The sequence below is a fragment of the Amphritea sp. genome (genome assembly GCF_048266285.1).
In the GTDB taxonomy this organism is placed as follows: Bacteria; Pseudomonadota; Gammaproteobacteria; order Pseudomonadales; family Balneatricaceae; genus Amphritea.
Map to the genome: position 1 here is coordinate 1 of NZ_JBLWZV010000017.1, position 57,671 is coordinate 57,671.

Below are 57,671 nucleotides of genomic sequence, written 5' to 3' on the forward strand. Positions count from 1 at the left end.
GCATTCTACACCGCACAGCCAATGAGTCAACAGGATCAGCACGAAAAAGTTAAGATTTTGTGAAAAAGATTATTTTTTAAACAAAAAGCAACTCAAGCGCGGCTAATCCGCTGACTTTGGTCTCTGGACCAAGGGCCTAAAGCCCATCGCAACCGGAAGAAGACCCTATCAAAACACAAAAACCGCCTCTCGGCGGTTTTCATATTTTGCTTTTCTAACCAAGAACTAAGCTTCTATCGCTAATTAACCAAGCCCCTCGCTAGCATTAAAGCTCCAAGTCATTTTTATCGAAACGTAAACTTCCCGTTTTCAACATCAACACCAATTTCTGAACCGGGTAGATAGTTACCCGCTAGCAACTCCTGCGCTAATGGGTTTTCTATCCATTGCTGGATAGCTCGTTTTAATGGACGAGCACCATAGATCGGCTCAAAACCTACATCCACCAGCTTATCCATTGCCGTTGATGTTAGTGTTAATGTTAGCTCTCGCTCAGTCAGTCGTTGGCGCAGACGATTCAGCTGAATCTCTGCAATGCCTCTCACCTGATCTTTACGTAAACTATGGAAAACAACTACTTCATCGATACGGTTGATAACCTCTGGACGGAAGTGATTACCAACAACTTCCATCACCGCACTCTTCATTAAGTCGTAATCGTCATCATCACTAAAGTTCTGAATCAGATCGGAGCCTAAGTTAGATGTCATCACCACAATGGTATTACGGAAATCCACGGTGCGCCCTTGACCATCAGTCAGCCGACCATCTTCCAATACCTGTAATAGTATATTGAAAACATCTGGATGCGCTTTTTCGACTTCGTCCAGCAGCAACACGGAATAAGGTTTGCGTCGTACAGCCTCTGTTAGATAACCACCCTCTTCATAACCCACATACCCTGGAGGGGCCCCAATAAGTCGAGCGACAGAGTGCTTCTCCATAAACTCGGACATATCGATCCGCACCATCGCGTCTTCAGTATCAAACAGAAAACCAGCCAAGGCTTTACATAGTTCAGTTTTACCAACACCGGTTGGCCCAAGAAATAAGAATGAGCCGTTGGGGCGATTAGGATCCGATAAGCCTGCCCGAGAACGGCGTACCGCATTAGATACCGCACGCACCGCTTCTTGCTGACCGATGACCTGCTTATGCAGCGCATCTTCCATGCGCAACAGCTTTTCACGCTCACCTTCCAGCATTTTCGACACAGGAATACCTGTCCAGCGGGACACAACTTCTGCGACTTCCTCCTCACCAACTCGGTTCCTCAAGAGCCGATTTTGCTGAGGCTGATCTTCAACATCGGCAGCGGCTTGTAACTGTTTTTCCAGCTCGGGTATCACACCATACTGCAATTCGGACATACGACTCAGATCACCTGAACGCGTGGCTTGTTCTAACTCGGTTCGCGCTTGGTCCAGTTTTTCCTTGATCTGTTGAGAGCCTTGTAAGACGACTTTCTCGGCCTTCCAAATCTCTTCTAAGTCTGAATACTCTTTTTCGACCACATCAATATTGGACTGCAGCTCTTCTAAACGCTTAATTGCAGCCTGATCTTTCTCTTTTTTAAGCGCTTCACGCTCCATTTTCAGCTGAATTAAACGTCGCTCAAGACGATCCATGCTCTCAGGCTTGGAATCGATCTCCATACGAATGCGGCTACCCGCTTCATCGATCAGGTCGATCGCTTTATCCGGCAACTGACGATCAGTGATATAACGCTGTGACAGTTTTGCGGCAGCAATAATCGCTGAGTCGGAAATATCCACCCCATGGTGAATCTCGTAACGTTCTTTTAGGCCCCGAAGAATAGCAATGGTATCTTCTTCACTTGGCTCATCCACCAGCACCTTTTGGAAACGACGCTCAAGCGCAGCATCTTTTTCGACATACTGGCGGTATTCGTCAAGCGTTGTCGCACCGACGCAATGCAATTCACCCCGCGCCAGTGCAGGCTTGAGCATATTACCCGCATCCATTGAGCCTTCACCTTTACCGGCACCGACCATCGTATGCAGCTCATCAATAAAGAGAATCACCTGACCTTCCTGCTTAGACAGCTCATTAAGAACCGACTTAAGCCGCTCTTCAAACTCACCTCGGAACTTAGCACCGGCAATCAGCGAGCCCATATCCAAAGAAAGCACGCGCTTATTCTTGAGCCCTTCAGGTACTTCGCCGTTAATAATCCGCTGCGCTAAACCTTCAACAATGGCGGTTTTACCAACGCCCGGCTCACCAATCAATACCGGATTATTTTTGGTTCGACGTTGTAGCACCTGAATCGTCCGGCGAATTTCATCATCCCGGCCGATGACAGGGTCGAGCTTGCCTGATTCAGCTTTTTCAGTAAGGTCTACGGTAAATTTATCCAGCGCCTGCCGGTTTTCTTCTGCATTTTGGTCATTCACGCTATCACCGCCTCGCATTTGTCCAATCGCTTGCTCTAGCTGCTGCTTTGTTACACCGGCAGCTTTAAGCAGTTTACCGACACCGCTCTTATCTTCCAGCATCGCCAACACAAAAAGCTCACTGGCAATGTATTGATCTCCGCGCTGCTGGGCGAGCTTATCGGTCAGATTAAATAACTTACCCATGGCAGGAGAAAAGCGCACTTCCCCATCACTATTAGCCACTTGCGGTAAATCACTGAACAGCTGCTGTGCCGCTGAATGAATTTGATTAACATTGGCGCCAGACTTAGCCAACAAAGGCTTTACAGAACCACCCTGCTGGTCGAGCAGCGCCAACAAAAGATGAACCGGTTCTATATAGTTATGATCTTTGCCCACCGCGAGGGATTGAGCATCCCCTAGGGCTGATTGTAATTTACTTGTAAAACGTTCGGGTTGCATTGTCCCCTCCTGATCTGTTTCACCCTACCTGTTATGCGCTTTGAATAAAGCTGACGGAGGGCTGCGTTCTCTTACTCATCTAAGTATGGGTAGATCGGGAGGAATTCAAGGCTATATGAGTAATTGCTTATATATTTATAACGTTATTTGGACGAGGTTTTCTTGCGACTGCCGCAACCCGAACAATTACTGCAACCGTTACTGCTACATTTACGGCTGAAGGTACGATAGAGATAACGGGAAAACCATGCCCCGAGTAACACCACCACAATCACCAATACTATCCAGTCGAACAGTGTCATAGCGCCACCCTCCTAACTATATCCACAATGAAGCCACGGTATATACTAACCAAGACCCCGTCCAAGCCAGCACCAAGCCCATCAATATTGATACACCCGCCCAACGCCAACTCCCCGTTTCTCGCCGAATAGCTGCGATGGTAGCAAGACAAGGCATATACAATAAGGTAAATACCATTAACGCTAAGCCCGATGCCGGTGCTAGCGCACTCCCCAAGGCGGCCTGTAGTCCGGTCATATCATTCATATCGGTTTGATAAACAACCACTAGCGATGCAGCAATCACCTCTTTTGCAATAAAACCAGACAGTAGAGCGACCGTCTCCTGCCAACCGAACCCCATCGGCGCAAACAACGGTGCGACAAAATGGCCTAGCTGCTCCAACCACGGAGTGCCTTGCATCGGGAAGCTCTGTAATAACCAGATGAGGACAGAGCCGACCAGAATCACACCACCGATCTTACGCAAGAAATCAGATGCCTTATCCCAAACATGCAGCAGCATTGAGCGTCCGGAAGGAAAACGCCAAGGCGGTAACTCCATAATAAAAGTTTCATCATGCTGTGAACTAATCGTACGAGCCAGCAATGCCGCGACCGTAAACGCCACTAAAATGCCCAACATATATAAACCAAATAGGACACTGCCCGCATGATCAGCAAAGAAGATTCCCGCCAATAACACATACACCGGCAACCGGGCAGAGCAACTCATAAACGGATTGATCAAGATAGTGATCAGCCGAGCACGCGGCTCTTCAATAGTTCTCGCAGACATAATCGCCGGGACATTACAGCCAAACCCCATGACCAATGGCACAAAAGCTTTACCATGCAAGCCGACTTTACTCATCAAATTATCCGTGAGAAATACCGCTCGAGCCATATAACCACTCTGTTCCAGCAAAGCGATGAAAAAGAACAGCAACACCACATTTGGCAAAAACACCAACACTCCGCCAACTCCTGCAATCAACCCTTCAACAATGAGGTTTTTCAACAGTGAGGGGGGCATCAACGCGCCTACTTGTTGCCCCACCCAACTAACCCCTGAATCTATCCAATCGGCCGGGTAACTACCCAAGGTAAAGGTTGCTTCAAACATAAGCCAAAGCAGGAAGAGAAAAATCGGCACACCTAACCAACGGTTCAGTGTCAGACGGTCAAGCCAATGATCGGCGGCAGACTGATCTTGATGCTCACTACTACTTTTATGTAATAAACCATGAATATAGCCATAACGCCCTTCGGCTATCATTTCCGCTAAGGATTCATCATGACGACTGGCGAGCATTTCTCGGATTTGTTGTCCGACTGCCACCTGCTTATCATTAGTAAGCGCAACGCTCCCACCGGATTCCAACCAACGAACCGCTTGCCAACGGGTCAAATCAACCGCCTCCAAAGCACAAATAGCACTCTCAATATGGGGCTCATAAGTGATGACGAGAGGCTCCTCCGGTTGCTCGACGTTTTCCAACAGCAAATCCATCAACACCGATATATGGCTATTACTGCGCCCATCGCTGCCCATCACGGGCTTAGCCAAGCCGAGACTCAGCTCCGCAATATCGATACTACCACCCTGTTTTTCCAGCTCATCGAGCATATTCAGCGCAATAACAACGGGCAGGCCTTGCTCTAACAGCTGCGACGTTAGCGCGAGATTACGGGCTAAGTTATTCGCATCGACAACATTCAAAATCAGATCGGGCGGGCTATCAATTAGGTAATCGCGGGCAACCATCTCCTCGACCCGACTATTCGCCAGCGAATAAATACCCGGCAGGTCGATAAAATGAAACTCAACCCCTCCCCACTCTTTATGACCTTCGCGACTAGTGACGGTAACACCCGCCATATTCCCGGTACGCTGCCGAGCACCTGTTAGCTGATTAAAGAGTGAGGTTTTCCCGCAGTTGGGGTTACCAATAAGCGCAACAGTATAGGATGGTTGATAATCAGACATTAGGGCTGCAACTCCACCTCAATATGGCTTGCTTCTTTGCTTCGCAGGCAGATCTGTTGTTTACCGATAGAGTAGACTCTGGGATTACCCAGTAAAGAGGTGGCTGCAACGGTGACTTTCAACCCTTTAAGCACGCCTAAGGCAACGAGTCGCTGGCGTAACGCATCAGGCCCCGCGATCGTTTTTATTCGCGCCTGCTGACGGGTTTTTAATTCGATTAGCGTCATCGAAATATCTCAAAAGTTAATGAGAATTATTATCATACTCGAGTCAAAATTAATCAACCGCCGACGATATAATTCCATTGACTCAGATCAGGTAATCCAGATGATACTCGCCATCCGCCCCGTCACACCCTCACGGCGATATGAAAAGAACTGCTCAGTCTGAGAGAAGGTGCAATATTGCCCACCCGTAATCTGCTGAACACCGGCGGCATTTAGGCGCAATCGAGCAAGCTGATAAAGATCTGCTAACCATTTATGAGGAGTAGCCGTTGCAACAAAGGCGCGGTTGGATGCCGCGATAACATCACAAAACTGAGATCGCACTTCATCGCCAACCTCAAACGCCTTTGGGCCGATCGCCGGGCCAAGCCAAACCAGTACATCGGCAGGGTCGGGGAAAACCGTTAAAGTTTGCTCCAGAACACCGTCGACAAGCCCTCGCCAACCCGCATGAGCCACGGCAACTCGCCCCCCCTTCGTGTCGGTGAAAAAAACGGGCAGACAATCTGCGGTCATCACTACGCAGGGCAGACCGACCTCATCCGTCCAACAGGCATCCGCTTCAACAACCCCGGCACCACTGGCTTTCACCACGCCAGTGCCATGTACTTGTGACAACCACTGTGGTTTCTTTTGCCATTGTAATTGCTGTCTCAACAATTCACGGTTTGCCGCTACTCGCTCAGGGGCATCACCAACATGATCACCGAGATTTAACGAGCGATACACGCCCTCACTACAGCCACCCAACCGCGTGGTTGTTAGGGCTCGAATATGCGGTGGCGCTGACCAATCGGCAGAAATCAATGTCACAGATCAGTCTCGTGATTCGCCGCATCTTTCTTAAGACGATTCAGTAGCCGTTGCATATCCTCCGGCAGATCGACCTCCCAAGACATCAGCTCACCGGTAGCGGGATGAAATAACTCCAAACGTTTCGCATGTAGCGCCTGACGTTGAAACTCTTTTAACTTGTTCAGCAGTTGTGGCGTCACTCCCTTAGGCAAACGGAAACGACCTCCGTAGAGCTGATCACCAACCAGTGGATAGTTGATATAAGACATATGCACGCGAATCTGATGCGTCCGCCCGGTTTCCAGCTTTAAGCGAATATGCGTATGGGCACGAAACTTAGTCAATACACGGTAATGTGTGACCGCTTCTTTCCCTAAACCAACCACCGCCATTTTCTGACGGTTACGGGAATGGCGACCTAATGGCTCATTAACCGTTCCACCGCCGGTCATAACACCCGCCACAACGGCTTCATATTCACGCCCCATCGAGCGATCCTGTAACTGAGAGACGAGTTCAGTTTGTGCCTGTATCGTTTTGGCAACCACCATCAACCCGGTAGTATCCATGTCTAAACGATGCACAATACCCGCCCGAGGCACCTGCGCGATATCCGGGCAATAATGCAATAAACCATTGAGCAGTGTATCTTCCCAATGCCCTGCCGCAGGATGAACCACTAGGTTAGCCGGTTTATTGATGATCATGATATCGTCATCTTCATAGACGATATCCAACGGCATCTCAACCGCCTTATACTGATCGATGACATCAAGCTCGGCATCAACCTCTAGCTGTTCACCGCCAAATAATTTGTCCCGGGGCCGTTTTACCTGACCATCAACGGTCAAAAAACCATCCTTAATCCAGCCTTGCAGCCGCGAACGGGAGTAATCGGGGAAAAGTTCGGCGACAGCCTGATCTAATCGTTTGCCAATCAGATCATCAGATACTGTAGCGCTAAGTTGAACCTTCTCAGTCATGGTTTATCTAACTCTCGGAAAAATTAAGAAAATATGGGCTTTAATCGCAAGGAAAACGCAGAGACGCTTTGGCTTGCCATTCGGTTATGGTTAAATAGGCCGAATTAATTTTGCACAGTATACCCGAAACGAACAGTAGCCGCTGTTAACTCACGGGAAACTCTCACTTATAGCAGGATAAATGTTTATGCGCCTGGCAAAGTTGCTCGCAATTATTTCGATCACCCTGATAGCATCGGGTTGTTCATGGTTTGGTGGTGACGAGAAAGAGGCCCCGGATGTTCCTGAACAACAGCTCTATCAGGAAGCTCTTACTCTGCTTGAGGGAGAAAACTTCGTTGCTGCCATTGAAAAGCTGCAACTCCTCGAAGCCCGTTATCCTTTTGGCCAATTCTCAGAGCAAGCCCAGCTTGAACTGATCTACGCCTATCATAAAAACTATGAGCCCGAAGCGGCTAGGGCAACCGCGGATCGTTTTATCCGTCTCAACCCTAACCACGAAAACTTGGATTATGCTCTCTACCTCAAAGGCCTAACCGCTTTTGAAAAAGACCGTACCTTCTTCGAAAAGTACCTACCCATCGATGAAACACAACGGGATCCCGGTAGCGCGCTCGACTCATTCCAAAGCTTTCAACAGTTGGTTTCTCGCTTTCCGAATAGCCAGTATGCGCCCGACGCACAAAAGCGGATGACGTATCTGAAAAACCGCTTAGCAACTCACGAAATGCATGTCGCCCGCTACTATGTTAAGCGTGAAGCTTGGGTGGCTGCGGCGAACCGTGGGCGCTATGTCATCGAGAATTATCAGCAAACGCCTGCCGTACCGGATGCATTATCCGTGATGGTACTGGCTTATAACGAACTAGGCATGACGGATCTTGCGGCAGATTCACAAGCCGTATTGGATGCCAACTTCCCCGACTATCAATCCAACATCCAACTGGCGAAAAAAGAATCACTGCTGAATACCGCGACCTTCGGCCTGCTTGGAAACAGCGAAGCATCTCGCCCGGTGCAACAGCCTCAGAACAAACCAGCGACAACACAAGAGCGCTCTTGGTTTAGTCGTCTGACATTCGGTCTGTTCGATAGCGAAGAAAAAACCGCTGAATAATTGCACTAATCGTTACACAAGGCGCCAATCGGCGCCTTTTTTATACTCAACGCTGCCCAATCATGGTGCAAACCCAAACCCGCAAAAAAAGCACTTCACAGCCTCCCAGATTTTCACTTAGAATGAATGGCAGACCCACACCCAGACCATGAGAGTTGATAATGGACAGAGCTTCAATTGTTGCAGCGATGCAGGTTAAACCTCAGATCGATACCGCAGCAGAGATCGAACGCCGAATTGATTTTATTAAAGACAAACTGCTTGCCAGTGGCTGCAAACATCTCGTTCTAGGAATTAGCGGCGGGGTAGATTCAACGGCCTGTGGCCGTCTCGCGCAACTGTCAATTAAGCAACTGAATCAAGAAAGTAACAGCAACGATTATCGTTTCATCGCGGTGCGCTTACCCTATAACACACAGCAGGATGAGGAGGATGCTCAGGCCTCTGTTTCCTTTATAGCGCCCTCAACCTGCCTCACGGCTAATGTTCAGCCCGGCGCCGACGGCATCCATTCAGCCACCCTCAGCGCCCTTGAAGCGGCCGGTATTGATGCCGGCAATCCTGCCCATATCGACTTCTCGAAGGGTAATGTAAAAGCCCGTGTCCGTATGGCCATACAATATGAAATTGCCGGTCTACTGGGTGGTCTTGTGTTGGGAACCGATCATTCAGCGGAAAATATCACCGGTTTTTACACCAAACATGGTGATGGTGCCTGCGATCTCGCCCCTCTATTTGGCTTGAGCAAACGCCAAGTTCGAGCGTTAGCAGAAGCCCTAGGGGCACCGGCACAGCTTATTCACAAAACGCCAACTGCAGACCTAGAATGCGATGCGCCACAAAAAGCCGATGAAGCGGCGTTGGGGTTAAGCTACGACCAGATAGATGACTTTCTCGAGGGTAAACCGGTCAGCCAGGAAGTTGAAGATAAGTTAATCAGTATCTACCTTAAAACCCAGCATAAACGCCAACCTACGCCCACCCTCTACGATTAACCAACAGACAAAGCAAAGGCCTCATTTGAGGCCTTTTTCATTTTACGCTTTAGGTTACACACGCCCCATCAATTGATAAGGCGCGGGATCAATCACCGGCTGCCGCTGCAACAGGATATCTCCCAACAAACGAGTAGAGGCCGGTGCCAGCACCAAACCATTACGGTAATGGCCCGCGTTAATATATAAATTATCATACCCGGGCACCGCGCCAATATAAGGCACCCCTTCAGGGGAGCCTGGCCGTAAACCCGCCCAATGATGCTCTAACTCAACATCCTTCAAGGCTGGACAGATATTCAGCGCAGTCTGATAAAGCGACTGCTTTACGTCTTCAGTGGGCTGCTTATCGAAACCCACGCGTTCCAATGTGCTGCCCACCAGAATACGTCCGTCATTACGGGGTATCAGATAGCGGTTCTGCATCAGCACTACACGATTAATCAGCCCAACCGGGGCTTTAAAAATCATCATCTGACCTTTAACCGGTTCAACCGGCAACTCAATGTTTAACGGTGCCAGCAACTCACCACTCCAAGCCCCTGCAGCGACAATAACTTTATCACCATAAAGTGCTCGATCCGCCAGCTGCACACCGATAACCGCTTCATTCTCGACGATAAGATTCATCACGCGGCTTTGTTCGACCAAATCAATATTCGTAGTGATCTCCATACTCCGACGTAAAGAACGACCTAAGCGCGGGTTGCGTATACTTCCCACCTCTGGCATCCACAATGCTGAATCACAGTTTGGCGCCAAATTAGGTTCTTTTTGATAAAGAAAATCACTGCTAACCCGCTCCATCGGTTTTTGATATCGACGCCCCCAAGCCAGGGCTTCATCGGCATCATCCACTCCGACCATAAACATCCCCTTGAGACGCAACTCAGGATCTAGCCCGGTTTCCTCAAGTAACTGCTGCGATAGATGGATATAGCTACTCTGAGACCAGGTCGCTAACGCCGTGACTGGATCAGAATAACGCCAAGGGTAAAGCGGTGAAACAATCCCCCCACCCGCCCAAGACGCCTCCTGAGCGCAATTATTCATCTCCACCAGCGTGACGTTCGCACCCGACTGAGCCAGCTCTCTAGCCGTCAGCATTCCTATCACACCTGCACCAATTATCAGGTAGTCAGACATTTCTAAGCCTTATGGTTTGTACAAAAGAGAGACAAGTATATAAAAAACGCGCCCTAGGCGCGTATTTTTATTCTGAAAGAGAACAGACCAGTAGAAATCACCAACAATCCGTCTCAGCAGCACCTTTTTGCCCAGTATGGGTAAGCGTCATGTTGCCACACCGATCACCCGCCATGCCATTTTTAGGCGCCGCCCGAAGCGTATATGTTGTGGCTGTAGAGGCTGGCACAGACAAATCATAATACTTATCCGTGCCATCTCTAGGCGATTCGTTAAACGGCAGAGCTGCACCGGTATAAGCACCACTCACTGTATAATGCCGCTCGAGGAATTGAGCTAAAGAGGTTAAGCTTCCCTGAGCGTCAACTCGCCGACTTTGAGCCACCTGTTCACGGTAGCTAGGATAAGCAATGGCAGAAATAATTCCAACAATAGCGACAACGATCATTAGCTCTATTAATGTAAAGCCTTGCTCCTGCTTTATTTGAATCATCGAATCTCTCTCCAACCTTTCCGTCCTTCGCTAAACGTTCCATTAAATTCGGGGCAGCTAATACTGTCGCTACTGCTACTACTCAAACAAGCCCTAACAGTCCCTCCAGTAGTTGGATCTGCTTCTTTCACAAAAGAACCATCTCCTAGGTTTGTAAACCCACCAGCGCCCTGATTAAGCATAACACCTGAACCGACTGTCGACTCAGTAGTAGTATTACCATTGATGTCCGTTACTGGTACATCGACTAAATCATCAACGGTAAATGCACCATCACCATTATAATCAAATGTCGTGTTATCCAGCGCAGCGCCTGACTCATAATCCAGTGACATAATCCAGCTACTGCCTCCAGCCGCACAGGGGTCTGAAGAAGGAATTTTAGTCGCAAACAATACCTGCCCAATACGCAAAACCGGCCGAGTATTAACAAGTTCACCTATGCCTCCAGGCCCACCATTCGAAGTTGACCACTCAAGATCCAAGTACCAGCCTTTTTTATTCGAAGTGTAATCAAAAGGGGTATCGCTCGTCACACGAACCCCATTACTTCCGATCGTACCTTCATAAAGGATTTCTTGTTTCAAGAGACCACCGCGACCACTAATAACTTCACCGGTGTCCCACACCCCATAAAGTGTTTGAACCTGAGGCGATGTTCCAACATCGTTGTCATTACTCTGATAGTAACTACCGGTACCAAACAACACCATGTGACGACCACCACTATCAAAAGCGGTATTAATTGGCCCAGTAATCGGCTGGACATTACCACTAACATCTTTTGCCACAAAAAATGGCACCGGAGTGGTCCCACTCAATAAGCCTGATGGCGGAGTCCACGATGAAGGTAATGATCCACTCATATCAAAACGCCAAACATTACCCAGTGTATCGCCAGCAATCACTCTATCGATAATGCCATCACGGTTTAAGTCAATCACAGAAGGTTGTCCCAATCCTCCGGTCGTCGGCACCACTAGATCTTTGATAATTGACCCATTAGCCACATTCAATATCCAGATATGTCCTTCGGTTGCTCCGTGAGAAAAACCGCTCGAGACGATCACACCAAACTTGCCATTGGGCAGAGGCGCAATAAATGGTTGCTGAATCAAAGCCCCCATATCTTCATGCTTAAACTCCCAAAGCACGTCATCCTTGGTCATATTTTCAGGGTCACTAATGTCTAACAAAGATACACCAGCACCACCTGCGCCTAAGGTTACCGCAGTAACGGTTTTCCACCCAGCGGTCACACCCGATGTAACGTCGGATGCGGCAAACCAAGCATCATAACTACGGGGAACACCATCAACGTAATAGCGGTGCCCATAGTCAGGATCGACCAACTCATAGAGATTACTGAATACACCAGAAGGTACATAAGCAAACAACTCTTTACCGCCGTTGCTGCCTAAAGTCCCATCAAATCCATGTAACATACCGTCATTCGCACCTACTAATATAATCGGTGGTTTACTCGTGTAGGTAGACGAATTTCGATAGGTAATATAAGCCTCACGTGTCGCAGTGGTAAACGGTGCGCCTAAACTACTAAAGCCATAATTTTTCTGCGAAACGTATTGAGGTGAAGAGTTAACGATGTCCCCTAAACGACTACCTCGCCGCCTAAACGGCTTAGATGTATTAGTCAGTGTTTGCTCTTCTGCGCGACTACCGCGCAAAAAATCTAAACGTTGCTGAGCAAGCGCTTCTGTAGTCAACGGACCACTCGCGGGAGTGATTCTTAGCATCTCCCGCTGTTCCGATGACAGATCAGACCACTGAAAATTCACACCACCAGTATTCAGTGTTATTCCAGTACTCGAATCTTCCACGGCGTAGGTGCTGGTGAATATTTTACGGCTAGCCAAATCAGATTCAGCCACGGCATCGAGTGTATCTGCGGCGCTCCAAGTATTAGCCGTAGCCAACACCCCCGAAGGGCTAATTTCAAGGGCCGTCAGGTCACCTGACCACAGCGTCGAATCCATCAACGCATTAAACAGTGCCGAGTCAGTATCGAGACGGGCGCTATTAGCGGTCAAAGCGGAGGCTGCACCTTTAACCGAAGCCGCAATTGAAGCAAATGCATCCGTTAAACCATCCACCATTTTGCGAGCATCACCTGCAGTATAAAAGTTATCCGCTCTCTTATAATTACTACCTGATTCATCAGGATCTAACACATCTGTATTGGTATACCACCACCATTCAGGCAGCGGGGCTGTTCGTGAATAAGGATCACCTAAACTTTGTTCATTACACTCAGTTCCCGTCGGAGTATAACTTGCATAAGAACAACTAGGATGTTTACGTACGACGAAACCACCATACTTAGCTGTTAACCAAAACTGATTATATTTAGAATTTCGTAAATATTCATTTTCTAGAACATCCACCCAATATGTTTGAATGGTTTGTGTACCGGTAAAATCAACCGGGCGTTGATCGACGGTATTGGCATCATAAGCAAGGCCAGCCATAAACGCAGAGTTATTTCGGCCAGAATAATTCGAACCGGTACTAATACTTATACCTTCAAGTGCTGCAATTTTATTAGTCGCTGTGATTACATTGACCGTCGAGTCACTAGAGACTTCTGTCGGTTTTGTCGGTTCATCAACGCCACTGGTGCTACCCGGCAAGTTTTTATCCCTGTGGGTATTCACATCGCCAATACCCAAAACGACATTTTTTTGACAAGCATATTGAATGGGGTCATCCCAGCTACGAATAACCGGGAAACCATCCACCCATTTCGTTCTCTCGGTACTACCCGGCGATGAATTATGTGCTGGTGTTTTTGTATAATACTCGTCAATGCTTCCTTGATGCTTATAATAACGCAGAGCCGAATAATACAGTTCGCTCACAGGATCATAGCTTTTAAAAGAGTTATTATTTAACTGACCAAACTTGTTCAGATAGTTAAGTACACCGCTATCAGAGATAGAAGTACCATAATAAGTGTTTGTATCTGTCGCATCAGATGAGTCTGGATTTCGAACCATTATCCCAGTATCCGGATCCCACTCCTTATTAGCGTTTGCAATGATTCCCAAGGTAGGGTCTAACTCTGCGGGCCCAACAAATTTCTGCCGGGCTCGAAGAACACCACCATCTCTAAGATAATTTGAATCGTTCAGATAACCAAAAATACTATAACGAATATTGTCTGAATAGCGCTGAATCAGCCCTTCTGGCTTCCAGTTACTACCATATTGCTTACAATTATCTTCAACACCAACACTGGAGTCACAAACCTTTACCCGCACCGTTGTACCAAAAGTATTAGTTGATCTTGGATCATAAGCAATAGAGCTTGAACCAGATCCTGAATATGAAACAACCCGCAACGCATCAACATAATATTCATGCCCGCCGTGAACATACAATCGATTAAAGGTGCTATAACTAGTATCTGTATTGCTAGTAACCGTCGCCAATTCTAATCCGCTACTGTTATAAACAGTTAACTTAAGCTTGTCACCAACTTCACTTTCAAAAACAAACCGATACCATTCATCAGTGGGGCGTGTCCAAGAGACATTACTACTGATCGTACTACCTGAACCACTATTCCGCTTTTCAATACGAATGCTATTCCCTGTAATGCTCAGACCATAACCATTAGCGTTACTATCAGACAGAGCTAAACGATCATTTTGACCACTTTGCGTTCCCACTGTCGGTCGGTAGATCCAACCTTCAAAAACAAAGCCGTCGAAATCTACAGTTGATGACAGTCCTTTATAACCGCCATTAGGATCATTATTATCTATTTTTTTAAGCGAATACCCTCCTGACTCATAAGACTGTGTTGAACTGCGTATTACGTTGCCACTTGAGTAATTCGACCAACCAGAGCTAAAATCGGTATCCTCTAACACAACAGCATAAGACGATCCCGTTGTCGTATTAGAAAACCCATGACCCGAAGGCAGAGTAAAATGCATCTGATTACCTAAACCACCAACGTCTGTTCTAAAGGTACTGGTGGAAAATGGCGTGGCATTATTAACGACGGATGCACCACTCAAATATCGATCATCAAAATAGTTATTTTGACCGCTATGCCGAGCTTTTTCTACCCAAGTTTCAGTGACGGTGTCTTTAACACGATAACCCCCTGTCAACGCCCAACGGAAAGGATCTATCGTCTGGGTCGTTGCCCAGTTTAAAAAATTACCACTCCAGACATCGCCCGGGCATTTGTAATTAGTCGTAGTACTAACTGGATAAAAATGCCTATCTGCCTCTACGGTATCGTATTGATAGCGATAACACTTTTTTGAATCAAAATAGCCAATGCTTTCACTATTTTCATCATAGTTACCGAGGTTAGCCGCACTCAAAACCGTAGGCCACTCGACTGAAGGCACTAAGGCTAAATTCCCGGGTACATTACCCTGACCTAAAAATAGAGGTACCTGAGCTACGGTAGAAGCAACACTAGGAAGTGACAACATGCTGGCAACAGCAACAACAGCGCTAATTAAAAAATACCGATTTGTATCTTCACGTTGTTTGATTAAACGCTTCATTGAAAAGTCCTCCATAGTGTCGTAGGCAAACCTACTCTTCCACTACGTATATTGATTCGAGTTGCACTTCGGATTGCCCAGATAACCCGTTCGACGATGCTGTCACCTTAATCACAGCCCCTGAAGGCTCTGCATCCATAGATGTGCTCACATAGATATCGGCCAGTAACTCTGCATCCCACGATGGTGTTTCATTGGCCGAAAACGAGGAAGCATAGGTACCACTACTGGAATTGTCCGCATCTAATGTCCCAGCAAAATAGTCGCTCCGAGCTTGGCTTTCACCTTCCCTTAGCGCTGCCTCTGCAGCACTAAACGCTGAATTTCTGTCGCGGAGATTACCCGCCATTTTTTCCTGCACGCTAGTACCTTGCATTGAGCTTATGCCAATGAAGGATAAAATTAATAAAAAGATGAGGGAGATAATAAGTACAGCCCCTCGTTCCTTTTCTTTATATACAGAGACGCGGTCATATATCATGGCAATCGATTCCTCAGCGCAACGGTGGTCGAGAAATTATGAATAATATCCTCATTTTGCACAGTAACATTGACCCTCACAGCAACAACATCATCCCAGTCAGAAACGACGTCGGCATCTGACGTATAATCCACAGCAGAGCTAGCCCCAGAGACTACACCATAAAGAAATGCTAAATCCGTAACTCCTTCGACCAACTCTTCATCATTCGCCACACCATTATCATAATGAACGCTCCTCAACGCAGTAGCCGAAAACGCCCCGCTCCCAACATAATACAAAGCACTAGAGAGCTGAGAGATATCCGTACTGCCAGTACTAATATAAGCATGGCTTAATGGCTGACCGGACACCGCCTTGTTACCAATCTTAGCATCACCCGTAGCACTACCACGCTTAACAGAAGCGCTATTGGTGGCGGCCGTATTTTGAAATAGATCACACCCGGCCGCATCGGATAGAAGAAGAATCGCCCCCTGCACAACCCCACCAGTAACCGGGAATGTTGTATCAGTTGAATCAATATTGGCTGAAAGAACAACACCAGAAGCATCAGCAGCATGTTTGACAATAACAAGATCAGTATTCGCCTGATAACCCGTTAAATCACCGACAAAAAACTCGCCGGCAGCATCAGTCCAGCCTTTGATAGGATTATTCAAATCATAAGCATCCGCTTCATAATCACTATCGGCAGTGTTAATTACATCAACAACATCTCCCCAACAATTACTCCTATTACCAGTATTACGTAAATCTTCTGCCAATATTTCCAAGGCAAAACGACCATTTTCCTGCACCCGAGACAACGCGGCAGTACTGTTAAAACTTGCCGAGCTACTCATGAAAACAGCTAAAACACCACCTATTATAAATAAACCTAAAACCAGAGCGATCATCAGCTCTATCAGACTGAAGCCACTTTCTCGTTTGTTAGGTATCGATGCCAACATCAATTAAAACTCCATCTGATAGCTAAAGTTGGTCAACACACTATCACTGTTATCATTTTCGCCCCGGATACGAGCTCGATTATCATTCCAACCAATAGTAATGGTTGCTTTTCTATTGGGTTTATCTAATAGCAAGCTTCCTACAGCGTTCACACCTAGCGCAGCAACAACTCTTCCATCCCACTCGGCCCGGTCACCTCCTTGACCATTATCATAATCACCATTAAGGGCTGAATTAGGCGCCGCTCTTATACGATCGGCGAGATCATAGGCTAAGAAGGTTGCTTGGGAGCGATTATAGGAGCCATTATTACTTTTCAGTGCCATCGTCTGTAATGCTGCAACCGAGAGCAACCCGACCGAAATAATAACAACCGCGATCAATACTTCGATAAGTGACGATCCCCTTTCAGCCGCTCCTCGCTTAACCTTATAGCCTGATATCATGGGCATACACCTTCTTGCAACGCTGTGCTTCCGCTACCATTTACCGAAAGGCAACGACTGTCACTACTATTTTGAATCTGAATACTCCCAGTCGTTGTTGCCCTGCCTGAACGCTCAAACACAAGACCGTTAGCAGCGCCTGACACGGTAATAGCAACCGCCTCCCACATTCTAACAACGGTCACATCCGCTGCTGTTTCCAAATCGGCTCCTTGCTGTGTCACTACCACCCAGCCACTACTCCAGTCGGCACCAAACTGGCAGGCGGTAAATGCAGCATTTGCACGGCAGACCGCAGCATTTGTACGCTTATCAAGGGCCTCAGACCGTGCCAGCTGAGTCGCGGTATTTACACTATGAGCCACTGCCCGAAGCGTATTAGATTCGATAACGGAATTAAAACTTGGAATACCAACCCCAAGTAAAATCCCCAAGACTACCAGCGTCACCATCAACTCAATCAGAGTAAACCCGGTTTGTTTCATTTTTAACAAAAGACCACCTTATACCATTCATCTATGAACAGTATAGATTGAAGCAAGCTCCTTTTGCTTATTGTATTGATTATATTTTAGTCAAACGAGCAACTATTAGTCCTTTAGGGCTACCCAAAACAGTGTATAGATGTCAAACAATGATGATTAACAGAATAAGACTAAACCAATTCAGTAATATCTGTAACTGGTTTAGCGCTTATATTTGAATAGGAAGGGGTTTCAGCCTAACCGAATACGTCCCGAAGAGTGAATAACCAGCGTTTTTTGTGATGTACTACCTGTAACGGAAATTGTGAAGGTACCAGTATCCGCCGTTGTACCAGCGGCGCTGAGACGAACTTGAGTTCGACCCGCAATGGAAACACTTACGCCAGCAGGGAAATCCACCTGTCTGAGACGTAAATCGTCCGTCGCAGCATAAGCCCCGTCACCATTCTGATCAATGTAAACCATAATGCCATCATCCCAGCTATTACCGCAGGTTCCAGCGTTTGGATCAAGCGGACACAGCGTCACCGACTTCTTGCCTGTCACCGCTTGGTAACGTGCTTGACTGTAACTGTCTTTTAATAATTGAGTAACGGTATTTAAACGCTGAGAATGAAGATAACCCGAGAGCGATGGCACACCCACCGTAATAAGAATCAACAGTACACTCAACGTAACCATCAACTCAATCAGCGTAAATCCCATCTGCTTTTTAATGTTCATATACGCTCCACTCACCAACAACCCGCTACACCAGCCGATCCGCTCGCGGTCTGCTTTCCTGATTGATCCAACCCCAGCGAGCCGCACTCATCGGAAGCTTGCCCACCAATAGGTCTGGCTAGCACACTAAAGCCATTTTTGTTCGGGCCACCGCTAAATTGATATCGGGTAGCCATATCTCCCTCGGTGACACAAGACGAAGCCATCAATAGATCATCATTTTTATCGCCATTGGCATCAACTAAGTTATAACCGAGATCAGCCGCGTACCGGCGCTCCATTTGTTGCGCCATATCCAGTAAACATAACCGGGCGGATTCTCGCCAGCTATTCTGAATATGCTGCATATAGGAAGGATAAGCTATCGCCACTAACAGCCCAACAATCGCCACCGCAATCATCAGCTCTATCAAGGTGAAGCCTCGTGTAGAGCGCGAACATGACAGGCCCATCAGTTACGCTCCAGGTAACGCCAACTAGCACGACCCGTATTTTCTGGCGCTAATTGAACACGATCGACATCGAGCTCATCATCATTATGGATACGCTGTAGACCATCGCCATCAACCAACTCCGTCACTCCGGTACCATTTCCTGCTCGCATACCTGAGGCACTTACTTTGGTAGTGCCATCAGCATCAGTGACCTTATCATCGTCATCGAAATCCCCATCACGGTTATAATCCACCGAAACATAACTGAGACGGCTGCCGGTATAGCGATTTAACTCCATTTCCCAACCGTATCCACCCGCCTCACATGGATCATTGGTATAGGTAAGGGTTGAAAAGATCACTCGAGACCCGCGCAGTACCGGTGTACTCAACACTCGCTCACCTAACTGATCAGGAGTACCTGTACTATTGGGCGTTTGTAAATCCATATACCAGCCCTGATCAGAACTATCGAGACTATTATTGGTTGTCAATCTCAGCTCGCGACTCTCGCCGTCAAAAGAGTAGAACCCTTGGGCATAGATAGATTGCTGTTGTAACGCACCGCGCCCCAAAGTAATCTCAGCACCGCTATCTACAATGCCGTAAAATGTTTGCAGACTTGTCGCTGACTTATCAGAAAATTCAAAATCCTTACCGGTACCAAAATAGATCATGTTATCGCCGGATGCATTCTCTGATACCGCCAAGCGTGAAGTGATTGGCTGAATCTCATCAGCATTACAGGACGTGCTTGTACACGCCTGAAAGACCTTATAATCCAATGACCAGTTAACAGGATCAACATCGTTCAGATCAAACTTCCAAACATTACCGTATAAGTCACCACCATAAATAACATTGACCGTTTGCCCATCATCACTGACCGGTGCAAGGGTCGACATACCATTCGGGCGATCCAGCCCTGTAGGGGCTTCATCTAAACCGACATTGGTGGACAATTTAATCAAGGAGGAGCCGCTATCCAATCCTTGCAGATAGATAACAGCATCACCTGACTGACTGGTGTGATCATCATTAACGGTATTGTTATAACCATTACCGAAAACAAGATACCACTTGTTATCGCGCAACTTAACAATAGCGGGACGAGCATAGCTGTAACCCATATCGTCATCATTCGCATCGGTAAACTCTAACTGAAAAATATCATTAGCATTGGCTTCTGAAAAACGGCTAGGATTGGTTACATCGAGAACATACACACCCTGTCCTCCAGCATTCAGCCCACCCGCTAACAGCGTGTGCCATGCTCCATCAATATAAGCATCTTGAACCGTTGGCGTGCCATCGACATAGTATCGATGCGTGTATTCGGTATCTGTCAACTCACTTAGCCCAGGCAACAACACCGATGGAATATAGGCTAATAACTCCTTACCGTCAGAAGCGCGAAAGCCATGCAGCATGCCATCATTTGCACCGACATAGATCATCGGCTCGCGGGAAGCATAAGTCTTTTTAAAGGCACGATAACTAGCCGAACTGTTATAAGCTGAAGGGCTAGCGACATAGATAGGGTTTGAGTGGACGATATCCCCGAGTAACGAATTGCGACTGCGATAACCGGAAACATGATCACCACGAATATAGTTCAGCTGGTTCTCATGTTGATTAAACCATGCTTGTTTCTCGTCACTCGTAAAACGATTCCAACGGAAAGCGAGTCCGCTGTTGCCTCTATTAGTTAAGATAACGCGGCTAGCGGGGGTAGGTAGTTCCTCAGCCGCCTCCCACGAAGGCGTATCACTCACCTCTAACAAACCCGTTGAGCTATTCACCGTCGTGCTATAAGCATTTAATTCACCGCTCCAATCCGTAGTATTAAAACTCGCCTGATAAATATCAAGCCCGCTGGAGACATAACCACTGTTAGCACTCAAGCGAGTACTACTGAAGGACTTACGACTAATATCGGCAAAAATACTTCTCAGTGAAGTAAGTAATTCATCCTCATTACCGGCAATAAGATACTCTCCATGTCCGTTTTCAGCGGCATCCTCCAGCATGGGAAAGTCAATATCGAAGCCCACTGTATAGGTATACATGTTTTGCAGGCCCGACAAACTGCTCATATCCGTATCCCAGCCGAATTTTGCTAAGTCATCTAAGTAATACCACTCACCACTAGAAGCGTAATAGTTTCCCTTTTTAGTTTTGACAACTTTTCTATCGTCATCACTTTCATCCCAATTCGGCAGTTTATCATCAGGATCATCAGGATCATTTAAGTTATTAAAATCATCATCATAGTAGGGTTCACCATCGGTAATCACAACCGTGAAATTTTTCTGGCATTGGCTGGTAATAGGTGATTCGTAGGTGCCATAAACTTTATCGTATTCATAATGGCCTCTCCTCTTCGAGCCAACCCAATGCTGATTAGTTAAAAGGTAATTTGAAAAATGCCCTTCCATACCTCTAAAATATCGCGTCACTTCATAATAAGCTTCAGCGATTGGCGTCCAATCTTCTGCCCTATATGTACCCAGCTTTGATATCAACTGATCTTTTGTGCTACCACAGCTGAGATCAATTTGCCCTCCCTCATCATCATTCAATCTAGCTAGCCCAATACGCATACCATCGCCGGATTGGACAACCGCTGTAGCTGCCGATATAGCCTGCGCCATTTTAGTTTTACCTGAAGAATAACCACTAGGGCGATCAGCCATACTCCCCGAAGTATCCATCAGCAACATAACATTAGGCTCTGCTGTTTCTGCTACATCAATCGGTACATTACTAATAGTGTAATCAGCAGCAATAGCCGAGGTAGCTACTATTGCAGAGGCAGCAACAATTAGCCTTAACATCCTTGTTCTCTTCATAGTCTCACCTGAAACGTTTACGATATTCACTTTGGAGGATGACTTCGCTTTCACCACTCTTGCCCGTATTACGACTTAGATGACGGAATAAACTCACCCCCGAGGTCTCGCCGTAGTTATACCCTTGAGTTTTGTCATCCGGTGTAAAGCCTGTCAGCTCAAGCGACACCTTCGGCTGCTCATGCACTGAGGTTAACGGCTCAGCATTAAATGCTGTTACCGCCTGCGCGCCAACTTCCCATTGACTGACCGACGTTAAATCTAATAGTTTATTTTTGAGTTCACTGCTACCGCGACTATCGATCACGAAGTTAGACAATCCCGCTTTGAGGTCACTGAATTGCACTAACTCTGGGGTTGAGCTTTGGCTGGCAAGCCATCGCTCAGAATAAGACAGCCCCGTTTCAGAAGCTTCAAAAGCGACGGTTTCGTCCTGCATATTGGCCGTCATGCGCGACTGCAGCACATTGCTTTTCAAAGATGTCGAAGCCATTAAGGCCATTACTAATAATAGAATCAACGCAACAATTAATGTCGCACCCCGCTGCCTCACCATCAACCGGTTTACTTTAACCATCATCAGAGCACCGCATTCCTAAGCATCGCTGTTGCTGTATAAACCTGATAAAGCCGCCGATCAGAGGTATCCACTCCATCAAAAGGAGCAATCAATACTTGAGCCTGATCTGTCACCCCGCTGCCAAAACTACTCACCAGCAAACTAAAACGCACGGTAATAACATCTTCCCAGTCCGCCGCTGACATATCCGCGAAGACTTTATAGCTATCCACTAAGTCGTCATTATTGCTATCGACCCCATACTCAAACGCCAACCCTGCAACGCCTTCAACTAACGGTTGATTCTTGCGATAAAGAGAAATGCGGCCAACGCCTGTATCACCCACATAGTAGGTCACGCCAGTTCCCTCTAACCCAGGCAGATAAATAATGTTACTTTTAATGCTGCTCTGGGTGATGACTAAATCCCCATATTCACCTTCAAAGTCTTTGACCGTCTTTGCGGTATTTTCAATCCCCACCACGGTCTCATCGGATGAAGAATCAACACCACTTTGACGTAGATCTCTCATGAGTATGTTCATGGCAAATCGCCCGTCCTCCTGCACTTCCGACATTGCATCCTGTAGCTGATAAGTACGTGAAGAAGCAACAAACGCTGCGAGCATAGCGGTGGTCAGTAACAAGCCGATAACCGATGAAATCATCAACTCGACTAACGTAAAACCTTGTTGCGATTGGCGAGAGGCTTGCTGGCGGATATTCATAATTCAACCTCATGCTGATAGCTCGATGTTTTAGCATCGTCACGACGACCATTCCAGTTCACTGTAATAGTAATAGTTTGGGCTGTTAGAGAGATCGTCGCATCTCCATCGGGAAGGTAAGCAGAGACTCGCCCTAACCAATCGAAGATATCGTTGTAAGCCAATTTTCGGCCGGCAGCTAAGCCGGCTGTGCTTTTGAAGTTATTGACAGTTTGGGAAAGTTTGAGGGCATAATCATCAGCCAAGGCCGCTTGACGGTTGAGACGAATTCGGTCGGCCATATCACTGGCCATCATAACCGCTTGTGTACGCAAATAAGCGCTTTGATTCTGCTGCACACCACGGGCTTGCATCACCATCATGCCAGACAAACCAATAGCAACTAGCACCAGTGTAACCAGCACTTCAATCAGAGTAACGCCACGTTCGGCAGAGGAGAAAAACGACTTACGAGGTTCGTACCGAAAAAAAATTCGGCCGAAAAAAGAATGATTTAACCCACGTCCTTGTCTGTTCACCACAACATCCATGCTGTAACTAATAAGTGACACTGTATCTAACTATGGCAATAAACACCAGTCAGACAATCGCCTTATGATGCGAATGCCTGACCTGAAGCATAGTTTAAGCTATTCAACTGTCAAAATCTTAACTTCAAATTTTAGATTTTTACCCGCAAGAGGGTGATTAAAATCGATAGTGACCATACGTTCATCAAACTCAGCAACCACACCGGGAAGCTCACTGTCAGAACCATCAGCAAACGAAACAACCAGCCCTGGCTCCAACACCATGTCGCCAAACTGCTTGCGCGGCAGACGCTGCATATTACTAGGGTTGGACATACCAAAGCCCTGTTCAGGCAGGATATCAATCACCGCCTCATCGCCGGCCTTCATGCCTAATAGTGCTTTTTCAAAGCCATCTAACAGCTGACCATCGCCCACCACAAAAGTGGCTGGTTTACTCTCAAAGTTGGAATCAACCACCTGCCCATCGGCCAGCTTAATAGCAAAATGCAGCGTAACCGTTGCATCAGGTGCGATTGTCTGTGGTGACATATGTTGTGACATAGCTCAGACCTTTATTTAGATTTATTGCCAATATCGGAAGACCATAACATATCGATAATCAGCATGCCCGCACCGATCGTTATCGCCGTATCTGCCAGATTAAAGGCGGGAAAGTAATAACCGTTATAGTGCAACGAGATAAAATCGACCACATATCCGTGCACCACCCGATCATACAGATTACCCAAAGCTCCGCCCAACACCAGCGAAAGACCTGCACCTAACCACCGTTGCTGCCGAGGTGTACGGCCTAGCCAGACCACCAAAACGGCACTCACCGCCAAGGCGATCAGCGCAAACAGCCAACGCTGCCAGCCCCCGGCTGACGCCAGAAAGCTGAACGCAGCCCCTGTATTATGCAACAAAGTTAGATCAAATACCGGCAACTGAGGATGCGCCACACCATAGGGTAACAGACGGCTGGCCTGATACTTGGTCAACAGATCCAGCACAATCACAGCGGCTGCCAACCACAACCAAGGCAACGCAGTACGAGGTGAACTCACGGCACTGACCTCAGGCGAAGCTACGCTGTTCACCGCTACCAACAACGTTTTCGACGCAACGATCACACAGTTCTTCATGCTCGGCGTGACGGCCAACATCTTCACGATGATGCCAGCAGCGACCACATTTCGCTTGTTCACTCTTAACCACAGCGACACTCAACCCTTCCAGCTCAGTAGCTACCGCATCAGCCGCTTCAGCCGCTGGACGTACCGCCGCTTTTGAGGTGATCAGGACGAAACGCAACTCATCCTCAAGTTTTTCCAACTGAGCCGCTAAAGTCGGTTCACAATAGAGTGTAACTTCCGCTTCGAGGCTGCTGCCGATATGGCCAGCATTACGCTGATTTTCCAGCTCTTTGTTGACTGCCGTTTTAACCGCCAACACTTGCTGCCAGTAATCACGTCCCAGTTCAGCGTTGTCATCCAGCTTAGTCAAACCGGTATATGAGGTGGTCAGCTGTACTGATTCAACCCGATCACCCGGCAGCTCTTTCCAGATTTCATCCGCTGTGAAGCTCAGAATCGGTGCAATCCAGCGCACCATGGCTTCAACAATATGATACAACGCAGTCTGACAAGAGCGTCGTGCAACGGAATCAGATTTCGCGGTGTACTGACGATCTTTAATAATATCCAGATAGAACCCGCCCAGATCCAAAGAGCAGAAATGGGAAATCTTCTGATAAACCTGCAACATCTGATATTGATCATAGTGGCCTGCCAGTTCATCCTGCAAACGAGCCGCACGATCGATCGCCCAGCGATCCAGCGCCACCATATCAGCAGGCGCGACCATATCCGTTGCCGGATTAAAGCCCTCAAGGTTCGCCAACAAGAAGCGTGCAGTGTTACGAATCCGACGATAGGCATCGGCGGTACGTTTCAGAATCTCATCAGAAACGGTCATCTCAGAACTAAAGTCCGTTGATGCTACCCAGAGGCGCAAGATATCCGCGCCATATTTGTTCATGACTTCCTGCGGAGAAACAACGTTACCCACCGATTTAGACATCTTCCGACCATCACCATCAACCGTAAAGCCATGAGTCAGAACCTGTTTATAAGGTGCACAACCTTTGATGGCGATACTGGTTTTCAGTGAAGACTGGAACCAGCCCCGGTGCTGATCCGAACCTTCCAGATACATATCAGCCGGGAACTGCAGGCCTTCAGTGCCGTCCAGTACCGAGTAGTGAGTCACACCGGAATCAAACCAAACATCCAAGGTATCCAGCACTTTTTCGTATTGGTCGGCGTCATCGCCCAACAATTCGCTCGCATCCAGATCAAACCAAGCATCAATACCGGTCTGTTCTACTTTGAGCGCGACTTCCTCGATCAAGCGAGGCGTTTCAGGGTGTAGCTCAGCCGTGGTTTTATGCACGAAGAGCGCAATTGGCACACCCCAAGTCCGTTGACGGGAAACACACCAGTCAGGGCTCTGCTCAACCATCGATTCAATACGGTTCTGGCCCCAACCTGGGAACCACTCAACTTCTTTAATGGCGGCTAAAGCGTCTTTCTTAAGCCCTTTCGCTTCCATACTGATAAACCATTGCGGTGTCGCACGGTAGATCAACGGCGTTTTAGTACGCCAGCAGTGGGGATAACTATGGCTAAATTTATTCTTAAGAATGAGGCGGTTATTGGCTTCCAGCGCCGCAACAATGGCATCTTCGACCTTGTAGACATGCTGTCCAGCAAACTCAGCGGCATTTTCAGTGAAAACGCCATCGGGGCCTACCAAATTTAGCGTACCGATACCGTAAGCGCGACCAACATTGAAATCTTCTACGCCGTGATCAGGCGCAGTATGTACAGCCCCCGTACCCGCATCAATAGTGACATGATCACCCAAAATAACCGGCACTTGCTTATCGTAAAACGGATGTTGCAGTGCCTGATGCTCCAACGCTTCACCTTTACAGTGACCAACAATGCGGTACTCTTCAACGCCATAACGCTGCATGGCATCTTCAACCAAAGCCTCGGCAATAAGCAAACGCTCACTACCGACCTGCACCAAGACATAGTCCAGCTCAGCATTCAGCGATACCGCTTGGTTAGCCGGCAGCGTCCAAGGAGTAGTTGTCCAGATAACAACGGTGGCTTCACCTTCTCCAGAAAGATCACTAAAGCAACTAAGGAAAGCCGCTTGATCAACCGGGGCAAAACGCACATCAATAGCCAGTGAAGTTTTATCCTGATATTCCACTTCGGCTTCCGCCAAAGCAGAACTACCCACAACACTCCAATAAACTGGCTTATAACCCTTCACTAGATGGCCGTTCTCAGCGATACGTCCCAGCGCCCGAATAATATTCGCTTCGGTGCCGAAGTTCATGGTCAAGTAGGGGTTTTCCCAGTCGCCCAACACACCCAAGCGGATAAAGTCTTTCTTCTGGCCTTCGACCTGACGGGTTGCGTATTCGCGGCATTTCTTACGGAAATCACTGTAAGAAACTTTAACGCCCGCTTTGCCGATCTTCTTCTCAACATTGTGCTCAATCGGCAGACCATGGCAGTCCCAACCCGGCACATAGGGTGCATCAAAGCCCGCCATGGTGCGGGACTTAACAATAATGTCTTTCAGAATTTTATTGACCGCATGACCGATATGAATATCGCCGTTCGCGTAGGGAGGGCCATCATGCAAAATAAATTTAGGCCGACCGGCACTGACTTCACGAATCTTTTGGTAAAGATCCATTTTCTGCCACTGTTTCAGCATCTGCGGCTCTTTCTGAGCCAGATTGCCGCGCATCGGGAACTTAGTATTCGGTAAGTTCAGGGTCGGTTTATAATCGGTCATTGTCGTATCGCTTCTGAATCGTCTAGTTTGGCCTTACTTACAAGGCACCTGTCAGAAAGTAGTTCCTGACCTGTTGAATATCGTTATTTATCTGTTGTTTCAGCGCATCCAGCCCATCAAATTTCTGTTCTGGACGAATAAACGTTTTAAATTCTACTGTCAGTAGTTGACCATAAAGATCACCCGCCCAATCAAACAGGTGGGCTTCCAGCACCGGTTGTTTACCATTGACCGTCGGACGCATGCCAATATTAGCAACCCCCTGGGCTGACAGGTTTTTCCCGGTCACTGTGACTGCATAAACACCTTTGAGCGGTGAGTGGAACCGATGCATACGTACATTAGCCGTTGGAACACCGATGGTACGCCCCAATTCTTGGCCGTGCATAACACGCCCTGTTACACGGTAAGGACGGCCTAGCAGCCCACAAGCCAAGGCCAGATCATTATTCTGCAAAGCGTTGCGGATACGGGTACTGCTGACCCGCTCGCCATCCACATCAAATGTCTCGGTATTCACGACACTGAAACCATAGCGTTCACCGCTCTGGCGTAGCATGTTGTAATCGCCACTACGATCACAACCAAAACGAAAATCATCACCTACCACAAAGTGCCGTACCGCCAAGCCTTTGAGTAGCAGTTCATCAACAAACTGATCCGCACTCATGGTGCGCAAGCGCTCGTTAAAGGTTAAACACAGCACCCGGTCGACGCCCTGAGCTTGTAACAGCCGGACTTTCTCATCGAAGCGAGTTAACCGTGGTGGCGCTTGATTACCGGCAAAAAACTCCCGTGGCTGTGGTTCAAAAATGATCACCACCGCCGGCAGGCCCAACTCTTTGCCTTTACGCAGCACCTGTGCCAACACCTGTTGATGACCCAGATGCACGCCATCAAAGTTGCCGATCGTTGCGACACAGCCTTTATGCTTGTCACGCAGATTATGCAAACCCCGAATTAGCTCCATGTCACCCCAATCTCATTGGCAAATAAAATAAGCGCGAAATTATACCCCAGTTAGAGCAATATTCGCTATCGGTCAACCGCGATATAGGGCGATTAATGGCGTAAATGCCGCAATCGCATCCCCGTAGCCACTAATACCAGCAGATAAATGACCGAGCCACCGCCAACAAGAATCGCCATCTGCGTTACCCGCTGCCATAGATCAAACCCTAACCAATGCGCCTGAGACCCCACCAGAAACAGCAAAAAACCAATCATCGCTGCATTTGCCAGCCCCATCCGCATCAACCAGCGAAGCCAGCCCGACTGCCAAGTGAAAACGCCTTCTTTTAGCAAACCACGCAATAATAAGCCCGCATTCAGAAAGGCCGACAGCGTCGTCGCTAATGCTAACCCAACATGATCCAACGGCCAGATTAGTATCAGATTTAACACCATATTGATGACCATCGCATAAATGCCGATTTTAACCGGCGTCTTAGTATCCTGACGAGAATAATAACCCGGCGCGAGCACCTTGATCAGCATAAAGGCCAGCAAACCGCAGGCGTAGGCACGCAAGCTCATAGCCGCCATGGTGACATCACGATCCGTCATCTCACCATAATGGAATAAGGTTGCCAGCAAAGGCTCCGCCAGCACCAGCAACGCCATAGCGGCAGGCAAGCCGATCAGCAACACCATCCGCATCGCCCAATCAAGAGTACGGGAGAAGTTTTCGGTACTTTTCTCCGCGTGCTTGCGAGATAAACTCGGCAGGATTACCGTGGCAATCGCAATACCAAACACACCCAACGGCAACTCAGCTAAACGATCCGAATAGTAGAGCCAAGAAACACTGCCAGTCTGTAAAAAAGACGCCAACAAAGTATCCAGTAACAGGTTGATTTGGCTCACCGACACACCAAACAAAGCCGGAATCATTAATTTAAGGATGCGTTTAACACCCTCATCCTGAAACCCCAAGACAGGCTTAGGCAACAACTGCAACCGCCACAGAAACGGAACCTGAAACAGCAGCTGCACCGATCCAGCAATCAAAACACCGAACGCTAACGCCATCACCGGCTGTTCAAACAGTGGCTGCATCCACATCGCCGCACCAATCAAGGAGAGATTGAGCAACACAGGGGTAAAGGCGGGCACCGCAAAGCGCTCATAACTATTCAGAATACTGCCCGCTAGCGCCGTTAATGAGATCAGCAGCAAATAGGGGAAGGTATACCGCAGCATCTCCACGGCAAGTTCGTAGCGCAGCGGATCATTGAGATAAAAACCTGGCGCAAAGATAGCAGCCAACACCGGCGCCCCTAAAACACCCATAGCCGTGACGAGCAACAACACCAACCCAAGACTACCCGCCACTCGATCAACAAGCTGCTTAACCGCCGCCAGATCCTTCAGGCTGCGATATTCTGACAACACCGGCACAAACGCCTGAGAAAAAGCCCCCTCAGCGAACAGGCGGCGTAAAAAATTGGGAATTTTAAAGGCGACAAAAAAGGCATCAGCACTACTACCCGCGCCGAAATAGTTCGCGACCACCACATCACGGGCCAACCCCAACACCCGCGATAACATCGTCATCATCCCGACCAACGCACTCGAGCGCAGTAAGCTACGCGCTTTAGGCGCTTTACCCGGAGGGGTATTATCGGACTGCGGACAACCCGGTTCAGGGTTCTCGGGAGGCGTTTCTGTTCTGCTCAATGCTCTGCTTTCCTGCCAGCCAAAATGGAATGAGGCCGATAATACCGATTAAGCCGTCAAAATGCTTGCGCAAACAAAACGACAAGACAACAAATCCACCGACTTAGCTCACTTTATTGCGACTTACCTGTTGACACTCAGGCCACAAACATGAATAATCTCGCGTCTTAATTTTAGATGTCCGATCGTTTAGTAATAGACCTACGGGCATCTCAATATCGATTATTTTACATCGATTAACTTTTACACTATTTAGAGGAGTCGGATTGTGGCAAATTCCGCAGGATCCCGTAAACGCGCTCGCCAAGCTGAGACGCGCCGTCAAAATAACGCGAGCCTGCGTTCCATGGTTCGCACTTACGTTAAACGAGTTGTAGCCGCTATTGAAGCAGGCGATCACGCTGCTGCAACTGCTGCATTCGTTACCGCTCAGCCATTGATGGACAGCGCAGTAACTAAAGGCATTTTCAACAAGAACCAGGTTGCACGTAAGAAAAGTCGCCTGAATGCCTCTATCAAGAAATTGGCTGCTTAATCTCTCTGAGACATAAGCATTAAAAAAACCGGCCTTGGCCGGTTTTTTTTTGCTGCAAAATATCAACAAACCAAATTCAAACCAACACCAAGTTATCCCGGTGCACCAACTCCTGCTCACCAACAAACCCTAGCACCGTTTCTATATGCGAGCTCGGATGACCAATAATCTTCTGCGCATCCTCGACACCATAGTTCACCAGTCCACGCGCTACTGCTCGCCCCTGCTCATCAGCAATCACGACCATTTCGCCACGCGAGAAAGATCCGCTCACCGCTTTAACACCTGCCGGCAAAAGACTCTTACCACGCTCAACCAAAGCGGCCACCGCACCTGCATCGAGAGTCAAGGTGCCACGCGCCTGAAGATGCCCAGCAATCCATTGCTTACGCGCCGCCATGGGCGACTGCTCAGGCTTCAGCACCGTACCCAACACCTCAGCATCCCGCAGACGCAGCAAAACATTATCTTCCCGACCACTCGCAATCACCGTCACTGCACCCGACCGCGCCGCCAACTTCGCTGCACGTACCTTGGTTGCCATGCCGCCCTGCCCCAGACGCCCACCACCGCCAGCCATCGCTTCCAGTGAGCGATCACCGGCCATCGCCTCAGAAATCAAAGTAGCATCAGGATTGGAACGCGGATCAGCAGTGTACAGACCATTCTGATCGGTCAACAGAATCAAGGCATCCGCCTCAACCAAATTAGCCACCAGCGCACCAAGGGTATCATTATCACCAAAGCGGATCTCTTTGGTAACCACGGTATCATTCTCATTCACCACCGGCACCACACCCACCGACAACAAAGTCTTCAGGGTCGCCTGAGCATTGAGATAACGCTTACGATTCGAGTGATCCTCATGGGTCAGCAGAATTTGCGCCGTTAAGGCATTATGGCGGCGAAAGTTGGTTTCATAAGCCTGCACCAACCCCATCTGCCCAACCGCCGCAGCCGCCTGAAGCTTATACACTTCATAAGGCCGCTCTTTCCAACCGAGGCGCACAATTCCTTCAGCGATTGAGCCCGAGGACACCAGCACAACTTCAAGGCCATCCCGGCGCAATTGAGCTAACTGATCGACCCAACGACCAATAGCCGCCAAATCCAACCCCTCACCATCATTTGTCAGTAACGCACTGCCAATTTTAACAACCCATCGACGAGATGTTTTCAGTTTATTACGCGCTGAGCTCACGGCTAACTACTCTCTTGAAAGACACAACTAAAAGGCCATTTCCTTTCCCGACGCTAAGCGCGACCGGACAGCCCGAGACAAACCCTAATTTTTTACATATTCCACTTCAACGTCATAATCATCATCGTCGAAGTCTTCAAAATCGTCATCGCCTTGGCGCTTCGCACGTACTTCTTCACGCATCTGCTCAATCCGCTCACGACCTTCACGATCAATCGCTCGACGTATCTGCAGCTCAGCATCGACCAACTCAGGCTGCTCGGCCATCTGCTCAGCCAATTGATCGAGAAACACCTGAATATCCTGCACCAACTGCTGCGTGCCCATCTTATTGATGGCAGAAATACGGTACACAGGACCATCCCAGCCCAGCGCATCAACAACCGACTGACAACGCTCTTCCTGCTCATCTTCCGGCACCATATCGAGCTTATTCAGCACCAACCAACGCGGCTGAGCCGCTAAGGTCGGACTAAATTTATCTAGCTCACGAACGATCACACAGGCCGAATCCGCCGGCGTTACACCATCCCAAGGCGCCATATCTACAAGATGCAGCAATATACGGTTACGCGCCAAGTGCTTCAGGAAGCGAATCCCGAGCCCAGCGCCCTCAGCCGCACCCTCAATGATGCCGGGTATATCAGCAATCACAAAGCTCTTATGCTGCTCGATACTAACAACACCTAGGTTTGGCACCAGCGTGGTAAACGGATAATCCGCCACCTTTGGCGTAGCGGCAGAAACTGACCGAATAAAGGTCGATTTACCCGCATTGGGCAAGCCCAGCAAACCAACATCCGCTAGCACTTTCAGCTCAAGCTTAACGTTACGCGTTTCACCCAAACTACCATTAGTCGTCTGCCGAGGCGCACGGTTCACACTACTCTTGAAGCGCGTATTACCCAGACCATGGAAACCACCCTGAGCAATTTTCTCAACCTGGCCTACCTGAGTCATATCCGCCAAAACTTCGTCGGTATCAATATCAACCACAGTAGTACCGACTGGCACCTTCATGATCAAATCTTCGCCTTTAGCCCCTGTACAGTTACGGCTCTGACCGCCTTTACCATTTTCAGCCTTATAGCGCGGCTGAAACCGATAATCGATCAGCGTATTCAGCGATTCATCCGCTTCTACATATACCGAACCGCCATCACCGCCATCACCGCCATCAGGACCACCTTTCGCGATATATTTTTCCCGGCGAAAGCTCAAGGTACCATTGCCGCCCTTACCCGCCTCGATCGTAATCGTCGCTTCATCTACAAATTTCATACTACACCTCCAGTTATACTGGCATTCTGTGCACATTACCGGCAACAAACCGGCTGTTGATAAGACCCGCCCCGCAGACCCTTTCAACAACAAGCTTAATTAGCCATTAAAAACAAAAAAAGCCCCGCAACCGCGGAGCTTTTTTAAGCATAAAAGCCGTATTAAGCGGTTTCTATAGTAATATACTTACGCTTTTGCGGGCCTTTAACAACAAACTTAACAACGCCGTCTGCAGTCGCAAACAGAGTATGGTCTTTACCCATACCTACGTTAACACCAGCATGGAACTTAGTTCCGCGCTGACGAACAAGAATGTTACCAGCCGTCACTACCTGACCACCGAAACGCTTAACACCTAAGCGTTTCGACTCGGAGTCACGACCGTTACGAGTACTACCTGCCGCCTTCTTATGAGCCATTTGTCACTCTCCTATCGAATAGTCTTAGGCACTAATGCCAGTAATTTTAACTTCAGTGAAGTGTTGACGGTGACCCATCTGCTTCATGTGATGCTTACGACGCTTGAATTTCATGATATGAACTTTCTTAGCGCGACCGTGGCTTACAACTTCAGCTGTAACCTTAGCACCTTCAACAACTGGCGCACCGATTTTAACATCATCGCCATCTGCAACCAGTAAAACGCGGTCAAATTCAACATTAGAACCCGCTTCTACAGCCAGTTTTTCCAGTTTCAGCGTATGGCCTTCCTGAACTCGGTACTGTTTACCGCCGCTCACAATTACTGCGTACATTTTAATCTCCAGTTTAAAACCCACCCTGCTACTAAATAACACGCCTACTTCTAATGGTTGAACCATATGGTAGGGAGCGAATTTGGATGGGTTAGGGCGCGAGATTATATAGAAATATCAGATCTGACTCAAGCAGAAATATAGATAATAACCCGACTTTCTTGACACTCGCATACTCACCCCCTAGCATGCGCCAATACCAATTTAAGAGCCTAGTATCAGTTCCTATGCTGCCACATCAGTTAAACCCAGCTATTGAGCCGCAATTTGAAGCGGTAAACGACTATATTATCAATCACTTACACTCAGGTGTACCACTGGTTGAAAAAATCGGACATTACATTGTCGAAAGTGGCGGTAAGCGGATAAGGCCCCTGCTGGTACTCCTTGCTGCCAATGCTGCCGGTTATAAAGGCGAGCATCACGTGCCACTCGCCGCCCTGATCGAATTTATCCACACGGCTACTCTGCTGCATGATGATGTTGTAGATAACTCAGAACTGCGCCGCGGCAATGATACTGCTAACGCTAAATGGGGCAATGCACCTAGTGTGCTAGTAGGCGACTTCCTTTACTCCCGCTCATTTCAGATCATGGTTGAGATCAGCAAGCTGGAAATTATGGCGGTGATATCCAATGCCACCACCATCATCGCTGAAGGCGAAGTCATGCAGCTGCTCAATGCACGCAACCCTGACACCACCGAAGATGCCTATATGCAGGTAATTTTGGGTAAAACCGCCATGCTGTTTGAAGCCGCGACCGAAGCCGGTGCAATTTTGGCTGACGCCAGCAAAGAGGAGCAAGAAGCTTTGCGACTCTATGGCCGCCATATCGGCATCGCCTTTCAGATCATCGACGACGTCATGGATTATCTCAGCAGCGCCGAAGAGATGGGTAAGAATGTCGGCGACGACTTGGCTGAAGGTAAAGCTACCCTGCCGCTGATCCATGCTATGCAGCACGGTACCGATGAGCAGCGCAACTTAATCCGTCAAGCCATTCGTAAAGGCGGCTTAGAAGACCTACAACCGATCATGGATATCGTTCATGCCACCGGCTCGATCGATTATTCCCGCAATACCGCCTACGCCGAAGCAGACAAGGCGATCAAAGCCCTCGACGCTCTGCCAGACAGCTCATTCAAACAAACCATGATTCAACTGGCTGATCTCGCCGTTAAGCGCAATAGCTAACATCGGCCATTCGACACTTTGAACATCGCCAAGAAACCGCCACTCGGCGGTTTTTTTTGATACGCAAACACACCCGCTCGCGTCATTTAATGACTACCGCTGCGCTGATCGCGCAAGATATAAACGGTTTCGGCTCGGCCAGCATCCCGACCATCCAACGCTTCTGTGTGTAACTTGTCTATTATGAATCGCTCTCCATAAAGGTCGTTAACCTCCGCTTCAGTCACAGAGAACGGAGGGCCCTCCGCGCCGTTAAACTCAAGCGTTATCAACAGCATCGCCACACCGACAGGTAAACACTCACTCAGCATTTGCGCATAACGTCGACGCATCGGCTCGGGAAAAGCGATCAGGGCGGCACGGTCATACACCCAAGCAACTGTTTCGAATTCTGCGGCGGGAAGCGCAAAGAAATCACCACACAGGGTGCGCAGCCCTTCTACTTCTCGTCCAATAAAATCACCCTGATATAAAGGCGTCGCTATAACGGCCCTATTTAGTTGCTCACACCAAAATGCCTCACAAGCACGCTCATTTAGCTCGACGCCGGTCACTTCATGACCCTGTTCGCGCAGCCAGACCATATCCAGGCTCTTGCCGCATAAGGGTACCAAAACCCGCCCTTCACCCCGGGTTTGCAACGCAGGCCAAGCTTGTTGCAGCCACTCATTCACCTCTGACTGGTGAAAACCTATACGGCCAGTTTCCCAGCGCTCATGCCAAAATTCACTGTGCATCTTGCGATAAACCCCCTTAAAAACGACCAAATCTATCCGAATTTACCGTTTTTAATGATACAGGCCGTGATCCCCGACCACTAACCCGGTATAATCCCCCCGATATTTTGGCTAAAAAAAAGTGGATATACAGCTCAAATGACAAAACCTTCCTCATTTAATCGAGAAGAACTCCTTCAGTGCGGTAACGGCATCATGTTTGGTGAGGGTAATGCCCGCCTGCCTATCGGCAACATGCTGATGATGGACCGCATCACTATGATCACCGGCGAAGGTGGTAAATATGGCAAAGGCTATATCGAAGCAGAGCTGGATATCCATCCTGATCTTTGGTTTTTCGACTGCCATTTTCCAACCGATCCAGTTATGCCGGGTTGCTTAGGGCTTGACGCGATGTGGCAGATCGTTGGCTTTTTCCTTGGCTGGCGTGGCAATAAAGGGCGCGGGCGCGCACTGGGATGCGGTGAAGTAAAATTTACCGGCCAGATCCTGCCAACAGCTAAAAAAGTGACTTATCGTATCGACCTGTCACGGGTGATCGAACGCAAATTGGTTATGGGTATCGCTGATGGTAGCGTATCCGTCGACGGACGCGAAATTTACACCGCAAAAGATCTGCGCGTGGGCCTGTTCGTATCTACCGATAGCTTCTAAATTAAGCTAAGCCGTCATAGCAGGCTGCCAGCCTGCTGTAGATCTATACTTACAACGTTTACTGAATAAAAGAGGCATCCTATGAGACGTGTAGTTGTTACCGGAATGGGTATCGTATCTTGCCTAGGTACTGATAAAGAAGCCGTCTTGGACTCACTGAAAGAAGGCCGTTCCGGCATTAAGTTTCAGGAAGAGTACAAAGAGCTTGGATTCCGCAGCCAGGTAGCTGGCAGCATTGATCTGGATTACACCGACCTGATCGACCGCAAACTGGTTCGTTTCATGGGTGATGCTGCCGCGTATGCTTACCTATCAATGGATCAGGCGATTAAAGACGCCAACCTCAGTGACGAGATGGTATCGAATGTGCGTACCGGTCTGATCGCTGGTTCCGGTGGTGCATCCTCTGCCGATATCGTCGAAGCCGCCGATATCCTTCGCAGCAAGGGCGTGCGCCGCGTGGGTCCATACCGCGTAACCCGCACCATGGGTTCAACCGTATCAGCTTGCCTGGCAACCCCTTTTAAAATTAAAGGCGTTAACTATTCCATTACCTCTGCCTGCGCTACCAGCGCCCACTGTATCGGCAACGCAATGGAACAGATCCAGCTAAACAAACAAGACATCGTCTTTGCCGGTGGTGGTGAAGAGCTGCACTGGTCACTCAGTATGATGTTTGATGCGATGGGTGCTTTGTCTAGCAAGTACAATGAAACACCCGAAAAAGCATCTCGCGCATACGATGCCAACCGCGATGGTTTCGTTATCGCTGGCGGTGGCGGCATGCTCGTTCTAGAAGAGCTGGAACACGCTAAAGCCCGTGGCGCTAAGATTTACGGCGAACTGGTCGGTTATGGCGCAACCTCTGACGGTTACGATATGGTTGCCCCTTCTGGCGAAGGCGCTATGCGCTGCATGAAGCAAGCAATGGATACCGTTGATGGCAACATTGATTACATCAACTCCCATGGTACATCGACACCGGCTGGTGACATCCAAGAACTGAAGGCGATGAAAGAAACCTTCGGCACAGAGATGCCTCCGGTTAGCTCCACTAAGTCACTGACAGGTCACTCTCTCGGCGCTACCGGCGTTCAAGAAGCGATCTATAGCTTGCTGATGATGGAAAACAACTTTATCTGTGCATCAGCCAATATTGATGACTTAGACCCGGCGGCTGAAGGCCTACCGGTCGTCACTGAACGCAAAGACAATGTTGATTTGCAGCGCGTGATGTCAAATAGCTTTGGCTTCGGTGGTACTAACTCAACGCTGGTATTCCAGAAGTTTACCGGCTAATCGATCGTTCAAACGGCGAATTCAAAGCCTAAAAAACCCGCCTATTGGCGGGTTTTTTATTGTTTACTTAACACGACTTATTCATCGACTACCTGCAGGTCACGCATCTGCGCTTCTAGCCAACCGATCGACTCAGTGTGAATTTCATCGATACTCCGCTCGACAGACTCGACAGGAGTGCCGATTCGCACAGTCACGGTACCCGGATATTTGACGTAGCTTTTACCCGGCCAAAATAATCCCGCATCATGCGCTAACGGCACCACCGGCACCTGAGCACTGGCGGCCAACATCGCCCCCCCTTTATTAAACTTACCCAACTTGCCTGTTTCAACCCGGGTGCCCTGAGGAAAGATCACCACATTAACGCCCTCTTCCAAACGCGCCTTACCCTGAGTCAACAGCTGCTTTAACGCACCACGACGCTTGCTTCGATCCAACGCGATCGGTTTTAACATCGCTAATGCCCAGCCAAAAAATGGGATTTTTAATAGCTCTTGCTTTAACACTGCACTCTGGGGACGAATCAGTGTTTGCAAGAATAGCGTTTCCCATTCGCTGGAATGGTTGGCCACCACCACATAGGCTCGATCCTGGGGTAAATTTTCGCGCCCCTCGATACGATATTTCACGCCACAGCAGAGATACAACCAAGCCATGCTGAAATAATTCATCAACGTAAAGAGCTTAAACCGAGGACGGAAGGGCAACGCCCAGCCCACCAGCAAGCAAAACGCGGCAAACACTAAGGTCACCGGATAAAAACCGATATAAAACAGCGTTGCCCGCAGATATAAAAACAGAGTAGGTTGTCTGGTCATCGCCTGATCACTATCCTTTTTTCGGCATGAGAGTCTATATTACAGAGGATTTTAAGAGGTCACTTTCCAATGGCCCGATTTACCGCCTTTCTTTTCTAACAGCTTGATCTCAGAGATCACCATCCCTTTATCAACCGCCTTACACATATCATAAATCGTCAGGGCAGCGACCGAGGCCGCGGTCAACGCTTCCATCTCTATACCGGTCTGGCCCGCCAGCTTGCAGGTCGCCAAAATCAAGATAGCATCCACCTCCGGCTGAGGTGTTAACTCAACAGAGACTTTACTCAACATCAACGGGTGACACAACGGAATAAGGTCGGCACACCGTTTAGCGGCCTGAATACCGGCAATCCTGGCGACCGTCAGCACATCACCTTTTTTATGCTCACCGGCAGTAATCATCCGCAGCGTCTCTGGCTGCATTTTCACCAGCGCCTGTGCAGTTGCTTCCCGGCTAGTCACCGCCTTATCGGACACATCCACCATATTGGCATTGCCATGCTCATCCAGATGCGTCAAACGGCTCATACCGCCTCCTGATATTTACGCTTATTCAACACCGGGTTTGCGTACATCTGCCGCAGGATTTCCGCTGCAGATTCAGGCAGACCATCAAATCGGGCAGCAAATTGCGCTTTTTGTTCCTCACCAATGGCAACGGATTCAACCCCTGCTGCCAGTAAGTTGGAAGGGTGTAGATAGTAGCTTTCGATAATCTGTCGGTCGATCTCAGCGGCCAGCTCATCTGGCGTATCCAGCCCATCAATCACTTCGCCAAACGCCACATGCACATGACCCTTATCACCGTTAATACCCGCAACAATGCTCTCAATATCTTCAAACTGTGATTTTTGATATTCACCACCCTGCTGCTTAGAGTCCAGCTCTAGCGCTTTGGCACTATCACAGGGGTCATATTCATAGGAGATAGAGACCGGTACAATTTTCGCCCGCTCAACAAACTCCGCAAAGCTACGCTGCTTACGATGGGCCATATAGAACATTTTTAAAATAGCAGGATCAGTAAAATCATTACCATCTTTGGCCCGACCTTCCCGTTGAGCGATCCAGATGCTGGCTTCATCTTGGACGAGGGAGTGATCAATATAGGCGGACAACTGCCCTAAGGCGGTAAGCACTTCACGCCCCTTCGCGGAACGATTCACAATAAAGCTTTTATTTAACCGCATCAGATCAGACACGTAGGGCTTACGTAACAGGTTGTCACCAATAGCAATCCGCAGGGTATCAAAGCCGTTTTGATACAAAGCCCAATTAATAAATGCCGGGTCCATCGCTATATCACGGTGATTAGAAACAAACAGATATGCTTCGTCGGTATCTAACGCCTCAATGCCGCTACATGAAAGACGCGTTGTAGTGCGCCCAATCATCTTGGTCATATAGCTGGCGATCAGCGTTTGAAAATCTTGAATGGTTTCGATTTCACCGGTTTTTTGCGCTAAGAAAATACGTATCGCTGGCTTCAATAACCAACCAAACAGCGATGCCATCTGCGGAAACTGATAACGGGTTAAAACCGAGATAAGTTCATCATCATGTATCAGCCGGTTCAGGACATCACTTACTTCACTATCGTGATAGGGTCGAATGTTCTGAAATGGATCATTGATAGGGCTGGCTGACATTCTGCCTCCTGGGCATTGCTAATATTAAGGCCGGTATTTTACAGGGAGACAGGAATAATTTCAGCGCACATTAACCATTCTTTAACTTAAAGCCGCGACTAGGCTCAATACCCCCCCCATCAGCCGCCAGTCATATTCATAAAGCGGACAATTTGTGGCCCATCGTCATCAAGGTCGAAATGGTGCTGTTCGGGTTTTAGATCCATCGCCAGAATCAGCTGCTGCTTCAAACGCTCGATATCACCGGGATATTCCCTCAGCACCTGACGCAGATCCATCGAGTGTTCGTTACCTAGGCATAGCAATAAACGCCCCTCTACCGTCATCCGCACCCGATTACATTCACTGCAAAAGTTATGACTGTGGGGCGAAATAAAGCCGATCCGGCTATCGCTGTCGGCCATACGGTAATAACGTGAAGGTCCGCCGGTTTTTTCGCTACTGTCGATCAGTGGATATTGTGGTTTGATCAAGGCAAGTAATTCATCACTGGAACAATAGGCCTCTGCCCGGTCATGCTCAGTAATCGCCCCGAGCGGCATCTCTTCAATAAAGGTAATATCAACGCCTTTATCCCGCGCAAACTGAATCAGATCCAGCACTTCATCATCGTTACGGCCCTTCAACACCACCGCATTCAACTTAATCCGCTTAAAACCCGCAGCAACCGCCGCATCGATACCGGCCAATACCTGGTGCAAACGACCGGTACGGGTCAGGCGTTTAAACTTATCGGCTTGCAAACTATCGAGACTAATATTCAGACGATCAACGCCTAAACGTTTGAGGTCAGCCGCCATGCCAGCCAACTGAGACCCATTCGTTGTTATCAGCAGTTCAGCCGGTAGCTGCCCAAGCTGCTCGACTAATGTTAGGATGCCTCGACGCACCAACGGCTCACCACCGGTCAGGCGGATCTTGTTCACACCGAGTTCAACAAATGCCTGCGCCACCAGATATAACTCTTCCAGTGATAAAACCTCACTACGAGGCAGAAACTCCATCTCTTCCGCCATACAGTAAACACAGCGAAAATCGCAACGGTCAGTAACGGAGAGGCGAATATACTCAACCCGACGGCCAAAACGGTCGACTAGTTGACTGCTGCTGTTTTTATTCGTTGTTGTCGTCATCTTCGGGCTAGTATCTCGAGGTCTTTTCGGCAAAAATATACCCGACCATTTATATCGGTTATACCGTCTATTCTAAACGAGTCCCAAACGAATGTATTTAGCACTGAAACATACCCATATCACCTTTGCCGCTTTGAGCATTCTGCTTTTTTGTCTGCGTGGCATGTGGATGCTGTCTTGCCCTGAGAAGCTACAACGTCGCTGGGTTAAGATCGTCCCTCATATCATCGACACACTATTGCTGCTAAGCGCTATCGCGCTCACAGTGACTATCAACCAATATCCATTTACCCATGACTGGTTGACGGCTAAGTTGATTGCATTGATTGGTTATATTGTCTTGGGCACTATCGCCCTGAAGAGAGGAAAAACCAGAAGCATTAGGCTCTTAGCCTTTGTCATGGCGTTAGGTTGTGTGGCTTATATTGTCTGGGTCGCGCTGCATCATACCGCCTTCCCTGCTTGATTCAGCAGATGATTAAGTAGGAAGAGGCAGCACTGACCGGAAGGCGGCAATCGCCTTCCTTAAGCTGAAAGATCGTTAATCTCTTCATTTTGGTATTGTTCGCGAATCATCGCTACCAATTGGCTACGCCAAGGACGTTGCCGAATACCAAAGTGATTCAGTAACTTAGTACACACCAGCACCGAAGAGGCAGGACGCTCAGCATCACTGCCTAAATCAGATGAGCTAATCGGGATCAGCTTCTCCACCTTTAGCTTTTCATATTGCCCAGCCGCCGCTAAAACCGCTTCTGTAAAGCCATAGCGAGTGGTCACTTCAGCACAACAATAGTGATAAGTGCCCCAGTTTTCGGCGCCATTATGAAGCTGCTTAAGAATCGCCACAATCACCCGCGCAATATCACTGGCCGATGTTGGACAGCCACGCCGATCATCGGCGGCAGAGATCTCTTCCTGTTGTCGTGCCTGCAGTAGCGCCCGGCGCATAAAGTTGTCACCGATAGTACTGAACACCCAACTCACCCGCAAAATCACATGCTGTGGCAAAGCCGCTCGTAAAACCTCTTCACCCTGCCACTTACTCTCACCATACAAACCCAGTGGGCGAGCCTGATCGTCTTCGGTATAGCCGCTTGCATAGTGTCCATCAAAGACATAGTCGGATGACAGATGGATTAGGGGGATAGATAGGTCACCACAGATCAGCGCTAAATTTTCGACGGCATCTCTATTCAGTGCAAAACAACGGTCGGCAGAGGCTTCTGCCCGGTCAACCGCATTAAAGCCGGTGGTGTTAATGACATAATCAGGCTGATGCTCATCCAGCTGCATTTGCACCTGCTCACGACAACTGATATCCAGTTTTGCATCGGTAAAGGCAACCACAGTGAAAAATGGATCATCCTGTGTTGCCTGATTTAAAAAATGGCCAATTTGGCCATCCAGCCCGGTAATCAATATTTTCGCCGGAGTGGTCAGAAAATCCTGTGTCATTAAACTCTTGGCTCCAACTCAACTGTAAAGTAGCAAAGAAAAGATATCATAACTGCGTATCCACCGTGCAAAAAAGATCACCGCAATGCTGACATGTTAACCCATTGTAAAGCGTCATAAAGTCACCCGCGGTAATTTTTTTAACGTGCTACCCATAAATAGCCCGTTGATGCCCCCTTTAAATCCCGATCAACCTCAATAATAAAGCTCAGCGACCATAAAATAGCGCCACAGCACCTGACGGCGATTTGTTTTACGCTATAATTCGCCCTCAATATGCTTTTTGAGACCCCTTCATGCCGTTAGATATTAACTCCCATACGGGTGAGAAACCCGCTGGACGTATTCGTCAGCGTAATGAACAGCGCATTCTAGCGGCAGCAGAGCAGGAATTTGCCACCTGCGGGTTCAAAGGGGCCAGTATTCGAGAGATCGCCATTCGGGCTAATTTACCCAAGGCGAACATTCACTATTATTTCAAAAACAAACTAGGCCTCTATTTCGCCGTACTCAGCGATATTATTGACTTATGGGATAGCACCCTCAGTAATCTAAAGCCAGAAGATGATGCCAGCGAGAGTCTGACTCATTACCTACGCCGCAAAATTGAATTCTCCCGTGACCATCCACTCGCCTCGCGTATTTTTGCCAGTGAGATCATTAGTGGCGGGCCGAATTTAAACGACTATTTTAGCGAAGGCTATGAAACCTGGTTTCGCTCCCGTACCGCGGTCTTCGAACAGTGGCAACAACAGGAGAAGCTGGACGCCAATATCACCCCGAGCCATCTTATCTTTTTACTCTGGTCGAGCACTCAGCACTATGCTGATTTCGCGCTACAAATTTCATCGGCATTAGGTAAACCGGAACTGGATGACGATGACTATGAACAGGCGATCAATACCCTCACCCACATTATTCTCAAAGGCTGCGGCATTACCCCGGCGCGATAACATCGATCTGATTGATAGCACTACCGAGAATGAAAAACTGACGCGCCATAACCGTGCAGTCTCGTTTCAGCAGCGATCGAGTTTAGTGCAATACCCAAAGCTATGGTGGTTGGCACGAATCCATGAGTATCAACTACAGGGCTGTTAAGCCACAATAAACGCATAGAAACAGATAATTAATAGAAACCTGACCACCTGGCCAGCTTTTTGCATTTCTTTCAGAGATAGGCGAGACTCGACTGTCAGGTTTAAGTATAGTTTTCTTTTAGCTCCATTTAGAGGCGAGGTAGCCAGCGTGAAGCAGAACCCATCACCTCCGCGACTGACTTTACGCGGCATCAGCAAACAATATCCGGGATGCTTGGCCAACGATGACATCCATTTGGATATCGCGCCGGCCGAAATCCATGCTCTACTCGGCGAAAACGGCGCCGGGAAAAGCACCCTAATGAAGGTTATTTATGGGCTCGTTAAGCCCGATCATGGCGAACTCCTCTGGGATGGCCTGCCCATTGAAGTCAAAGACCCCGCCCATGCTCGCAAACTCGGTATTGGCATGGTGTTTCAGCACTTCTCTCTATTCGAAACCTTAACCGTCACCGAGAACATCGCTCTCGCCCTCGGTGATGATGCCGGTGAACTTGGCCCCCTCGCCGAGAAGATCCGCAGCGTGTCAGAAAAATATGGTATGGCGATCAATCCTGACCGGGAGATCCATACCCTTTCCGTTGGCGAACGTCAGCGGGTTGAGATCGTCCGCTGTCTAGTGCAAAACATTAAACTGCTGATTCTTGATGAACCCACCTCGGTTCTGACCCCCCAAGAGGTCGATACACTCTTTATTACCCTGCGACAACTGGCCCATGAGGGCTGCTCAATCCTCTTTATTAGCCATAAACTCAACGAGGTCAAAGCGCTCTGCCATAAAGCTACGGTGTTACGCGCAGGTAAGGTTTCCGGCGAATGCATACCTGCCGAGGAAGATACCACCAGCATGGCTAAATTGATGGTAGGCGATGACACGCCGATCAGCACCACTTATCCAAAAAAACTGGGCAGCACGCCATTACTGACAATCAGAGATCTTAATCTGACCAGCGATGATCCATTTGGCGTGCAGCTAAAACAGATCAACCTGACCGTTAATGCTGGCGAAATCGTCGGTATCGCCGGTGTTGCCGGCAATGGCCAAGAGGAGTTACTGGCCAGCCTAAGCGGCGAGCAACGCTGTCAGAACGACACTATTCACTTTGCCGATACGCCTGTCGGTAAGCTATCGCCGGATCAACGCCGTCAATGGGGGCTAGCCTTCGTTCCAGAAGAGCGTCTCGGCCGAGGAGCCGTACCGGAAATGAGCTTGACAGAAAACGCGCTGCTCACCGGCTTTCTCTCGGGGCTGGTCAGTAAAGGCATGGTCGCATGGCACAAAGCAGAAGCCTTTGCCGATGAGATTATCGCCCAATACAAAGTTAAAACCCCGGGACGACATGCACAGGCAGACAGTTTATCTGGCGGTAACTTACAGAAGTTTATTATTGGCCGCGAGATCATGCAGAACCCGCGCATTTTGATCGCCGCACACCCGACGTGGGGCGTCGATATTGGTGCGGCCACCGCGATCCATAAAGCACTGATTAAGCTGCGGGATCAGGGTGCAGCTATTTTGGTGGTCTCCGAAGATATCGATGAGTTATTCCTCATTTCTGACCGTATCGGCGCCATCTGCGATGGTGCGTTGTCACCGATCAAACCGACACCTGAATCATCTATACAGGAACTGGGACGCATGATGGCCGGTGACTTTAATTCCCCTACCTGTGAACAGGGAGCAACTCCATGATCAAACTGGAACCACGCGGCGAACGCTCCCGCGCAATGGCCTATCTGTCGCCGGTATTGGCGGCGTTATTGACCATGCTGACCGGCCTGATTCTATTTACCTTACTCGGCGTCGACCCGGTTGAGGCATTGATCACTATTCTCTATGTGCCGATCTCAGACACCCACGGCCTGGCTGAACTTTGCGTCAAAACCGCCCCCATTTTACTCTGTGCCATCGGCCTGTCCGTGGCGTTTAAGGCGAAAATCTGGAATATCGGTGCCGAAGGGCAGCTATTGATGGGCGGGCTTTTCGGCAGTTACATCGCCTTGCAGTTTATTGAGGTGGAAGCATTCTGGGTGCTCCCCGCCGTACTAATCGCCGGTGTGTGCGGCGGTATTGTGTGGTCGGGCATTGCCGCCGTATTGAAGGTTCGCTTCAATACCAATGAAATTCTCACCACCATCATGATGAACTACATCGCCCTAAACATTCTACTGTGGGCGGTTCACGGGCCGCTGAAAGACCCTGATGGCTATAACTTCCCCGAATCGGCGCTGTTTGGCGATTCTGCACTGCTACCTATTTTGGTTGAAGACACCCGGGTGCATTTTGGTATGGCATTAGCTTTACTGGCCGTGGTGGCCGTCTGGGTATTAATGAGTCGTAGCTTCTATGGTTTCCAAATTAAAGTCATGGGCATGGATGCCGGTGCCGCCCGTCTGTCCGGCTTCAAAGAGAAGCGACTCACCTACTTTGCGCTGTTACTCAGTGGCGGATTAGCGGGTTTGGCTGGCGTAGGTGAAGTCACCGGCCCTATTGGCCAACTGATTCCACAGATCTCTCCCGGTTACGGCTATGCCGCCATCATTGTGGCTTTTCTCGGCCGTCTTCACCCGGTAGGCATTTTACTGGCGAGCCTGTTGATGGCACTACTCTATATGGGCGGTGAGATGGCGCAGATTAGCCTAGGCTTACCGCTGGCACTCACGGGGCTGTTTCAGGGGATGCTACTGTTCTATCTACTGGCCTGCGATGTGCTGATCTCTTTCCGCATTCGTCTCAAACCCAAAAAGCTCAAACCGTCTCCCCCCTTGCCACCACTAGCGTCTGAGACCCAAGGATAAAAACCCATGGATATTGATCTGATTACCAACATACTCTACGCCATGATCCGCACCGGAACGCCGCTATTGATAGTGGCCTTGGGTGAACTCATCTGTGAAAAAAGCGGTGTGCTTAACCTCGGTCAAGAAGGCATGATGCTAATGGGCGCCGTAATCGGCTTTATCGTCACCCTGTTGTCGGGCAGCCTATTACTGGGCTTTATGCTGGCCATTATTGCCGGCGTACTAATGTCGTTAATTTTTGGCCTTATCACCATGGAACTCAGTGCTAACCAAGTCGCCACCGGCTTGGCATTAACGATCTTCGGCACCGGCCTATCCGCCTTTATCGGCAGCGATTATGTCGGTAAGCCTATCGAAGGGCTCGACCCAATCTTTATTTCAGGTCTCACCGACTTACCGATTATTGGCCGTATGCTGTTTGGCCAGGACTTGGTTGTCTACCTCTCCTTTATCCTGTTTGCCGCGGCCTACTGGTTTGTTAACTACTCCCGTCCGGGGTTGGTGCTCAAAGCGGTGGGTGAAAACCCTCACGCCGCGAATGCGATTGGCCTGCCGGTGTTTAAAACTCGCTATCTGGCCATTATGTTTGGTGGCGCCATGGCGGGACTCGCCGGGGGCTATCTATCGTTAGCCTACACCCCACTCTGGGCCGAAAACATGTCTGCTGGACGGGGCTGGATAGCGCTAGCATTGGTGGTCTTTGCCAGCTGGAAGGTCGGGCGAGTATTACTCGGCGCATGGCTATTTGGATTGGCGAGCATTCTGCATCTGGTCTTTCAGGGGCTGGGCTTTTCCGTGTCGCCAAATCTACTGGCGATACTGCCCTATCTAGCAACGGTTGTGGTGCTGGTGATTCTGTCGAGCAATCAGGCACGCAGCCGACTCGTCGCCCCAATGTCACTGGGCAACCCGTTCTATGCCAAGGGTTAAGCCATGACCGACGCACTGCTTTGTGGAATCCGCACGCCTATTTTAGCGCTTGCGCACCAAGCCGGAGCAAACTAAAGTCATTATCCATGGCCTGCTCGAAACTCAAGCCGCTAAATATCGACGTTAGCGGCTTGATGAAAGGATAATGTGTAATTGGTCAGATTTTTGCTTTAATAAATATAACTGACCTATCGGTCAACTTTATTAGCCTGTTGCTAACAAACGTCTCACAGGAGAAGGATGCATGAAACGTCGTCAATTTAATAAACTGGTTACCGGACTCGCCGCCGGGGTGTGCCTGACCGCATTATCCTCTCTTTCAGTTCAAGCGGCAGAGCCGCTGAAAGTAGGCTTTGTTTATGTTGGCCCTGTCGGTGACCACGGCTGGTCTTATCAGCATGACCAAGGCCGTCTGTCCGCTGAGGCCGTATACGGTGACAAGATCAAAACCACCTATGTTGAAAACGTTGCCGAAGGCGCTGATGCACAACGGGTTATCTACAACCTCGCCAAAACCGGTCACGACCTAATCTTCACCACCTCGTTTGGTTTTATGAACCCAACGCTTAAGGTCGCTAAACAGTTCCCTAAGGTTGCCTTTGAACATGCCACCGGCTACAAAATGGCTAAAAACGTGGGCACCTATATTTCTACTACCTTTGAAGGTCGTTACGTTGCGGGTTATGTTGCATCACAGGTCACCAAGAGCAACAAAATTGGTTATATCGCTTCATTCCCTATCCCTGAAGTTATCCGTGATATCAATGCGGTGCAGCTGGCCCTTAATGAATACAACCCTGACGCTGAGTTAAAGGTCATCTGGGTAAACAGCTGGTTCGATCCGGGTAAAGAAGCCGATGCGGCTAATGCCATGATGGACCAAGGCGTCGATGTGATTTTACAGCACACCGATAGTCCTGCCGCCATGCAAGCCGCTGAACGTCGTGGCGCTCACGCCGTTGGACAGGCTTCCGACATGTCATCCTTCGGCCCTAACGCCCATCTGCTCTCTGTGGTTGATGAATGGGGCCCTCATTACATCAATACCATTAAAGCGGTCATGGACGGCACTTGGAAACCTAAAGCCAATGTTGAGGGTATGAAAGAGGGCGCTATTGTTATTCCAAGCTTCAATGACAGCATCCCTGCTGACGTCGTCGCCCATGCGAAAGAGCTCATCGCGGGTATTAAAGATGGCAGTGTTTATCCCTTTGCTGGACCGATCAAAAACAAAGCCGGTGAGTTGGTCGTGCCTGAAGGTACCCGCCTGTCTTACGAAGATCTAGAAAAAATGAACTGGTATGTCGAAGGCGTTCAATCTGATATTCCTCAGTAAGCCTGCAATACCACTGGCCGCTATCATCGATAGTGGCCAGCCTCTCCTCTACTAACAACCGACACCTCTATGAATATTCCTCTGATCAATATTTCTAGTTTATATTCCGGTACTGCAGCGGAACAATTAGCCGTTGCTAACGCAATTGATACCGCCTGCCGAGAAAGCGGCTTTTTCTATATTCAAGGACACCCCATCAGCCAAGCGCGTATGCGTGAAATGCGCGCGCTGTCTGAAGCCTTTTTTGCCCTCCCTGAAACCGAAAAAATAAAGATTGATATCACCCTGTCAGCCAACCACCGTGGCTATGGCCGCATGATGGCCGAACAGCTCGACCCAGAAAACCCCGGTGATATTAAAGAAACCTTTGATATGGGCTTGAACTTAGCCGCGGATCATCCGTTGATTGGTCCAGATCGCCCACTCTACGGCCCTAATCAATATCCACCAGTACCGGCCGATTTCCAGCAAAAGATGGAACGTCACTATTGGGATATGCTCGAGCTAGGTAAAACCATACTCAGCGCACTGGCGATGGCCCTAGGTATCGACAAAGACTTTTTTGACGATAAATTTGAGCAACCCTTGAGCGTATTACGCTTTATACATTACCCAGAAGTACCGCCGAAAGAGGGCAAGCAACATATCGGAGCGGGCGCGCATACCGATTATGGCTGCATTACTATTCTTTGGCAGGATGAAATTGGCGGCTTGCAGGTGCAAGATACCCGCGGTGAATGGATCGACGCGCCTCCCATTGAAGACAGCTTCGTAATCAATATCGGTAATATGATGGCCCGTTGGAGCAACGACCGTTATAAATCCACACCACACCGAGTTTTCAGCCCCAGTGGTGAAGAACGCTACTCCATGCCGTTTTTTGTCGAGCCTGATTTTGATACCGATGTCAGTTGCTTAGATAACTGCTGCTCACCGGGAACACCGCCAAAATATGAGCCGATCTCGGCCGGTGATTGGATGATTTACTGCTTCAACAACACCTATGCCTATCGCACCGAAACGCCTTAAAGGCAGCGATTCAGTCGACCTGAGAGGAGGCCATAACGCCACGTGCAATCTGGCGGATATGGTCGCCTGACATCTTAAGCTCATCTTTAAGATGAGCATTCACTCGCATAATCACTCGGAATGGACTGGCGGGTTTAGAAATAAAATCCACTGCACCGACATCAAACGCCTTGGCTTCAAACATAATATCCGTGAAACCAGTGAGGAAGATGACCGGAATATGGGACGTAGCCGCCTCGCTGCGTAACTGCTGACAAACGTCAAACCCGCTGCCATCCGGCAGTTCAATATCCAGCAGGATAAGATCAGGCAGTTGCGTTTGTGCTATGTCTAGCGCTTTCTCAGCCGTCACAGCGATGGAGAGTTCTGCAGTTGACTCTAATAACGCGCAAAGCAATTGAATGCTCGAAGGTTCATCATCGACAATGAGTATCTGTGCCTTTTCACGTGACATTGTTTCTCCTTAGACAAGTCATCAACCATGCTTGTTATAGTATGCCAACAGCTCCTTCCTAGGAAATGCTTTGGCGTAGTAAAACCCTTGACCCAAACCCCAGTGTTGCTCGCACAAAAACTTAAGCTGTGATTCCTGCTCAATACCTTCACAGACAATCTCAAGATCTAAACTATGTAGCAGAGAGATCATCCCCTTCAATAAACTAACATTTCTCGCGTCGTTAATGTCTCTTATAAAATTCTGATCAATTTTAATGGCTGAAAAATCAAACTTTTTCAATGCTAAAATAGACGCGTATCCGGTGCCAAAATCATCCAAAACAATCGCAAATCCAAGCTCGATCAAGGTTTTGATATTACGCGAAACATGCTCATCATCTTCAAATAACACAACCTCGGTAATCTCAACTTTAATCATATTTTTCCCTTCGGGATGATTGCGCGATAACAATTCAAAATATTAGATTAGCTTTGTTGAGCGTAACTGATCAGCAGACATATTGATCGTAATATAGGTATCGACCTCTTTTTCATACAAGATATCGGCCATCGAAAAAACCAACGAGGCCATATGTATACCCAACTGCACCATCAGGGAATCACCCTTGATATGCGGCATAAAGTAGCCCGGCAGACGCACATCATCCTCTCTTAAAACCAGATGCGCCAAGGCTTCAAAGCCAACCACTTTATCAGTTGATAATAAGCTCTCATACTACCGTCGGTCAGTGCCTCAGCCACTTGGTGCCTAATTTCAGGCCCTGAACTTTCCTCTTGGCTGGCATGCTGATCATGAAATCGGATAATAACCATTACAAAACAAACACTTAAATAATTATCAACAGATTATATCCTTTTCATCTTCGCTAAATTAAACATGATATTCCCAATATTCATGTCAAAATTTAGTATCCTTAAGCGAAACATGCGCAAACAGCGCGCAAATGTCATGATGACCACCCCGCTATTACAAAAGTAGTCGCGCAAGAGGAAGCAGTTTATGTTTGACACCAGAATGCTCAAACGGTCACTCAATTTACTGCCAGAAGTTGCTACCCTCATCATCGTTGCCCTCCTGATTACACTGTTTTATCTCACTGAAGAGAACCGCACCCAAGGCATACAAGAAAGGGTTATCAGTGAAGAGCAAGACGTTCTTTCTGAACAGGTCATCTCCGTCAGACAGGACCTGCAACGCACCCTAACATCGCTCACCGCCATGGCGCATATCATCGAATCGGATTACACCGACGCCGAAAAGTTCTTAAGCCTTTCCACCCTAGCGGAAGCCCACCCCGAATATTTACAGCTGCGGCATATTTCGGCCTCAGGCACTGAGCTATTTAGAATCAACCAAGCAAACAATCAACTTATTCGAGTTGATCCTGACCACCTACAAAACAAATCGCAACGCCATTATGTTGAAGATATTTTACATCTGCTACCCGGCGAGTCTTACATCTCAAGATTCGAACTCAACATGGAAGCCAATGAAATAGAGATCCCGCCTCGGCCCGTGCTGCGCATCGCACTAAGGTTGCAAGACAGCTTTGTCATCATCAACCTTGATGCCTCAGAAATATTAAACCGCATTACCTCCCACTTTAGCGAACGGGCCAATAGCTGGCTGATCAATGGTGAAGGTGATTGGCTGATCGGCCCAGACAAGAGCCTTGAATGGGGCTTTATGCTAGGTCAGACCCATCGAATAGGCGAATACCTCTCGGCGGATCTTGCGAATGCGATCTTAACCGAGAAGAAACCACACATCTTAAAAGATGATGCTGAGCTAATCATTGCCGAACACCTCGGCAATGACCTCAAAAGCGACGGCAAACTTCACTTTGCTGAAGAATTAATTTTTATCCGGCGCTTCCCGCCGGCATACATCACCAGCACCCTGAATCAATCTCGGTTTATCTCTCCCTTCATTCTAGCGGTCTTGCTCATCTGCGCCGCCGGTATACTGCTGTGGTTATTTAGACTGTCACAACGTTATCAACGACTGAGTGACCTCAATCAACTCAACCAACAAGAGCTTAACCGGCTGAAAGAGCTTGCCGACTTTCTGCCCCAGTTAACCTGGACCAGTGATCCACAAGGCCACTTTGATTTTATTAGCCAAACATGGACCACCTATACTGGCGCATCGCAAAAAGCATTAAAGGGCATCGGCTGGTATGAGTTCGTCCACCCCGATGACAAAGCTCTACTGATGGATACTTGGCATAGCAGCCTAAAATCAGGCCACGATCTACAGTGCCGTTTCCGCATCCAATCACGGGATGGCCAATATCGTATGTTTGATAGCCGCGCCCGGGCCCTGCGAGCGAAAAATAGCAAAATTATCCGCTGGTTTGGTTCCAGCTCCGATATTCAAACGAGTCTCAATTATGAACAAGCCCTCGAAGAGGAAAAGCGGCAACTGACTCACAAATTAGAAACCAGCCAGCAAGCACAATTACAAGTACTGCTTCGCCTACAGGCCGCCACCGATTCAGCGGGCATCGGTATCTGGGAGTATTCACCCGAGAACAACCTATTCGTCTGGGACAAACGAATGTATCAGCTGTATGGCCTCGATAAGCACGCCACTACCCTACACTACAATCAATGGATACCTTTTGTTCACCCGGATGATGTTGCAACGGTTGAAAGTCAGTTAGCCGAAGCCATCAAGACCGATGCAACCCTCGATATACAATATCGCATCGTTCGACCATCGGGTGAAACCGTCTGGATTAAAGCCTACGGTGTACCGGTGCATGACAGTCCGGACAGCATAAAACTGGTGGGTGTTAACCATGATGTCACCGATGTTCAACTACTGAACCAACAACTAAAAAAATCCAACCACCAGCTCAAAGCCGAAGCGGATAACGCCCTCAAACTGGCTGAAGCGAAGTCCCGTTTTCTTGCTAATATGAGTCACGAGATTCGTACCCCGATGAACGGTGTTATTGGCATGCTCGACCTGATACGCAAAACACCGCTCGATGCTCAACAACTGATGTATGCCGATAAAGCCTACTTCGCCTCGACTCGGCTACTAAGCATCCTCAACGATATCCTCGATATTTCCAGAATCGACTCCAACAACGTCGAACTCAATATGGCGGATTGCCCGCTGGAAAATATCATCCAAGAATCAGTCGAACTGTTCGCCATTCCTGCCGATGAAAAACAGCTGACCCTCACCGTGGTGGTAAATCCATCGATGCCTCTCGAACTGCATACCGATCAACTAAAGTTAGGGCAGATACTCTCCAATCTTGTCGGTAACGCGATTAAATTTTCCTCTCCTGGGGGGCTCGTCACGGTCAGTTTTAAACCGGATCACTTTACCAAAACCAATTACATCCTCAATATCGAGGTCAGTGATTCGGGTATTGGTATCAGTCCAGATCAAAGTAAACTGATCTTCAATGCCTTTACCCAAGCCGACGAAAGCACCACTCGACGCTTTGGTGGCACCGGGCTAGGTCTCGCGATTTGTCAGCGTTTGGTTAACTTGTTAGGCGGTAGTATCTCAGTCAACAGTGCACTGGGAGAAGGTTCTGTCTTCAAATTAAGAATACCGATTACAAAAACGGCAACGCCGGCGTTAAAAGACCTACGGGTCGACCGACTCACGGCACTGTTAGTGACTGAATCAGTCAATGTTATCGAGATGCTACAAGCTCACTTTGAACATTGGAAAATAAAACTCAATGTGGCAAAAAACTATACCGAGGCCTTTGCAACGATTGATCAGTTACTCCGCGACAATGAAAAGTTTGTCTTGCTGGCCGATCTAACCTCCCAAAGCCAAGAGTTGTTTTTGAATAACCTTGCCAGCCACGATGTCGCCCAAGCAAACATTCTCCGTAACAGCATCGTATTCCTCTCCGCCAGCCATCCGTCAACGCTACGCTCAAGCCTGCAAGATTTAGGCATACAGGCCATTACCAAACCACTCACCCCCTCTCGGGTTTACAACACACTCACAGGGCTTAACAAAAAAGTCATGCCATCAAGCCTTCGGGTTTCTAATGACGTGCTATACCCCGGTTTAAAAGTATTATCGGTGGATGATGTCGAGTTAAACCAAGATGTTATCGAGGGCCTTCTCAAACCATTAGACATTGAACTTCACTTGGCCAGCTCGGCCGCTGCCGCCTTGGAAGTCATACAACAGCACGACGTTGACATCATTTTGATGGATATTCATATGGAAGGGATGAACGGCTTAGAAGCCACTCAGGTGATTCGTCAATTACCGAATATTAAACAACCACTCATCTTTGCCCTATCCGCCTCAGTCATGGAAGAAGACCGTAAAGCGGGTAAACAAGCAGGCATGGATGGTTATCTAACCAAGCCATTTCATCTACGTGATTTTATTCACGCCCTCAAACAACAGGGCATTAACGGCACCACCGAACCACATAACACCCCAGCGCAACCAACCGAGCCAGAGCCAGAGCCAGCATGGACACTGCCAAACTTCATTAATGAAGAACAGGCGATGGTGCAGATGAACGGCAATCAACAAACCCTGCTTAACTGCATCCGAAGCTTTATCGTTGGCTTTGAAGATTTCGCTACGCTATACGCGCAAGCACTGGCGGCTCAGGATCATCAAAAGATCAAACAGCTGGCTCATAAGTTGAAAGGGGCAACGTTAAACATCTGTGATACTGAGCTATCGATACTGGCGAAACAACAGGAACAAGCACTACCCGATGATGTTCAAAACGATGCCGATGCCATGCTGCATCTATTTAAGAGCCACTATACAGCGCTTGCTCTGCAGCTTACTACGCTCCCCAAAAACAAGAGAGACGGTGACAGTAAAGCCTGCAATATCTCGCTAGATGAACTGCTGGGCGGCTTCAAAGAAAAGCTGCAGCAACATAGTTATATCAGCACTGAGCAACGGCAAACGCTCGATACAGTGCTGAGCGACAATGGCCTGAGTATGCTTGCCCAAGCATTATCCACCGCACTGCAGGCTTTTGACTATGACAAAGCACTGGAGCTAATCGACTCGATCGATAGCGAAGCCAGCGAATAAACATAGCGTTTTAACTCGGCGGGATACCTATGCATCCAGCCGATATGCCAGCGATTGGCTAACGCCCGTTAGCGCCGGATAGAAAAGGTGGTTTGGCAAACCACACCGCCGCCATCAAGGCTAAGAAGATCCACCCCAGCAGCGCAAAATAATCCACCGTCGAGATCATATAGGCCTGCGCTTCGATCAGTTGTTCAATACGCCCATAATTCTGCAGTGTCGGCCCTCCCAACAGGTCCAGATAGTGCTGCGTTTCAGGACTGTAAGGGGTGATATGTTCCGTCAGCCGGGCATGTTCCACCGCCGCCTGCCGATGCCACCACCAAGTGGTCAGTGACGAGGCAAAACTGCCGCCGAGCACTCGTAAAAATGTCGCTAAGCCGGAACCATCAGCAATCTCACGGGGGGACAAACTCGATAGTAAAATAGTGGTTGCTGGCATAAAGAATAACGCTACCCCTAGCCCCATCGCCAACTGAATCATGGCAATATGGTAGTAATCTACCTCCAAGCTAAAGTTCGCCCGCGCAAAACTGGATAATGCCATCGCAAGAAAAGCGATACTGGTGAGCAGTCGCATATCCACTTTATAGCCAAACCGTCCCACAATAGGCGACAGTATCACCGGCACAATACCGATCGGCGCGGCCGCCATGCCCGCCCATACGGCGGTATAGCCCATGCGCGTTTGCAGCCACACAGGCAACAGCAAGTTAAGACCAAAAAAAGCGGAGTAACCCAACACCAGCACGATGGTTCCGAAGGTAAAGTTTCGATGACGAAACAGTCTCAGATTAATCACCGGATGCTCTTCGGTCATCTCCCAGATCACCATCGAGATCAACGCAATCACCGCCACCGCGGCACTGTAGATAATGAACTCCGATTCAAACCAATCCAGATCATTACCCTTATCCAGCACCACCTGTAATAGCCCAACTCCTAACACCAACAGAGCTAAACCCACATAGTCGATCGGCTTTTTCTCGGTTTCTTCCGGACGGTTGCGCAGCTGCGACCACACCACCACTGCGGCAAACAAACCGATCGGTAGATTAATAAAGAAGATCCACGGCCAAGAGTAGTTATCCGTTAGCCAACCACCGGAAATCGGCCCCAAGATCGGCGCCACCACCGCCACCATTGCTAACAACGACAACGCCATACCACGGCGTGCCGCAGGGTAGATCGCAATCAACAGGGTCTGCGCGATCGGGTAAAGAGGCCCGGCAACAAAGCCCTGCAAGGCCCGAAAGAACACCAGTTCGGGCAGTGAGGTAGCGATACCACAGAGAAACGAGGTAAACATAAACAGACAAACAGAGCCGATAAACAAGCGCACTTCGCCAACACGACGCGCCATCCAACCGGTCAGCGGCAACGCGATAGCATTACACACGGCAAACGAGGTGATCACCCAGGTGCCTTGTTCGCTGCTGGCCCCCAGGTTACCGGTAATCGACGTGAGTGCGACATTGGCAATCGTGGTGTCCAGCACCTGCATAAAGGTCGCCAATGCCAGACCAATCGTAGCCAACACCAAATTAGCGGGAGCAAACCGGATCGCACTCATTGAACTTGAGACACCGCGGTATCGTTGTGGGTCATCGTCTCACTGTTAGCACGAATCAATTGTGCGGCTAATTGATCTGCTTCTTGCAGCAGATTGGCATAGATATCGGTAGCATAGCGAGCGGAATGATCAACACGGCTGGCAAGCACTTCGCCATCCTGCTGATGCAGATCGACCTCAACCTTGGTCGACATACCTAAACGCAACGGATGGGCCTGTAACTCTTCCGCTTGTAAGCCGATGCGCACTGGCACTCGCTGGACAATTTTAATCCAGTTACCACTGGCGTTTTGAGCAGGTAATAAAGCAAATGCGCCCCCGGTACCGACGCCGAGGCTTTCGATACGCCCCTGATAATGTACATCACTGCCATACAGGTCCGCCGTAATCTCGACCGTCTGACCAATCTGCATCTGGCGCATCTGGGTCTCTTTAAAATTCGCCTCAATCCACACCTGATCCAACGGAATCACCGCCATTAACGCCTGCCCCGT

At 48.7% G+C, this 57,671-nt stretch carries 53 protein-coding genes (1 of these 53 running past the window's edge); 14 read left to right on the forward strand and 39 right to left on the reverse strand.

The window, feature by feature from the left end; translation table 11 throughout:
- Positions 1 to 284: 284 nt before the first annotated feature.
- From clpB to rluD, 6 genes are all read right to left on the reverse strand, one after another.
- Complete coding sequence (gene clpB / locus ACN0T0_RS15495) at positions 285 to 2,861, reverse strand: ATP-dependent chaperone ClpB (RefSeq protein ID WP_417227653.1); 2,577 nt, start codon at positions 2,859 to 2,861, stop codon at positions 285 to 287.
- Between the two features lie 143 nt (positions 2,862 to 3,004).
- A complete protein-coding gene (locus ACN0T0_RS15500; protein ID WP_417227655.1) occupies positions 3,005 to 3,163 on the reverse strand; it encodes a FeoB-associated Cys-rich membrane protein in 159 nt (52 codons plus the stop codon).
- 16 nt (positions 3,164 to 3,179) lie between these two features.
- Positions 3,180 to 5,132 carry a ferrous iron transport protein B gene (feoB, locus tag ACN0T0_RS15505; RefSeq protein WP_417227657.1) on the reverse strand — a complete coding sequence of 651 codons (1,953 nt, stop codon included), beginning with the start codon at positions 5,130 to 5,132 and terminating at the stop codon, positions 3,180 to 3,182.
- The gene (locus ACN0T0_RS15510) at positions 5,132 to 5,359 is read right to left on the reverse strand and encodes a FeoA family protein (protein WP_417227659.1); all 228 of its coding nucleotides are present in this window, start codon (positions 5,357 to 5,359) and stop codon (positions 5,132 to 5,134) included. The genes feoB and ACN0T0_RS15510 overlap by 1 nt, the downstream gene beginning before the upstream one ends.
- 87 nt (positions 5,360 to 5,446) lie before the next feature.
- Complete coding sequence (gene pgeF / locus ACN0T0_RS15515) at positions 5,447 to 6,172, reverse strand: peptidoglycan editing factor PgeF (RefSeq protein WP_417227661.1); 726 nt, start codon at positions 6,170 to 6,172, stop codon at positions 5,447 to 5,449.
- Positions 6,169 to 7,137 (reverse strand): 23S rRNA pseudouridine(1911/1915/1917) synthase RluD, encoded by a 969-nt coding sequence (rluD, locus tag ACN0T0_RS15520; RefSeq protein WP_417227662.1) that lies wholly within the window; start codon positions 7,135 to 7,137, stop codon positions 6,169 to 6,171. Before rluD ends, pgeF begins: the two co-directional genes overlap by 4 nt.
- 187 nt (positions 7,138 to 7,324) lie before the next feature.
- Here rluD and ACN0T0_RS15525 point away from each other — a divergent pair, with 187 nt between their 5' ends.
- Positions 7,325 to 8,254, forward strand: coding sequence for an outer membrane protein assembly factor BamD (locus ACN0T0_RS15525; RefSeq protein ID WP_417227664.1), 930 nt, complete (start codon positions 7,325 to 7,327; stop codon positions 8,252 to 8,254).
- 161 nt (positions 8,255 to 8,415) lie between these two features.
- On the forward strand, positions 8,416 to 9,249 hold the full coding sequence (gene nadE / locus ACN0T0_RS15530) for an ammonia-dependent NAD(+) synthetase (protein ID WP_417227666.1): 834 nt from the start codon (positions 8,416 to 8,418) through the stop codon (positions 9,247 to 9,249).
- 54 nt (positions 9,250 to 9,303) lie between these two features.
- Here the strand turns inward: nadE and thiO are convergent, their stop codons facing one another.
- From thiO to murJ, 18 genes are all read right to left on the reverse strand, one after another.
- On the reverse strand, positions 9,304 to 10,395 hold the full coding sequence (gene thiO / locus ACN0T0_RS15535) for a glycine oxidase ThiO (RefSeq protein WP_417227668.1): 1,092 nt from the start codon (positions 10,393 to 10,395) through the stop codon (positions 9,304 to 9,306).
- A 97-nt stretch (positions 10,396 to 10,492) separates the two neighbouring features.
- Positions 10,493 to 10,888 (reverse strand): type IV pilin protein, encoded by a 396-nt coding sequence (locus ACN0T0_RS15540; protein WP_417227670.1) that lies wholly within the window; start codon positions 10,886 to 10,888, stop codon positions 10,493 to 10,495.
- Positions 10,885 to 15,438, reverse strand: coding sequence for a pilus assembly protein (locus tag ACN0T0_RS15545; protein ID WP_417227671.1), 4,554 nt, complete (start codon positions 15,436 to 15,438; stop codon positions 10,885 to 10,887). The genes ACN0T0_RS15540 and ACN0T0_RS15545 overlap by 4 nt, the downstream gene beginning before the upstream one ends.
- Positions 15,439 to 15,469: 31 nt before the next feature.
- On the reverse strand, positions 15,470 to 15,919 hold the full coding sequence (locus ACN0T0_RS15550; protein ID WP_417227672.1) for a pilus assembly PilX family protein: 450 nt from the start codon (positions 15,917 to 15,919) through the stop codon (positions 15,470 to 15,472).
- A complete protein-coding gene (locus tag ACN0T0_RS15555) occupies positions 15,916 to 16,872 on the reverse strand; it encodes a PilW family protein (RefSeq protein ID WP_417227673.1) in 957 nt (318 codons plus the stop codon). The genes ACN0T0_RS15550 and ACN0T0_RS15555 overlap by 4 nt, the downstream gene beginning before the upstream one ends.
- Before the next feature lie 3 nt (positions 16,873 to 16,875).
- Positions 16,876 to 17,325 (reverse strand): type IV pilus modification protein PilV, encoded by a 450-nt coding sequence (gene pilV, locus ACN0T0_RS15560; protein ID WP_417227674.1) that lies wholly within the window; start codon positions 17,323 to 17,325, stop codon positions 16,876 to 16,878.
- The gene (locus ACN0T0_RS15565) at positions 17,316 to 17,804 is read right to left on the reverse strand and encodes a GspH/FimT family pseudopilin (protein WP_417227675.1); all 489 of its coding nucleotides are present in this window, start codon (positions 17,802 to 17,804) and stop codon (positions 17,316 to 17,318) included. The genes pilV (ACN0T0_RS15560) and ACN0T0_RS15565 overlap by 10 nt, the downstream gene beginning before the upstream one ends.
- Before the next feature lie 231 nt (positions 17,805 to 18,035).
- A complete protein-coding gene (locus tag ACN0T0_RS15570) occupies positions 18,036 to 18,527 on the reverse strand; it encodes a GspH/FimT family pseudopilin (RefSeq protein WP_417227676.1) in 492 nt (163 codons plus the stop codon).
- 11 nt (positions 18,528 to 18,538) lie between these two features.
- Complete coding sequence (locus tag ACN0T0_RS15575; protein WP_417227677.1) at positions 18,539 to 18,979, reverse strand: type IV pilin protein; 441 nt, start codon at positions 18,977 to 18,979, stop codon at positions 18,539 to 18,541.
- The gene (locus tag ACN0T0_RS15580; protein WP_417227678.1) at positions 18,979 to 21,813 is read right to left on the reverse strand and encodes a pilus assembly protein; all 2,835 of its coding nucleotides are present in this window, start codon (positions 21,811 to 21,813) and stop codon (positions 18,979 to 18,981) included. The genes ACN0T0_RS15575 and ACN0T0_RS15580 overlap by 1 nt, the downstream gene beginning before the upstream one ends.
- A 4-nt stretch (positions 21,814 to 21,817) precedes the next feature.
- Complete coding sequence (locus ACN0T0_RS15585) at positions 21,818 to 22,393, reverse strand: pilus assembly PilX family protein (protein ID WP_417227679.1); 576 nt, start codon at positions 22,391 to 22,393, stop codon at positions 21,818 to 21,820.
- Positions 22,393 to 23,100: a PilW family protein gene (locus ACN0T0_RS15590; RefSeq protein ID WP_417227680.1), complete on the reverse strand. Its 708-nt coding sequence runs from the start codon at positions 23,098 to 23,100 to the stop codon at positions 22,393 to 22,395. The genes ACN0T0_RS15585 and ACN0T0_RS15590 overlap by 1 nt, the downstream gene beginning before the upstream one ends.
- Positions 23,097 to 23,618, reverse strand: a complete 522-nt coding sequence (pilV, locus tag ACN0T0_RS15595; RefSeq protein ID WP_417227681.1) for a type IV pilus modification protein PilV — start codon at positions 23,616 to 23,618, stop codon at positions 23,097 to 23,099. The genes ACN0T0_RS15590 and pilV (ACN0T0_RS15595) overlap by 4 nt, the downstream gene beginning before the upstream one ends.
- A gap of 111 nt (positions 23,619 to 23,729) precedes the next feature.
- Positions 23,730 to 24,173: an FKBP-type peptidyl-prolyl cis-trans isomerase gene (locus tag ACN0T0_RS15600; protein WP_417227682.1), complete on the reverse strand. Its 444-nt coding sequence runs from the start codon at positions 24,171 to 24,173 to the stop codon at positions 23,730 to 23,732.
- Between the two features lie 11 nt (positions 24,174 to 24,184).
- On the reverse strand, positions 24,185 to 24,679 hold the full coding sequence (lspA, locus tag ACN0T0_RS15605) for a signal peptidase II (RefSeq protein ID WP_417227683.1): 495 nt from the start codon (positions 24,677 to 24,679) through the stop codon (positions 24,185 to 24,187).
- Between the two features lie 10 nt (positions 24,680 to 24,689).
- Positions 24,690 to 27,494, reverse strand: a complete 2,805-nt coding sequence (gene ileS, locus ACN0T0_RS15610) for an isoleucine--tRNA ligase (RefSeq protein ID WP_417227684.1) — start codon at positions 27,492 to 27,494, stop codon at positions 24,690 to 24,692.
- A gap of 37 nt (positions 27,495 to 27,531) precedes the next feature.
- On the reverse strand, positions 27,532 to 28,464 hold the full coding sequence (ribF, locus tag ACN0T0_RS15615) for a bifunctional riboflavin kinase/FAD synthetase (protein WP_417227685.1): 933 nt from the start codon (positions 28,462 to 28,464) through the stop codon (positions 27,532 to 27,534).
- Positions 28,465 to 28,556: 92 nt separating this feature from the next.
- Positions 28,557 to 30,053, reverse strand: coding sequence for a murein biosynthesis integral membrane protein MurJ (murJ, locus tag ACN0T0_RS15620; RefSeq protein WP_417227726.1), 1,497 nt, complete (start codon positions 30,051 to 30,053; stop codon positions 28,557 to 28,559).
- Between the two features lie 388 nt (positions 30,054 to 30,441).
- Between murJ and rpsT the strand changes: the two genes are divergently transcribed.
- Complete coding sequence (gene rpsT / locus ACN0T0_RS15625; protein WP_417227686.1) at positions 30,442 to 30,708, forward strand: 30S ribosomal protein S20; 267 nt, start codon at positions 30,442 to 30,444, stop codon at positions 30,706 to 30,708.
- Between the two features lie 76 nt (positions 30,709 to 30,784).
- Here rpsT and proB read toward each other — a convergent pair whose 3' ends face one another.
- The 4 genes from proB to rplU form a co-directional block, all read right to left on the reverse strand.
- Positions 30,785 to 31,909 carry a glutamate 5-kinase gene (proB, locus tag ACN0T0_RS15630; protein WP_417227687.1) on the reverse strand — a complete coding sequence of 375 codons (1,125 nt, stop codon included), beginning with the start codon at positions 31,907 to 31,909 and terminating at the stop codon, positions 30,785 to 30,787.
- A gap of 84 nt (positions 31,910 to 31,993) precedes the next feature.
- Positions 31,994 to 33,190 (reverse strand): Obg family GTPase CgtA, encoded by a 1,197-nt coding sequence (gene cgtA, locus ACN0T0_RS15635; protein ID WP_417227688.1) that lies wholly within the window; start codon positions 33,188 to 33,190, stop codon positions 31,994 to 31,996.
- 161 nt (positions 33,191 to 33,351) lie between these two features.
- Positions 33,352 to 33,609, reverse strand: a complete 258-nt coding sequence (gene rpmA, locus ACN0T0_RS15640; RefSeq protein ID WP_126159393.1) for a 50S ribosomal protein L27 — start codon at positions 33,607 to 33,609, stop codon at positions 33,352 to 33,354.
- Positions 33,610 to 33,633: 24 nt separating this feature from the next.
- Complete coding sequence (rplU, locus tag ACN0T0_RS15645; RefSeq protein WP_126159392.1) at positions 33,634 to 33,945, reverse strand: 50S ribosomal protein L21; 312 nt, start codon at positions 33,943 to 33,945, stop codon at positions 33,634 to 33,636.
- 227 nt (positions 33,946 to 34,172) lie between these two features.
- Here rplU and ispB point away from each other — a divergent pair, with 227 nt between their 5' ends.
- Positions 34,173 to 35,141 (forward strand): octaprenyl diphosphate synthase, encoded by a 969-nt coding sequence (ispB, locus tag ACN0T0_RS15650; RefSeq protein ID WP_417227689.1) that lies wholly within the window; start codon positions 34,173 to 34,175, stop codon positions 35,139 to 35,141.
- Positions 35,142 to 35,227: 86 nt separating this feature from the next.
- On the opposite strand, the gene ACN0T0_RS15655 is transcribed toward ispB, so the two are convergent.
- On the reverse strand, positions 35,228 to 35,878 hold the full coding sequence (locus ACN0T0_RS15655) for a thiopurine S-methyltransferase (protein WP_417227690.1): 651 nt from the start codon (positions 35,876 to 35,878) through the stop codon (positions 35,228 to 35,230).
- A gap of 138 nt (positions 35,879 to 36,016) precedes the next feature.
- On the opposite strand from ACN0T0_RS15655, the gene fabA reads away from it, so the two are divergent.
- A complete protein-coding gene (fabA, locus tag ACN0T0_RS15660; RefSeq protein WP_417227691.1) occupies positions 36,017 to 36,532 on the forward strand; it encodes a bifunctional 3-hydroxydecanoyl-ACP dehydratase/trans-2-decenoyl-ACP isomerase in 516 nt (171 codons plus the stop codon).
- An 81-nt stretch (positions 36,533 to 36,613) separates the two neighbouring features.
- The gene (gene fabB, locus ACN0T0_RS15665; RefSeq protein ID WP_417227692.1) at positions 36,614 to 37,831 is read left to right on the forward strand and encodes a beta-ketoacyl-ACP synthase I; all 1,218 of its coding nucleotides are present in this window, start codon (positions 36,614 to 36,616) and stop codon (positions 37,829 to 37,831) included.
- Between the two features lie 77 nt (positions 37,832 to 37,908).
- On the opposite strand, the gene ACN0T0_RS15670 is transcribed toward fabB, so the two are convergent.
- The 4 genes from ACN0T0_RS15670 to moaA all read right to left on the reverse strand — a co-directional run bounded on the left by ACN0T0_RS15670 (position 37,909) and on the right by moaA (position 41,437).
- Positions 37,909 to 38,652 (reverse strand): lysophospholipid acyltransferase family protein, encoded by a 744-nt coding sequence (locus ACN0T0_RS15670; protein ID WP_417227693.1) that lies wholly within the window; start codon positions 38,650 to 38,652, stop codon positions 37,909 to 37,911.
- Between the two features lie 51 nt (positions 38,653 to 38,703).
- Positions 38,704 to 39,183, reverse strand: a complete 480-nt coding sequence (moaC, locus tag ACN0T0_RS15675; protein ID WP_417227694.1) for a cyclic pyranopterin monophosphate synthase MoaC — start codon at positions 39,181 to 39,183, stop codon at positions 38,704 to 38,706.
- Positions 39,180 to 40,304, reverse strand: coding sequence for a 1-acyl-sn-glycerol-3-phosphate acyltransferase (locus ACN0T0_RS15680; RefSeq protein WP_417227695.1), 1,125 nt, complete (start codon positions 40,302 to 40,304; stop codon positions 39,180 to 39,182). Before ACN0T0_RS15680 ends, moaC begins: the two co-directional genes overlap by 4 nt.
- A gap of 119 nt (positions 40,305 to 40,423) precedes the next feature.
- Positions 40,424 to 41,437, reverse strand: a complete 1,014-nt coding sequence (gene moaA / locus ACN0T0_RS15685; protein WP_417227696.1) for a GTP 3',8-cyclase MoaA — start codon at positions 41,435 to 41,437, stop codon at positions 40,424 to 40,426.
- Positions 41,438 to 41,528: 91 nt separating this feature from the next.
- Between moaA and ACN0T0_RS15690 the strand changes: the two genes are divergently transcribed.
- A complete protein-coding gene (locus ACN0T0_RS15690) occupies positions 41,529 to 41,903 on the forward strand; it encodes a SirB2 family protein (RefSeq protein WP_417227697.1) in 375 nt (124 codons plus the stop codon).
- 59 nt (positions 41,904 to 41,962) lie between these two features.
- Here the strand turns inward: ACN0T0_RS15690 and rfbD are convergent, their stop codons facing one another.
- Positions 41,963 to 42,895: a dTDP-4-dehydrorhamnose reductase gene (rfbD, locus tag ACN0T0_RS15695; protein ID WP_417227698.1), complete on the reverse strand. Its 933-nt coding sequence runs from the start codon at positions 42,893 to 42,895 to the stop codon at positions 41,963 to 41,965.
- Positions 42,896 to 43,191: 296 nt separating this feature from the next.
- On the opposite strand from rfbD, the gene ACN0T0_RS15700 reads away from it, so the two are divergent.
- The 6 genes from ACN0T0_RS15700 to ACN0T0_RS15725 all read left to right on the forward strand — a co-directional run bounded on the left by ACN0T0_RS15700 (position 43,192) and on the right by ACN0T0_RS15725 (position 50,092).
- Complete coding sequence (locus tag ACN0T0_RS15700) at positions 43,192 to 43,848, forward strand: TetR/AcrR family transcriptional regulator (protein ID WP_417227699.1); 657 nt, start codon at positions 43,192 to 43,194, stop codon at positions 43,846 to 43,848.
- A 295-nt stretch (positions 43,849 to 44,143) separates the two neighbouring features.
- A complete protein-coding gene (locus ACN0T0_RS15705; protein ID WP_417227700.1) occupies positions 44,144 to 45,688 on the forward strand; it encodes an ABC transporter ATP-binding protein in 1,545 nt (514 codons plus the stop codon).
- A complete protein-coding gene (locus ACN0T0_RS15710) occupies positions 45,685 to 46,794 on the forward strand; it encodes an ABC transporter permease (RefSeq protein WP_417227701.1) in 1,110 nt (369 codons plus the stop codon). Before ACN0T0_RS15705 ends, ACN0T0_RS15710 begins: the two co-directional genes overlap by 4 nt.
- Before the next feature lie 6 nt (positions 46,795 to 46,800).
- Positions 46,801 to 47,727: an ABC transporter permease gene (locus ACN0T0_RS15715; protein WP_417227702.1), complete on the forward strand. Its 927-nt coding sequence runs from the start codon at positions 46,801 to 46,803 to the stop codon at positions 47,725 to 47,727.
- A gap of 244 nt (positions 47,728 to 47,971) precedes the next feature.
- Complete coding sequence (locus tag ACN0T0_RS15720) at positions 47,972 to 49,063, forward strand: BMP family ABC transporter substrate-binding protein (RefSeq protein WP_417227703.1); 1,092 nt, start codon at positions 47,972 to 47,974, stop codon at positions 49,061 to 49,063.
- A gap of 69 nt (positions 49,064 to 49,132) precedes the next feature.
- On the forward strand, positions 49,133 to 50,092 hold the full coding sequence (locus ACN0T0_RS15725; protein WP_417227704.1) for an isopenicillin N synthase family dioxygenase: 960 nt from the start codon (positions 49,133 to 49,135) through the stop codon (positions 50,090 to 50,092).
- Positions 50,093 to 50,102: 10 nt separating this feature from the next.
- On the opposite strand, the gene ACN0T0_RS15730 is transcribed toward ACN0T0_RS15725, so the two are convergent.
- From ACN0T0_RS15730 to ACN0T0_RS15740, 3 genes are read right to left on the reverse strand one after another with little or no spacing between them, the layout of a single operon-like run.
- Complete coding sequence (locus tag ACN0T0_RS15730; protein WP_417227705.1) at positions 50,103 to 50,546, reverse strand: response regulator; 444 nt, start codon at positions 50,544 to 50,546, stop codon at positions 50,103 to 50,105.
- A gap of 21 nt (positions 50,547 to 50,567) precedes the next feature.
- On the reverse strand, positions 50,568 to 50,999 hold the full coding sequence (locus ACN0T0_RS15735) for an EAL domain-containing protein (protein ID WP_417227706.1): 432 nt from the start codon (positions 50,997 to 50,999) through the stop codon (positions 50,568 to 50,570).
- 9 nt (positions 51,000 to 51,008) lie between these two features.
- Positions 51,009 to 51,218 carry a hypothetical protein gene (locus ACN0T0_RS15740; RefSeq protein WP_417227707.1) on the reverse strand — a complete coding sequence of 70 codons (210 nt, stop codon included), beginning with the start codon at positions 51,216 to 51,218 and terminating at the stop codon, positions 51,009 to 51,011.
- Between the two features lie 330 nt (positions 51,219 to 51,548).
- On the opposite strand from ACN0T0_RS15740, the gene ACN0T0_RS15745 reads away from it, so the two are divergent.
- Positions 51,549 to 55,604 carry a PAS domain-containing protein gene (locus ACN0T0_RS15745; RefSeq protein WP_417227708.1) on the forward strand — a complete coding sequence of 1,352 codons (4,056 nt, stop codon included), beginning with the start codon at positions 51,549 to 51,551 and terminating at the stop codon, positions 55,602 to 55,604.
- 58 nt (positions 55,605 to 55,662) lie between these two features.
- Here ACN0T0_RS15745 and ACN0T0_RS15750 read toward each other — a convergent pair whose 3' ends face one another.
- A complete protein-coding gene (locus ACN0T0_RS15750; RefSeq protein ID WP_417227709.1) occupies positions 55,663 to 57,177 on the reverse strand; it encodes a DHA2 family efflux MFS transporter permease subunit in 1,515 nt (504 codons plus the stop codon).
- Positions 57,174 to 57,671, reverse strand: the 3' end of a protein-coding gene (locus ACN0T0_RS15755; RefSeq protein ID WP_417227710.1) for an efflux RND transporter periplasmic adaptor subunit. 711 nt of this gene lie beyond the right edge of the window; only the last 498 of its 1,209 coding nucleotides appear in the window; its start codon lies beyond the right edge, outside the window — the gene reads right to left on this strand; it ends in the stop codon at positions 57,174 to 57,176. The genes ACN0T0_RS15750 and ACN0T0_RS15755 overlap by 4 nt, the downstream gene beginning before the upstream one ends.

Coding starts and splice junctions, on each gene's coding strand:
- clpB (WP_417227653.1), bottom strand. CDS start 2,861: ATGCAACCCGAACGTTTTACAAGTAAATTACAATCAGCCCTAGGGGAT.
- ACN0T0_RS15500 (WP_417227655.1), bottom strand. CDS start 3,163: ATGACACTGTTCGACTGGATAGTATTGGTGATTGTGGTGGTGTTACTC.
- feoB (WP_417227657.1), bottom strand. CDS start 5,132: ATGTCTGATTATCAACCATCCTATACTGTTGCGCTTATTGGTAACCCC.
- ACN0T0_RS15510 (WP_417227659.1), bottom strand. CDS start 5,359: ATGACGCTAATCGAATTAAAAACCCGTCAGCAGGCGCGAATAAAAACG.
- rluD (WP_417227662.1), bottom strand. CDS start 7,137: ATGACTGAGAAGGTTCAACTTAGCGCTACAGTATCTGATGATCTGATT.
- ACN0T0_RS15525 (WP_417227664.1), top strand. CDS start 7,325: ATGCGCCTGGCAAAGTTGCTCGCAATTATTTCGATCACCCTGATAGCA.
- nadE (WP_417227666.1), top strand. CDS start 8,416: ATGGACAGAGCTTCAATTGTTGCAGCGATGCAGGTTAAACCTCAGATC.
- thiO (WP_417227668.1), bottom strand. CDS start 10,395: ATGTCTGACTACCTGATAATTGGTGCAGGTGTGATAGGAATGCTGACG.
- ACN0T0_RS15540 (WP_417227670.1), bottom strand. CDS start 10,888: ATGATTCAAATAAAGCAGGAGCAAGGCTTTACATTAATAGAGCTAATG.
- ACN0T0_RS15545 (WP_417227671.1), bottom strand. CDS start 15,438: ATGAAGCGTTTAATCAAACAACGTGAAGATACAAATCGGTATTTTTTA.
- ACN0T0_RS15550 (WP_417227672.1), bottom strand. CDS start 15,919: ATGATATATGACCGCGTCTCTGTATATAAAGAAAAGGAACGAGGGGCT.
- ACN0T0_RS15555 (WP_417227673.1), bottom strand. CDS start 16,872: ATGTTGGCATCGATACCTAACAAACGAGAAAGTGGCTTCAGTCTGATA.
- pilV (WP_417227674.1), bottom strand. CDS start 17,325: ATGCCCATGATATCAGGCTATAAGGTTAAGCGAGGAGCGGCTGAAAGG.
- ACN0T0_RS15565 (WP_417227675.1), bottom strand. CDS start 17,804: ATGAAACAAACCGGGTTTACTCTGATTGAGTTGATGGTGACGCTGGTA.
- ACN0T0_RS15570 (WP_417227676.1), bottom strand. CDS start 18,527: ATGAACATTAAAAAGCAGATGGGATTTACGCTGATTGAGTTGATGGTT.
- ACN0T0_RS15575 (WP_417227677.1), bottom strand. CDS start 18,979: ATGGGCCTGTCATGTTCGCGCTCTACACGAGGCTTCACCTTGATAGAG.
- ACN0T0_RS15580 (WP_417227678.1), bottom strand. CDS start 21,813: ATGAAGAGAACAAGGATGTTAAGGCTAATTGTTGCTGCCTCTGCAATA.
- ACN0T0_RS15585 (WP_417227679.1), bottom strand. CDS start 22,393: ATGATGGTTAAAGTAAACCGGTTGATGGTGAGGCAGCGGGGTGCGACA.
- ACN0T0_RS15590 (WP_417227680.1), bottom strand. CDS start 23,100: ATGAATATCCGCCAGCAAGCCTCTCGCCAATCGCAACAAGGTTTTACG.
- ACN0T0_RS15600 (WP_417227682.1), bottom strand. CDS start 24,173: ATGTCACAACATATGTCACCACAGACAATCGCACCTGATGCAACGGTT.
- ileS (WP_417227684.1), bottom strand. CDS start 27,494: ATGACCGATTATAAACCGACCCTGAACTTACCGAATACTAAGTTCCCG.
- ribF (WP_417227685.1), bottom strand. CDS start 28,464: ATGGAGCTAATTCGGGGTTTGCATAATCTGCGTGACAAGCATAAAGGC.
- murJ (WP_417227726.1), bottom strand. CDS start 30,053: ATGATGACGATGTTATCGCGGGTGTTGGGGTTGGCCCGTGATGTGGTG.
- cgtA (WP_417227688.1), bottom strand. CDS start 33,190: ATGAAATTTGTAGATGAAGCGACGATTACGATCGAGGCGGGTAAGGGC.
- rpmA (WP_126159393.1), bottom strand. CDS start 33,609: ATGGCTCATAAGAAGGCGGCAGGTAGTACTCGTAACGGTCGTGACTCC.
- rplU (WP_126159392.1), bottom strand. CDS start 33,945: ATGTACGCAGTAATTGTGAGCGGCGGTAAACAGTACCGAGTTCAGGAA.
- ispB (WP_417227689.1), top strand. CDS start 34,173: ATGCTGCCACATCAGTTAAACCCAGCTATTGAGCCGCAATTTGAAGCG.
- ACN0T0_RS15655 (WP_417227690.1), bottom strand. CDS start 35,878: ATGCACAGTGAATTTTGGCATGAGCGCTGGGAAACTGGCCGTATAGGT.
- fabA (WP_417227691.1), top strand. CDS start 36,017: ATGACAAAACCTTCCTCATTTAATCGAGAAGAACTCCTTCAGTGCGGT.
- fabB (WP_417227692.1), top strand. CDS start 36,614: ATGAGACGTGTAGTTGTTACCGGAATGGGTATCGTATCTTGCCTAGGT.
- ACN0T0_RS15670 (WP_417227693.1), bottom strand. CDS start 38,652: ATGACCAGACAACCTACTCTGTTTTTATATCTGCGGGCAACGCTGTTT.
- moaC (WP_417227694.1), bottom strand. CDS start 39,183: ATGAGCCGTTTGACGCATCTGGATGAGCATGGCAATGCCAATATGGTG.
- ACN0T0_RS15680 (WP_417227695.1), bottom strand. CDS start 40,304: ATGTCAGCCAGCCCTATCAATGATCCATTTCAGAACATTCGACCCTAT.
- moaA (WP_417227696.1), bottom strand. CDS start 41,437: ATGACGACAACAACGAATAAAAACAGCAGCAGTCAACTAGTCGACCGT.
- ACN0T0_RS15690 (WP_417227697.1), top strand. CDS start 41,529: ATGTATTTAGCACTGAAACATACCCATATCACCTTTGCCGCTTTGAGC.
- rfbD (WP_417227698.1), bottom strand. CDS start 42,895: ATGACACAGGATTTTCTGACCACTCCGGCGAAAATATTGATTACCGGG.
- ACN0T0_RS15700 (WP_417227699.1), top strand. CDS start 43,192: ATGCCGTTAGATATTAACTCCCATACGGGTGAGAAACCCGCTGGACGT.
- ACN0T0_RS15710 (WP_417227701.1), top strand. CDS start 45,685: ATGATCAAACTGGAACCACGCGGCGAACGCTCCCGCGCAATGGCCTAT.
- ACN0T0_RS15715 (WP_417227702.1), top strand. CDS start 46,801: ATGGATATTGATCTGATTACCAACATACTCTACGCCATGATCCGCACC.
- ACN0T0_RS15720 (WP_417227703.1), top strand. CDS start 47,972: ATGAAACGTCGTCAATTTAATAAACTGGTTACCGGACTCGCCGCCGGG.
- ACN0T0_RS15725 (WP_417227704.1), top strand. CDS start 49,133: ATGAATATTCCTCTGATCAATATTTCTAGTTTATATTCCGGTACTGCA.
- ACN0T0_RS15730 (WP_417227705.1), bottom strand. CDS start 50,546: ATGTCACGTGAAAAGGCACAGATACTCATTGTCGATGATGAACCTTCG.
- ACN0T0_RS15745 (WP_417227708.1), top strand. CDS start 51,549: ATGTTTGACACCAGAATGCTCAAACGGTCACTCAATTTACTGCCAGAA.
- ACN0T0_RS15750 (WP_417227709.1), bottom strand. CDS start 57,177: ATGAGTGCGATCCGGTTTGCTCCCGCTAATTTGGTGTTGGCTACGATT.